General features: G+C 59.4%; 41 protein-coding genes, 1 tRNA gene and 1 pseudogene (1 of these 43 only partly in view). 15 read left to right on the forward strand and 28 right to left on the reverse strand.

Annotated elements, in window-relative coordinates; genetic code table 11:
* The 4 genes in view from WBK19_RS08110 to WBK19_RS08125 are tightly spaced (each overlapping or abutting the next) and all read left to right on the forward strand, a layout consistent with a single transcriptional unit that may run on beyond the window.
* Positions 1-724, forward strand: the 3' portion of a protein-coding gene (locus WBK19_RS08110) for a PilT/PilU family type 4a pilus ATPase (protein ID WP_511288627.1). It extends 464 nt beyond the left edge of the window; the window shows 724 of its 1,188 coding nt (coding positions 465-1,188); the start codon falls outside the window, past its left edge; its stop codon occupies positions 722-724.
* Positions 724-1,857 (forward strand): succinyl-diaminopimelate desuccinylase, encoded by a 1,134-nt coding sequence (gene dapE / locus WBK19_RS08115; protein ID WP_511288629.1) that lies wholly within the window; start codon positions 724-726, stop codon positions 1,855-1,857. Before WBK19_RS08110 ends, dapE begins: the two co-directional genes overlap by 1 nt.
* Positions 1,854-2,750, forward strand: coding sequence for a 50S ribosomal protein L3 N(5)-glutamine methyltransferase (prmB, locus tag WBK19_RS08120; protein WP_511288630.1), 897 nt, complete (start codon positions 1,854-1,856; stop codon positions 2,748-2,750). The genes dapE and prmB overlap by 4 nt, the downstream gene beginning before the upstream one ends.
* Complete coding sequence (locus WBK19_RS08125; RefSeq protein ID WP_511288631.1) at positions 2,747-3,616, forward strand: spermine/spermidine synthase domain-containing protein; 870 nt, start codon at positions 2,747-2,749, stop codon at positions 3,614-3,616. Before prmB ends, WBK19_RS08125 begins: the two co-directional genes overlap by 4 nt.
* 50 nt (positions 3,617-3,666) lie before the next feature.
* Here the strand turns inward: WBK19_RS08125 and WBK19_RS08130 are convergent, their stop codons facing one another.
* Together WBK19_RS08130 and WBK19_RS08135 are read right to left on the reverse strand one after the other, a co-directional pair.
* Positions 3,667-5,121, reverse strand: coding sequence for an aminoacyl-histidine dipeptidase (locus WBK19_RS08130; RefSeq protein WP_511288632.1), 1,455 nt, complete (start codon positions 5,119-5,121; stop codon positions 3,667-3,669).
* A 60-nt stretch (positions 5,122-5,181) separates the two neighbouring features.
* Positions 5,182-5,257 (reverse strand) — tRNA-His (locus WBK19_RS08135).
* 165 nt (positions 5,258-5,422) lie between these two features.
* Between WBK19_RS08135 and tig the strand changes: the two genes are divergently transcribed.
* From tig to WBK19_RS08165, 6 genes are all read left to right on the forward strand, one after another.
* Positions 5,423-6,727: a trigger factor gene (gene tig / locus WBK19_RS08140; RefSeq protein WP_511288633.1), complete on the forward strand. Its 1,305-nt coding sequence runs from the start codon at positions 5,423-5,425 to the stop codon at positions 6,725-6,727.
* A 67-nt stretch (positions 6,728-6,794) separates the two neighbouring features.
* Complete coding sequence (gene clpP, locus WBK19_RS08145; protein ID WP_511276085.1) at positions 6,795-7,424, forward strand: ATP-dependent Clp endopeptidase proteolytic subunit ClpP; 630 nt, start codon at positions 6,795-6,797, stop codon at positions 7,422-7,424.
* Positions 7,425-7,438: 14 nt separating this feature from the next.
* Positions 7,439-8,701, forward strand: a complete 1,263-nt coding sequence (clpX, locus tag WBK19_RS08150; protein WP_511288634.1) for an ATP-dependent Clp protease ATP-binding subunit ClpX — start codon at positions 7,439-7,441, stop codon at positions 8,699-8,701.
* Between the two features lie 67 nt (positions 8,702-8,768).
* Positions 8,769-11,183, forward strand: coding sequence for an endopeptidase La (gene lon / locus WBK19_RS08155; RefSeq protein WP_511288635.1), 2,415 nt, complete (start codon positions 8,769-8,771; stop codon positions 11,181-11,183).
* A gap of 163 nt (positions 11,184-11,346) precedes the next feature.
* Positions 11,347-11,619, forward strand: coding sequence for an HU family DNA-binding protein (locus WBK19_RS08160; protein WP_226495604.1), 273 nt, complete (start codon positions 11,347-11,349; stop codon positions 11,617-11,619).
* A gap of 203 nt (positions 11,620-11,822) precedes the next feature.
* The gene (locus tag WBK19_RS08165; protein WP_511288637.1) at positions 11,823-12,728 is read left to right on the forward strand and encodes an HDOD domain-containing protein; all 906 of its coding nucleotides are present in this window, start codon (positions 11,823-11,825) and stop codon (positions 12,726-12,728) included.
* A 6-nt stretch (positions 12,729-12,734) separates the two neighbouring features.
* Here the strand turns inward: WBK19_RS08165 and WBK19_RS08170 are convergent, their stop codons facing one another.
* Positions 12,735-13,496, reverse strand: a complete 762-nt coding sequence (locus WBK19_RS08170; RefSeq protein ID WP_511288691.1) for an RNA methyltransferase — start codon at positions 13,494-13,496, stop codon at positions 12,735-12,737.
* Positions 13,497-13,562: 66 nt separating this feature from the next.
* Here WBK19_RS08170 and WBK19_RS08175 point away from each other — a divergent pair, with 66 nt between their 5' ends.
* Positions 13,563-14,375 (forward strand): inositol monophosphatase family protein, encoded by an 813-nt coding sequence (locus tag WBK19_RS08175; RefSeq protein ID WP_511288639.1) that lies wholly within the window; start codon positions 13,563-13,565, stop codon positions 14,373-14,375.
* Between the two features lie 245 nt (positions 14,376-14,620).
* Here WBK19_RS08175 and WBK19_RS08180 read toward each other — a convergent pair whose 3' ends face one another.
* The 4 genes and pseudogenes from WBK19_RS08180 to WBK19_RS08195 form a co-directional block, all read right to left on the reverse strand.
* Entirely contained in the window at positions 14,621-18,070 is a 3,450-nt protein-coding gene (locus tag WBK19_RS08180) for a pyruvate carboxylase (protein WP_511288641.1), read from the reverse strand.
* 213 nt (positions 18,071-18,283) lie between these two features.
* On the reverse strand, positions 18,284-18,724 hold the full coding sequence (locus WBK19_RS08185) for a bacteriohemerythrin (protein ID WP_511288643.1): 441 nt from the start codon (positions 18,722-18,724) through the stop codon (positions 18,284-18,286).
* A 4-nt stretch (positions 18,725-18,728) separates the two neighbouring features.
* Complete coding sequence (locus tag WBK19_RS08190) at positions 18,729-19,331, reverse strand: DMT family transporter (protein WP_511288645.1); 603 nt, start codon at positions 19,329-19,331, stop codon at positions 18,729-18,731.
* A gap of 13 nt (positions 19,332-19,344) precedes the next feature.
* Positions 19,345-19,926 (reverse strand): annotated as a pseudogene (locus tag WBK19_RS08195) (ABC transporter ATP-binding protein); the annotation flags it as partial.
* A gap of 57 nt (positions 19,927-19,983) precedes the next feature.
* Between WBK19_RS08195 and WBK19_RS08200 the strand changes: the two are divergent.
* The 3 genes from WBK19_RS08200 (at position 19,984) to WBK19_RS08210 (ending at position 23,191) form a co-directional block, all read left to right on the forward strand.
* Positions 19,984-20,301: a benzoate/H(+) symporter BenE family transporter gene (locus tag WBK19_RS08200; RefSeq protein ID WP_511288693.1), complete on the forward strand. Its 318-nt coding sequence runs from the start codon at positions 19,984-19,986 to the stop codon at positions 20,299-20,301.
* A 266-nt stretch (positions 20,302-20,567) separates the two neighbouring features.
* Positions 20,568-21,365 (forward strand): aldolase/citrate lyase family protein, encoded by a 798-nt coding sequence (locus WBK19_RS08205; RefSeq protein WP_511288647.1) that lies wholly within the window; start codon positions 20,568-20,570, stop codon positions 21,363-21,365.
* A gap of 62 nt (positions 21,366-21,427) precedes the next feature.
* A complete protein-coding gene (locus tag WBK19_RS08210; protein ID WP_511288649.1) occupies positions 21,428-23,191 on the forward strand; it encodes a sigma 54-interacting transcriptional regulator in 1,764 nt (587 codons plus the stop codon).
* 604 nt (positions 23,192-23,795) lie between these two features.
* Here WBK19_RS08210 and gstA read toward each other — a convergent pair.
* The 14 genes from gstA to WBK19_RS08280 form a co-directional block, all read right to left on the reverse strand.
* Positions 23,796-24,401, reverse strand: a complete 606-nt coding sequence (gene gstA, locus WBK19_RS08215) for a glutathione transferase GstA (RefSeq protein WP_511288650.1) — start codon at positions 24,399-24,401, stop codon at positions 23,796-23,798.
* 38 nt (positions 24,402-24,439) lie between these two features.
* The gene (locus WBK19_RS08220) at positions 24,440-24,868 is read right to left on the reverse strand and encodes a tautomerase family protein (RefSeq protein WP_511288652.1); all 429 of its coding nucleotides are present in this window, start codon (positions 24,866-24,868) and stop codon (positions 24,440-24,442) included.
* A gap of 18 nt (positions 24,869-24,886) precedes the next feature.
* The gene (locus tag WBK19_RS08225; protein WP_511288654.1) at positions 24,887-25,642 is read right to left on the reverse strand and encodes an SDR family oxidoreductase; all 756 of its coding nucleotides are present in this window, start codon (positions 25,640-25,642) and stop codon (positions 24,887-24,889) included.
* A 72-nt stretch (positions 25,643-25,714) separates the two neighbouring features.
* Positions 25,715-26,770: a 4-hydroxy-2-oxovalerate aldolase gene (gene dmpG, locus WBK19_RS08230; RefSeq protein WP_511288656.1), complete on the reverse strand. Its 1,056-nt coding sequence runs from the start codon at positions 26,768-26,770 to the stop codon at positions 25,715-25,717.
* Entirely contained in the window at positions 26,770-27,684 is a 915-nt protein-coding gene (locus WBK19_RS08235) for an acetaldehyde dehydrogenase (acetylating) (RefSeq protein WP_511288658.1), read from the reverse strand. Before WBK19_RS08235 ends, dmpG (WBK19_RS08230) begins: the two co-directional genes overlap by 1 nt.
* 18 nt (positions 27,685-27,702) lie before the next feature.
* Positions 27,703-27,945 (reverse strand): tautomerase family protein, encoded by a 243-nt coding sequence (locus WBK19_RS08240; RefSeq protein ID WP_511288660.1) that lies wholly within the window; start codon positions 27,943-27,945, stop codon positions 27,703-27,705.
* A gap of 22 nt (positions 27,946-27,967) precedes the next feature.
* Complete coding sequence (gene dmpH, locus WBK19_RS08245; RefSeq protein WP_511288662.1) at positions 27,968-28,771, reverse strand: 2-oxo-3-hexenedioate decarboxylase; 804 nt, start codon at positions 28,769-28,771, stop codon at positions 27,968-27,970.
* Positions 28,768-29,565 carry a 2-oxopent-4-enoate hydratase gene (dmpE, locus tag WBK19_RS08250; RefSeq protein WP_511288664.1) on the reverse strand — a complete coding sequence of 266 codons (798 nt, stop codon included), beginning with the start codon at positions 29,563-29,565 and terminating at the stop codon, positions 28,768-28,770. Before dmpE ends, dmpH (WBK19_RS08245) begins: the two co-directional genes overlap by 4 nt.
* 8 nt (positions 29,566-29,573) lie before the next feature.
* Positions 29,574-31,034 (reverse strand): 2-hydroxymuconic semialdehyde dehydrogenase, encoded by a 1,461-nt coding sequence (locus WBK19_RS08255; RefSeq protein WP_511288666.1) that lies wholly within the window; start codon positions 31,032-31,034, stop codon positions 29,574-29,576.
* A gap of 859 nt (positions 31,035-31,893) precedes the next feature.
* Positions 31,894-32,247, reverse strand: coding sequence for a phenol hydroxylase subunit P4 (locus tag WBK19_RS08260; RefSeq protein ID WP_511288668.1), 354 nt, complete (start codon positions 32,245-32,247; stop codon positions 31,894-31,896).
* Positions 32,248-32,263: 16 nt separating this feature from the next.
* Positions 32,264-33,784 carry an aromatic/alkene/methane monooxygenase hydroxylase/oxygenase subunit alpha gene (locus WBK19_RS08265; protein ID WP_511288670.1) on the reverse strand — a complete coding sequence of 507 codons (1,521 nt, stop codon included), beginning with the start codon at positions 33,782-33,784 and terminating at the stop codon, positions 32,264-32,266.
* Positions 33,785-33,796: 12 nt separating this feature from the next.
* On the reverse strand, positions 33,797-34,066 hold the full coding sequence (locus WBK19_RS08270) for an MmoB/DmpM family protein (RefSeq protein WP_511288672.1): 270 nt from the start codon (positions 34,064-34,066) through the stop codon (positions 33,797-33,799).
* A 9-nt stretch (positions 34,067-34,075) separates the two neighbouring features.
* Positions 34,076-35,068 carry an aromatic/alkene monooxygenase hydroxylase subunit beta gene (locus WBK19_RS08275; RefSeq protein WP_511288673.1) on the reverse strand — a complete coding sequence of 331 codons (993 nt, stop codon included), beginning with the start codon at positions 35,066-35,068 and terminating at the stop codon, positions 34,076-34,078.
* Positions 35,069-35,149: 81 nt separating this feature from the next.
* Positions 35,150-36,085 (reverse strand): catechol 2,3-dioxygenase, encoded by a 936-nt coding sequence (locus WBK19_RS08280; RefSeq protein ID WP_511288675.1) that lies wholly within the window; start codon positions 36,083-36,085, stop codon positions 35,150-35,152.
* Between the two features lie 348 nt (positions 36,086-36,433).
* On the opposite strand from WBK19_RS08280, the gene WBK19_RS08285 reads away from it, so the two are divergent.
* Positions 36,434-37,330, forward strand: coding sequence for a LysR family transcriptional regulator (locus WBK19_RS08285; RefSeq protein ID WP_511288677.1), 897 nt, complete (start codon positions 36,434-36,436; stop codon positions 37,328-37,330).
* 174 nt (positions 37,331-37,504) lie between these two features.
* Here the strand turns inward: WBK19_RS08285 and WBK19_RS08290 are convergent, their stop codons facing one another.
* From WBK19_RS08290 to dmpG (WBK19_RS08320), 7 genes are all read right to left on the reverse strand, one after another.
* Entirely contained in the window at positions 37,505-38,818 is a 1,314-nt protein-coding gene (locus WBK19_RS08290; protein ID WP_511288679.1) for a DUF1329 domain-containing protein, read from the reverse strand.
* A 21-nt stretch (positions 38,819-38,839) separates the two neighbouring features.
* Positions 38,840-40,804 (reverse strand): DUF1302 family protein, encoded by a 1,965-nt coding sequence (locus tag WBK19_RS08295; protein WP_511288681.1) that lies wholly within the window; start codon positions 40,802-40,804, stop codon positions 38,840-38,842.
* A 65-nt stretch (positions 40,805-40,869) separates the two neighbouring features.
* Positions 40,870-43,260: an efflux RND transporter permease subunit gene (locus tag WBK19_RS08300; protein ID WP_511288683.1), complete on the reverse strand. Its 2,391-nt coding sequence runs from the start codon at positions 43,258-43,260 to the stop codon at positions 40,870-40,872.
* Positions 43,261-43,280: 20 nt separating this feature from the next.
* Positions 43,281-44,246, reverse strand: coding sequence for a WD40/YVTN/BNR-like repeat-containing protein (locus WBK19_RS08305; protein WP_511288685.1), 966 nt, complete (start codon positions 44,244-44,246; stop codon positions 43,281-43,283).
* A 252-nt stretch (positions 44,247-44,498) separates the two neighbouring features.
* Positions 44,499-44,690 (reverse strand): 2-hydroxymuconate tautomerase, encoded by a 192-nt coding sequence (thmT, locus tag WBK19_RS08310; RefSeq protein ID WP_226404599.1) that lies wholly within the window; start codon positions 44,688-44,690, stop codon positions 44,499-44,501.
* Between the two features lie 9 nt (positions 44,691-44,699).
* Entirely contained in the window at positions 44,700-45,488 is a 789-nt protein-coding gene (dmpH, locus tag WBK19_RS08315) for a 2-oxo-3-hexenedioate decarboxylase (RefSeq protein ID WP_511288687.1), read from the reverse strand.
* Positions 45,485-46,377, reverse strand: an 893-nt coding sequence (gene dmpG, locus WBK19_RS08320) for a 4-hydroxy-2-oxovalerate aldolase (protein ID WP_511288689.1), incomplete at its 5' end; no start/stop codon positions are given. The genes dmpG (WBK19_RS08320) and dmpH (WBK19_RS08315), both read right to left, overlap by 4 nt.

Below are 46,377 nucleotides of genomic sequence, written 5' to 3' on the forward strand. Positions count from 1 at the left end.
CCTGACGGTCGAAGATCCAATCGAGTTCCTGTTCAAACACAAGAAATCCATCGTCAACCAGCGCGAAATCGGCATGGACACGATGGACTGGCAATCGGCCCTCAAGAACGCCATGCGCCAGGCGCCGGACTGCATCCTGATCGGCGAAATCCGTGACAAGGACACCATGCAGGCGGCCATCGCCTACTCGCAAACCGGCCACCTGTGCCTCGCCACGCTACACGCCAACAATTCGTACCACGCGTTGAACCGCATCATCAGCTTTTTCCCGGCCGAAAACCGCCAGGCGCTTTTCCTCGACCTGTCCGTTGCCCTGCGCGCCATCGTTTCGCAGCGTCTGGTCAAGAAACCGGATGGCAAGCGCATTCCGACCTGCGAAATCATGCTCAATACCCGCCACATCAGCGAGTTGATCGAGCGCGGCGAAGTGCAAGGCATCAAGGACGCCATGGAACAGACGCTGGCCCCGGGATCACAGACCTTCGAGCAGGATCTGTTCCGTCTCTACAGCAGCAGCACGATCACCATCGACGAAGCGTTGGCCAATGCCGACTCGCCGACCAACCTGTCGTGGCTGATCAACAACTCCGAATTCGGCAGCAGCAATGGCAAGGACGACCGCAAGACCGATGTCGCCCTCGAATTCGACAGCACCAGCGAAGCAGGCACCTCCTTCAAGGAATTCACGCTGAGCCTGGCCGACCACGACGAAGAAACCAACTGATGTCCGACCCCACGTTTGAACTGGCCCGGCAGATCATTTCCTGCCACTCGGTCACGCCGGAAGACGGCGGCTGCATGGAAATCATCACCGAGCGCCTCAAGCCGCTCGGCTTCAGCATCGAATTCATCAACCGCAACGGCGTCACCAACCTCTGGGCGCGGCGTGGCACGACCGCTCCGCTCTTCGTCTTCGCCGGCCATACCGATGTCGTACCGACCGGCCCGCTCGACAAATGGACCTCGCCGCCATTCGCCCCGGAAGTCCGTGACGGCATGCTCTACGGGCGCGGCACGGCCGACATGAAGTCGTCAGTCGCCGCCTCGGTGACCGCGGTAGAAGCCTTCATCGCCGCCAACCCGAACCATCCCGGCTCGCTCGCCTTCCTGCTCACTTCCGATGAAGAAGGCGACGCCGTCGACGGCACCACCATCGTCGTCGACGCGCTCAAGGCACGCGGCGAAACCCTCGATTTCTGCATCATCGGCGAACCGACCTCGGTCAACACCCTCGGCGACATGATCAAGAACGGCCGGCGTGGCTCGCTCTCCGGCACGCTCACGGTCAAGGGCATCCAGTGCCACATCGCCTACCCGGAAAAGGGACGCAATCCTATCCACGAAGCAGCCCCGGCCCTGGCTGAACTGGCCGCGACGCGCTGGGATGAAGGCAACGAATACTTCCCGCCGACCACCTGGCAGGTCTCCAACATCCACGGCGGCACCGGTGCGACCAACGTCATCCCCGGTCAACTGGAAATAAAGTTCAATTTCCGCTTCTCCACGGCCAGCACGCCGGAAAGCCTGCAGCAGCGTCTGCGCGCCATCCTCGAAAAGCACGATCTGGACTACGACATTCACTGGACGCTGGGCGCCCGCCCCTTCCTGACTGGTCGTGGCCCGCTGGCCGACGCAGCAACGACGGCCATCCGAGAAATCTGCGGCATTGATACCGAACTATCGACGACTGGCGGCACCTCGGACGGCCGCTTCATCGCCGAAATATGCCGCCAGATGCTCGAAATTGGCCCGGTCAACGCGACCAGCCACAAGATCGACGAATGCATTGCCGTCGATTCCCTGCCCAAGCTCTCGGCCATTTACCGCCGCATCCTCGAACAACTCCTGACCGCATGACCACTGCCGCCAAAACCGAACTGATCACCGTTCGCGACTACATTCGTTATGCCGTCAGCCGCTTCAACGCCGCCCAGCTTTTCTTCGGCCATGGCAGCGACAATGCTTGGGATGAGGCAGTCTACCTGACGCTACACACCCTGAGCCTGCCGCTCGACCGCCTGGAGCCCTTCCTGGATGCCCGCCTGCTGCCGCATGAACGCGAAGCGCTGCTCGACATCTATACCCGCCGCTGCCAGGATCGCCTGCCAGCCGCCTATCTGACCCATGAAGCCTGGCTCGGTGAACACCGTTTCTACGTTGACGACCGCGTCATTGTGCCGCGCTCCTTCATCGCCGAACTGCTCGACGAACAACTGACACCGTGGATCGACGATCCGTGGGCCATCGAATCGGCCCTCGACCTGTGCACCGGTTCCGGCTGCCTGGCCATCCTGAGCGCCCTCGCCTTCCCGAATGCCGAAGTCGCTGCGGTCGACCTGTCCGAAGATGCCCTGGCCGTCGCCGAGCGAAATGTCGCCGATTACCATCTGACCAACCGCGTCGAACTGATCCAGTCCGACGCCTTCACCAAGTTGGTTGGCCGCAAGTTCGACCTGATCATTTCGAACCCACCCTATGTCAATGCCGACTCCGTCGCCGCCCTGCCGCCGGAATACCTGCACGAACCCGAACTCGCGCTCGGCTCGGGCGAAGACGGCCTCGATTTCACGCGCATCATCCTGCGCGAAGCGAAGAAGCACCTGACTGAAAACGGTATCCTGATCGTCGAAATCGGCCACAACCGCGACGACCTCGAAGCCGCCTACCCGACGCTGCCCTTCACCTGGCTCGACACCGCTGCCGGCGACGAATTCGTCTTTCTGCTCCACGCCGCCGATCTGCCCGATTGACCAAGCTCTACGAATTGCCCAGCCCGTTCGAAGTCGAAACGGGCACCGTGCTCATGCACGAACCTTCATGGGCCAAGGAAGGCGAACTGCGCGCCCAGTTGCTCGACGAAAGCTACCCCAAGCCCTTCGTCATCGACGACGGCAAATCGCGTTTCCTCTATTTCAACGTCCGCCTCATGCAGAGCGAAATGTCGCTTAAGGCGCCGCACGACCTGGCCATCCGCTACACCCAGAAAATGATGGCCTTCCTGCTCTTCCAGCCGCGCCCGAAACGCATCGTACTGATTGGCCTCGGTGGCGGCTCGCTGATCAAGTTCTGCTACAAGCGCATGCCCGGCACCCAATTGACGGCGGTCGAACTCGACCCCAACGTCATCGCCTTCCGCGACACTTTTCTCATGCCATCCGACGATGACCGCCTGCAGGTACTTGAAGGCGACGGCGCCGAATTCCTTGAAAACACCGAAAAAGGCATTGACGCCCTGCTCGTCGATGCCTTCGACAAAACCGGCTTTGCCCCCAGCCTGGCCAATCGCGAATTCTTCGACAACGCCTACACCAAGCTCTCAGGCAACGGCGTGCTGGTCATCAACCTGGCCGGCGAAAAGGAAACCTACGCCGGCCTGATCGGCGAGGCGATGCACGTTTTCGACGACCAGGTCATCGTGATTTCGGTCCCGGACGACGGCAACCACGTGCTCTACGCCTTTAAGGAACGCCATTTCGAGCCGCGCTGGCGCTGGCTGCACAACTACGCCAAGGAACTGCGCGCCAAGTTCGGCCTCGACTTCCCGGCCTTCGTGCAAAAGATGGAACGCTCAACCAAGCTCGGCCTGGCCCGCCGCGAGGCAATTCGGCGCCGATAAGCCACTTCCACGGTCAACCGGAAAAAACGGCCAAAATTGAAATGTGGCGGCTAGCGGATTTCCTGCAAAATCACTCGCAACAAACGCCAGCACCGCTCAACCGAAGCAATCTCGACCCGCTCGCCCGGCGCATGCGCGCCACGAATGGTCGGGCCGAAGGAGACGATATCCATCCCCGGATACTTGTCGCCGATAATGCCGCACTCGAGCCCGGCATGAATGACCTGAACCTTCGAATCCGCCACAAAATCACGGCGATAAACCGCCTGACACAGCTTGAGCAATTCAGAAGCGGGATTCGGCGCCCAACCCGGATAAAACCCTGATTTCTCGGCCGGCGTTCCGCTCAGCGCCCACAAGCTGACAATTTCATCAGCCAGCGCCACGCTGCCGCTTCCGATCAACGAACGCACCATGAAGTTGCACGAACCCCCATTCGGGTGCAAATCGACCATGCCCAGATTGTTCGAAGTCTCAACCACACCCTGCACCTGCCGACTCATCCGGCGCACGCCATGCGGCGCCGCATGCAGCGAGGCGAGCCAGATTTCCTGCTCTGCTGCCGCCATGGCCTGTGCCGCTTCAGCCACCGAAACCGTGAGACTCAAACCCTCATCGATCCCGCGCAGCTCCGCCCGCAAGCTCGCCTCCACCCCGGCGAGCCATCCCACCAGGCGCCCACCCCGACCGCCGGGCACGGCCACCGTCGCCTCCGCCTCGCGCGGCAAGGCATTGCGCGCCGAACCGCCAACCAGATCGACCAGCCGAATCGGCGTCACCTCCTCCAGTTCGCGCAAAACGCGAACCAGCAACTTGATCGCATTGCCACGCTCCTCGTGGATATCGACGCCGGAATGTCCGCCACACAGGCCACTCAACGTGATCCGGACCACCTCGAATCCAACCGGAACGCGCTCCGCCACGCCACCGCGCTCGACATTGACATCCAGCCCGCCGGCACAACCCAGATAGAACTCGCCCCATTCCTCTGTATCCAGATTGAGCATCAGCTTGCCCTGCAGAACGCCAGCCTCAAGGCCGCGAGCGCCGCCCATGCCGGCCTCTTCATCGACCGTCAGCAAGGCTTCAAGCGGCCCGTGCACAAGAGTTTCATCCTCTAGCGCCGCCAGAATCAGCGCCACGCCAATCCCGTTATCGGCACCCAGCGTCGTTTTTTCAGCCACCAGCCAGCCATCGCGCAACGCAGGAACAATCGGATCGCGGGAAAAGTCATGGCAGCTATCAGCATTTTTCTGACAAACCATGTCGAGATGCGCCTGCAGCACGACACCCGGCCGATATTCGGCCCCAGCGCTCGCCACCTTGCGAATAATCAGATTGCCCGCGGCATCGACCACAGCCGCCAAACCGCGTGCCAACGCCCACTGCAGCAGGGAATCACGCAGCCCGGCCTCCGCCTTCGAAGCGCGCGGCGTCGCGCACAGCGTTGCAAAATGGTCCCAGACGGTCGCAGGTTGAAGACCGGAAAACACCGAGTTAGTCACGTCGCAGAACTCCAAAAGTGAAAACCCCCGCAGACCTTGCGGTGTGCGGGGGTTAAATTCTGGGGCGACTGATGGGGCTCGAACCCACGACAACCGGAATCACAATCCGGGACTCTACCAACTGAGCTACAGCCGCCGCTGAAGAAGGCGCGCATTATACGAAGTACCAAACTGTCTGTCTACAGGGAACGATGCCTATTCTGCGAAGACGGCCGCCACAGGGTAGAAGCATCCGGCAGTGAGCCTGCCGTGATATTATTGTCCGCTTTATTTTTCGGCTCCGAAGTCACAAGGAACTCTCATGGAAGCAACCACTGCACAAGCTAACGAACTTGAACGCCGCATCGACCTCTCCATCGCCATTGCCGATGTAGAAAAGGTCATGGAACAGCGCCTGAAGCGCATGGGCAAGAATATGAAGGTACCTGGCTTCCGCCCGGGGAAGGTTCCGTTCAGCATCGTCAAGCAGCAGCATGGCGACCAGGCTCGCCACGAAGTGCTGTCCGAGGAACTCGACCGCGTTTTCGGCGAAACCGTCACCGAAAAGAAGATGCGTGTTGCCGGTTACCCGCGCATTGAGCCGAAGACCACCGAAAGCACCACGCACATCGAGTTCTCGGCCATTTTTGAGGTCTATCCGGAATTCACTCCGGGCGACCTGGCGACCGCAGAAGTCGAGCGTCCGATCCTCGAAGTCAGCCCGGCTGAAGTCGACAAGACCCTCGACATTCTGCGCAAGCAACGCGTTTCCTATGAAGATACCGACCGCGCCGCCGCCAAGGAAGACCGCGTCGTTATCGACTTCCTCGGCAAGAAAGACGGCGTGCCGTTCGCCGGTGGCGAAGCCAAGGATTACCCGTTTGTGCTTGGACAGGGCATGATGCTGCCCGATTTCGAAAACGCCGTCGAAGGCGCCAAGGCTGGCGATGCCAAGACTTTCGACCTGGCCTTCCCGGCTGATTACCACGCCAAGGATCTGGCTGGCCAGACAGTCCAGTTCGACGTCACTGTCAAGCAGGTGCAAGCCCCCGTCCTGCCTGAACTCAACGCCGAATTCGCCACCAGCATGGGCATCGCCGACGGCGACGTGGCCAAGATGCGCGCCGAGATCGAAACCAATCTCAAGCGTGAAGTGAAGCGCCGCATCGAAGGCAAGCTGAAAGATCAGGTCATGGAAGCCCTGATCAAGGCCAACCCGATCTCGGTGCCGACCTCGCTGGTCGACATGGAAATCCAGCGCCTGATGCAGGCTGCCCGCCAGGACATGGAACAGCGTGGCATGAAGGTCAAGGACATGCCGATCCAGCCGGAGTGGTTTGCCGACCAGGCAAAGCGTCGCGTCACACTTGGCCTGATCCTTGCTGAGGTTGTGAAAACGGAGAAGCTTCAGGCAACGCCGGAACAGGTTCGTGCGATGGTCGAAGAAAACGCCCAGAGCTACGAGCACCCGGAAGAAGTCATCCGCTGGTACTACGCTCAACCGCAACGCCTGCAGGAAGTTGAAGGCGTCGCCATCGAGAACAACGTGGTTGCGTGGGTCCTGGGCAAAGCCAAGGTCACCGACAAGGCTGCAGTTTTTGATGAACTGATGGGTCAAAAGCAGTAATCCGGACCTTGTTGTAAAAGCAACAATCGTCTTGAATGTAACGAAACAGCAACACACAAGGGCTGACATGAATATCGACAACGCAAGCAACTGGGATCCACAGGCACTCGGCATGGTCCCCATGGTGGTAGAGCAGAGCGGCCGCGGCGAACGCGCGTACGACATCTATTCGCGCCTCCTCAAAGAGCGCGTGATTTTTCTTGTCGGCCCTGTCAACGACATAACTGCCAATCTGGTCGTCGCCCAGCTACTGTTCCTTGAAGCAGAAAATCCGGACAAGGATATTTACTTCTACATCAACTCGCCGGGCGGCTCGGTAACGGCTGGCATGTCTATCTACGACACCATGCAGTTCATCAAGCCGGACGTCTCGACGCTGTGCATCGGCCAAGCCGCCTCGATGGGCGCCTTCCTGCTCAACGCCGGCGCCAAGGGCAAGCGCTTTGCCCTACCCAATTCCCGCGTCATGATTCACCAGCCGCTGGGCGGCTTCCAGGGCCAGGCCTCGGATATTGCCATCCACGCCAAGGAAATCCTGTCCATTCGTGACCGCCTCAACCGGATCATGGCTGAACACAGCGGCCAGCCGCTGGAGCGTATCGAAAAAGACACCGACCGCGACAATTTCCTTTCGGCCGCTGAAGCAGCTGAATACGGTTTGATCGACAAGGTATTGACCCGCCGCGACGCGGCTTGAACGGAGAGCTACAGATGACCAAAGGGACCCCGGAAAAACTGCTCTACTGCTCCTTCTGTGGCAAGAGCCAGCACGAAGTCAAAAAGCTTATCGCCGGCCCGTCGGTGTTCATCTGTGACGAGTGCATCGCACTCTGCAACGACATCATCCGTGACGAGTTGCCCGAGGAAGCCGCTAAGGCCGGTCGCTCGGACCTGCCAACGCCGCGCGAGATCAGCTCCATCCTCGACCAGTATGTGATTGGCCAGGAAGTCGCCAAACGCATTCTTGCCGTGGCGGTATACAACCATTACAAGCGTTTGCGCCATAGCGCCAAGAATGCCGGTGAGGTTGAACTCTCCAAGAGCAACATCCTGCTCATAGGCCCGACCGGCTCGGGCAAGACCCTGCTCGCCCAGACCCTGGCCCGGCTGCTCAACGTTCCCTTCGTCATGGCCGATGCCACGACGCTGACTGAGGCCGGCTATGTCGGTGAGGACGTCGAGAACATCATTCAGAAATTGCTGCAAAAGTGCGACTACGACGTCGAAAAGGCGCAGCAAGGCATCGTCTACATCGACGAAATCGACAAAATTTCCCGCAAATCCGACAACCCGTCGATCACCCGTGACGTTTCCGGTGAAGGCGTTCAGCAGGCTTTGCTCAAGCTGATCGAAGGCACCACCGCCTCGATTCCGCCGCAAGGTGGTCGCAAGCATCCGAACCAGGACTTCGTCCAGGTCGACACCACCAACATTCTCTTTATTTGCGGCGGTGCCTTCGCCGGCCTGGAAAAAGTGATTCAGAAACGCTCTGAAAAGGGCGGCATCGGCTTCGGTGCCGAGGTAAAGAGCAAGGATGACGGCAAGGCTGTCGGCAAGATCCTGCTCGAAACAGAACCCGAAGATCTCATCAAATTCGGCCTGATCCCCGAACTGATCGGCCGCCTGCCGGTGGTTGCCACTCTCCAGGAACTGGAAGAGGATGCCCTGGTTCAGATTCTGACCGAACCGAAGAACGCGCTGGTCAAACAGTATCAGAAGCTGTTCAACATGGAAGATGTCGAACTGGAGATTCGTCCAGGCGCCCTTGCCGCCATCGCCAAAAAGGCGCTGGAACGCAAAACCGGGGCACGCGGCCTCCGTTCGATCATGGAGCATGCGCTCCTTGATACGATGTACGAACTCCCGGGCATGGAAAATGTCGAAAAGGTTGTGATCGACGAGAACATGATCTCCGGCGATACCCCGCCCCTGCTCATTTACGCCGATCAGCCAAAGGTTTCCGGCTCCAACTGAGTCGGGACTTGAATTGCGGTTCCCCGCCCCCACGTAGGGGGCACATACCTATTTCAAAGGCATCGTAATGTCGAACCCCAACACGCTCCCGGAAACCGTCGAACTGCCGCTGCTGCCGCTGCGCGACGTCGTCGTCTTTCCGCACATGGTCATTCCGCTCTTCGTCGGACGCCCGAAATCCATCAAGGCGCTTGAAATGGCCATGGAGGCCGGCAAAAACATCCTGCTGGTCGCTCAGAAATCGGCCGCCAAGGACGAACCGGAACCGGAAGATCTCTATCGCATTGGCTGCATGGCCAACATCCTGCAGATGCTCAAGCTGCCCGACGGCACTGTCAAGGTGCTGGTCGAAGGGACGCAGCGCGCTCGCGTTGAAGCCATCGAGGTTCAGTCCTCGGTCTTCATGGCCACCGCTGTGCCGCTGGTGCAACCCGGCGTCGAAGACCACGAAATCGAGGCCATGCGCCGCGCCGTGGTGGCCCAGTTCGACCAGTTCGTGAAACTGAACAAGAAGATTCCGCCGGAAGTGCTTTCCTCCATCGCCGGCATCGAAGATGCCGGTCGCCTGGCCGACACCATCGCTGCCCACCTGCCGCTCAAGCTTGAGCAGAAGCAGGAAGTGCTGGAGATGGAAAGCATCCGCGATCGCATCGACCGCCTACTTTCCCAGCTCGAAGCCGAAATCGACATCCTGCAGGTCGAAAAGCGCATCCGTGGCCGCGTCAAGCGCCAGATGGAAAAGAGCCAACGCGAGTACTACCTGAACGAACAGGTCAAAGCCATTCAGAAGGAACTAGGCGAAGGCGAAGAAGGTGCCGACCTCGAGGAACTGGACAAGAAGATCAAGGCTGCCGGGATGAGCAAGGAAGGTTTGGCCAAGGCCGAAGGCGAGTTGAAGAAGCTGCGCCTGATGTCGCCGATGTCTGCCGAAGCTACCGTCGTCCGCAATTTCATTGAAACGCTGATCGGTCTGCCATGGCGCAAAAAAACGCGGATCAGCAAGGATCTGCGCGAAGCCGAGAAGATTCTCGACAGCGATCACTACGGGCTGGAGAAGGTCAAGGAACGAATCGTCGAGTATCTTGCCGTGCAGCAACGCGTCGACAAGGTCAAGGCACCGATTCTCTGCCTGGTTGGCCCTCCCGGTGTCGGCAAGACGTCTCTCGGCCAGTCCATTGCCAAGGCCACCAACCGAAAGTTCGTGCGCATGGCGCTCGGCGGCGTCCGTGATGAGGCTGAAATCCGCGGCCATCGCCGCACCTACATCGGTTCGATGCCGGGCAAGATCCTGAGCAGCCTGACCAAGGTTGGCGTGCGCAATCCGCTGTTCCTGCTCGACGAAGTGGACAAGCTTGGCCAGGATTTCCGTGGCGATCCTTCGTCTGCCCTGCTTGAAGTGCTCGACCCGGAACAGAATTACACCTTTCAGGATCACTACGTCGAGGTTGATTTTGACCTATCCGACGTCATGTTCGTGGCCACCGCCAACACGCTGAACATCCCGGCGGCTCTGCTTGACCGGATGGAAGTCATCCGTCTGGCTGGCTATACGGAAGACGAAAAGGTCAATATCGCCATGCGCTATCTGCTGCCCAAGCAGATCAAAAACAATGGCTTGAAGAAGACTGAAATCGCCGTTGCCGACAGCGCAATTCGCGACATCGTCCGCTACTACACCCGCGAAGCCGGCGTCCGCGCCCTCGAACGTGAAATCTCGAAAATCTGCCGCAAGGTCGTCAAAACTCTTGTTCTGAAGAAGCGCGACACGAAGGTTGCGGTCAACGCCAGAAATCTCGACAAATTCCTTGGTGTCCGTCGCTACAGTTTCGGCATGGCCGAAAAGGAAAACCAGGTTGGCCAGGTTACTGGTCTGGCCTGGACGGAAGTCGGTGGCGAGTTGCTGACTATCGAATGCGCCATCATGCCGGGCAAGGGCAACATTATTCGCACCGGATCGCTCGGTGATGTCATGAAGGAATCGGTCGAAGCTGCGCGCTCTGTCGTGCGCGCACGCGCCCGTCGCTTGGGTATCAAGGACGAGGCTTTCGAGAAGACCGACATCCACATCCACGTCCCGGAAGGCGCCACGCCCAAGGATGGCCCCTCCGCCGGCGGCGCCATGACGACAGCGCTGGTATCGTCCTACACCGGCATTCCGGTTCGTTGCGACGTCTGCATGACGGGCGAGATCACTCTGCGCGGCGAAGTTCTGCCCATCGGTGGGCTCAAGGAAAAGTTGCTGGCCGCCGTGCGTGGTGGACTTAAGATGGCGCTGATCCCGGAAGAAAACGTCAAGGACCTCACCGAGATCCCTGACAACATCAAGAACAAGATCGAAATTGTCCCGGTCAGGTGGATTGATCAGGTGCTCGAACGCGCCCTGGAACGCATGCCAGAAGCCCTTCCCGAGCCTGTGGTTGCAGATTCTGCAGTTCAGGCATCGGCCGAGGCGGCAGCCGCGGCTACAGTGCTTACTCATTGATTTGCAAGGAAAGGATGCCGGTGTCTTATTGCCAGCATCCTTTCCATTGCTCAACCATCTGGAAATTCTACCAAAATCCGCTTGACACAAGGATTTCGCCAGATATATAAATCCGTCCTCGCAAAGTTTTCACCACTCCAAATCCATCCATTAGGGGACGTAAATGAATAAGACTGAACTGATCGACGCCATCGCTACTCAAGCCGATATTTCCAAAGCTGCCGCCGGCCGCGCGCTGGATGCTGCCGTTGAAACCATCAAAGGCGCCCTCAAGGCTGGCGATACTGTAAACCTGATTGGTTTCGGCACTTTCTACGTCGGCGAACGTGCCGCCCGCACCGGCCGCAACCCGCGCACCGGCAAGACGCTGGAAATCAAGGCTGCCAAGTCGCCGAAATTCCGCGCCGGCAAGGGTCTGAAAGACGCCTGCAACTAATTTGTTTTATCGGCGCGAAACCACGTAGACAAATTTCAGACAGTGCTGACGCACGGCTAGGTGAAGTCAGTAATTTTCCGCGCAGATAGGCAGGGTACTTAGCTCGGTTGGTGGAGCCTCGCCCTTACAAGGAATGCCGGGGGATTCGAGCCCCTCAGCACCCACCAGAAGCCAGAAAACGACACCAGAACCCCGCCCACAAGGTGGGGTTTTTGTTGAATAATACGGCCATGATGATTGCCAGTTCAGATAACGATCAGGACAAAAAAGGCGATGCGCTCAAGTCGCAACGCTTCCAGATGCTCGCCGACATTGCCCAGGAGCTCTCTGGCGAAGTTGTTTTCCCGACCTATTTCGACGCTGTTCTCCGTCTGCGTAAAGTACTGCACGACCCGGAGCAAAGTATTGCCAATATTGCCCGCGCCGTTGCGGTCGAACCTCTGATTTCGGCCAAGCTCCTCCATTTGGCGAATTCCGTCGCCTTCAATCCGGATGGACGCACACTCGTTGATCTGAAATCAGCCATTGCCAGACTGGGTCTCAATGCAGTGCGCACGGCATCACTGTCGATTGTCATGACTCAGCTAATGCGCGCCAAGGGAATGGCCGAATTCTCCGAGATTACGCACTCTCTGTGGGAGCATTCGATCAATAGTGCTGCGGCAGCCAATATTCTTGCACGCCGGATGACTCGACAAAATCCGGACGAAGCCATGCTGGCTGGGCTGATCCACGATCTCGGCGCTTTCTACATGCTTTATCGCGCCACACAGTACGAAGAACTTCGCCATCGCCCCGACAGCGTCAAGTACTTGATCATCCAGTGGCACGAAAGTATTGGTGTGTCGCTACTCAATGCCTTGGGTTTACCTGAGGAAATTGTCGAGGCAACTATCGACCATGATCATATGCGGCCGACACCGACGACCATCCGCAATCTTTCGGACATCATTTACGTCGCAAATATGCTCAGCGGCGGACACTTCGAATGGTTGATGCAGGACCAGCCGGAGATGCCTTCGGAAATGACCCTGCTGGAAGAAAAATACGGCCACCTGCGCCCTGAAATTGATGCGCTGGCTACGGAGATGCGCAGCTCCTTTGCCTGAGCCCGTTTAGCTCTTGCGGCCGTGCCCGGTTTTTACCTGGGTGGAGGCCAGAACACCGCGCAGGATATTGATTTCGTCCTTTTCGAGGCGAACCCGCCCGAACAAGCGGCGCAACTTTGGCAACAAACGCCCGGGCTGCGCCGGATTGAAAAAGCCGGTCTCGGTCATTACCGTTTCCAAATGCGAATACAGCCCTTCCACCTCGTCATGGGTAGCTGCAGGTGAGGAAAATGGGGTAACTCCTTGCTCCAGCGCAGGAGGCTGCTCGGCAAAGGCAGCCATCCTGCACTCATAACTTAGGACCTGAACGGCCGACCCCAAGTTGAGCGAACTGAACTCCGGGTTGGTTGGTATTGTCACTGCAGAATGGCAATGCAGGATTTCATCATTGCTCAGACCAACCGTTTCATTGCCGAAAACCAGCGCCACCTCGCCCTGCCCTGCTTCAGCGATCAGACGCGCCACTGTTTCACGCGGAGCCCCGATCGCCGGCCCGATGTCGCGCTGACGCGCCGACAGCGCCACAACAAACGAGGCCCCAACCAGCGCCTCTTCAAGCGACGAAGTGATTTTTGCCTTTTTCAGCACGTCGACCGCAGAAGTCGCCCGGGCATCAGCTTCCGGATCCGGAAACTGTTTCGGCTCAACCAGATAGAGATTCGACAGGCCCATTGTCTTCATCGCGCGCGCTGCCGCACCGATATTGCCAGGATGACTGGTTCGACACAGCACCACTCTGATACGTGAAAGCAGGACTTCAGGGTTCATGGTGTAAAATTCGATCTTTCCAATATAAATCGGGCGGCCTCGGCCACCCGTAAGCTCTTTAAGCTCATGCATCCAACTCTGAATATCGCCATCAAGGCAGCGCGCCGTGCTGGCCAGATCATCAATCGCGCCTCCAACGACCTGGACCTGCTCAAAGTCACCGCAAAGCAGCCCAACGACTTTGTTACCGAAGTCGACAAGGCCGCCGAAGCCGCGATCATTGAAGTCCTGATGGAAGCCTATCCGAGCTACGGCATTCTAGCAGAGGAGTCTGGCGAGACCGCCGGCAAGGGCAGCAACGAGGCAGAGTACCAGTGGATCATCGACCCGCTGGATGGCACCACCAACTTCATCCATGGCATGCCGCAATATGCAGTCTCCATCGCCTTGGCAAAGGGTGGTCTGGTTGAGCAAGCAGTCGTTTTTGACCCCAATCGCAACGAACTGTTTACCGCCAGCAAAGGCGCAGGCGCCTTCCTGAACGAACGACGCATCCGCGTCTCGAAGCGTACCAAGCTGCAGGATTCACTGATCGGTACTGGCTTCCCGTACCGGATGTTCGATCACATTGACACCTACATCGCAATCTTCAAGGAACTGGCCCAGAAAACTGCCGGTCAGCGCCGCCCCGGCGCTGCCTCGCTTGATCTCGCCTATGTTGCCTGCGGCCGGTACGACGGCTTCTGGGAATTCGGTCTTTCGCCGTGGGATATGGCGGCAGGAGCCCTGCTGATCTCGGAGGCTGGCGGCCTCGTCAGCGACCTGCGCGGCGATGCTACCTATCTGGAAAGTGGCAATCTGGTAGCAGGCACTCCCAAGGTTTTCGCTCCCTTGTTGAAGCTGATCGAGGACAAACTCCCGGACTCCATCCGCGGTTGATTATCAGCGCTTCGACTCGTCATATCCTGAATGGCTAAAGTCCAGGCTAACGCATTGACCGACTAAGTCCTGACCGAACAGTTGAAAAGCCAACAGCAAGTCATTCGAGTCCAGCCCGAAAAATGGTTCAGTCGTGATTCGTGCATGTTCAAAGCAAGCAACCTGCTGCCTACGATGAACATGCCCTCTGGCTTGGCGAGGTAAAGAACCCATGATATCGAGTCAAGCGGGTTCATTGGCGCAACTTACATGTACTCAACCATCAAGTCCTTTGCCGCAATGACATCACCGGGTTTGACGTGGATAGCCTTGATAACGATGTCCCGCTCGGCACTAAGCATGGTTTCCATCTTCATCGCTTCAATGGATAGCAAGGGAGCGCCCTTTGCCACTTTCTGGCCGGTCTTGACAGCCACCGTCACCACCATGCCCGGCATCGGGGCGCCGACCTGATTGGCATTGCTGGCATCCGCCTTGACCCTGGCCTTGCTGGCCCCCTCCAGCCCGGCCTTGGGGATGCGCACCGTGCGCGGCTGACCGTTCAATTCAAAGAAGATCTTGATCCGTCCCTCCTCGTCCGGCGCATCGGCGCGACCGGTCTGGCGAACCACCAGAGCCTTGCCCTTGTCGATGTCGATGGCGATCTCTTCGCGGTCCTGCAGGCCGTAGAAGAACGGTGACGTGGGCAGCAGGGAGACGTCACCGAACTCCCGGCGATGCTCGGCGTAATCCCGGAAGACCTTGGGGTACATCAGGTAGGAAGCCAGATCGCTATCGCTCGGGTGACGGCCGATGGCGTGCTCCAGCTCCTTGCGCTTGGCGTCGAGATCGACCGGGGCCATGAAGTCCCCGGCCCGACCGGCCAGCGGCTTTTCACCCTTGAGGACTTTGGCTTCCAGGGCTTTGGGGAAGCCTTCCGGCGGGAAGCCCAGTTCGCCCTTGAAAAGGGAAATGACCGACTCCGGGAAGGAAATGTCTTTTTCCGGATCAGCAACATCTTCCGGCTTCAGGTCGTTGGCCACCATAAAAATCGCCATGTCACCGACGACCTTGGAAGTCGGTGTCACCTTGACGATGTCGCCAAACAGGCGATTGACCTCTGCATAAGCCTTGGATATCTCGGGCCAGCGATGCTCGAGGCCCATTGCCCGCGCCTGCTCGCGCAGATTGGTGTATTGGCCGCCGGGCATCTCATGGTTGTAGACGTCGGAGGTGCCGGAGCGTATTTCAGGTTCGAAGGGTGCGTAGTAGTGGCGCACACCTTCCCAGTAGTGGGACAGCCCTTGCAGGTTGCCAAGATCGACGCCGGGATCGCGATCGCTTCCCTTGAGGGCGGCTGCGATTGAGCCGAGATTGGGTTGCGAGGTCAGGCCGCTCAGGGCATCGAGCGCGCCATCGACCGCGTCGCACCCTGCTTCAACCGCTGCCAGCACCGACGCCGCAGCAATGCCGCTGGTGTCATGGGTGTGGAAATGCAGCGGCAGGCCGACCTCGTCCTTCAGTGCCTTGACCAGGGCGGTGATCGCCCGCGGTTTGCACACGCCGGCCATGTCCTTGATGCCAATGATGTGGGCACCTGCCTTTTCGAGTTGCTTGGCCAGATTGACGTAGTAGGCTAGGTTGAATTTCGGCCGATTGCTGTCGAACAGATCGCCCGTGTAACACAACGTTCCTTCGCATAGCGCACCGCTCTCGACGACGGCATCCATCGCGACGCGCATGTTGTCGACCCAGTTCAGGGAATCGAAGACACGGAAGACATCGATGCCGTTCGTTGCTGCCTGCTGCACGAAATAGCGCACGACGTTGTCGCTGTAATTGGTGTAGCCGACGGCATTGGACGAGCGCAACAGCATCTGGAAGAGAATATTGGGTACCACCTGACGCAGGCGCTGCAGGCGTTCCCACGGATCTTCCTTGAGGAAGCGCAGGGCCACGTCGAAAGTCGCGCCACCCCAGCATTCCATGGAGAACAGATCGGGTGCCATGCGGGCGTAGTACGGGGCGATGCCGAGCATGTCGTGCGTCCGCATGCGGGTGGCGACCAAAGACTGGTGAGCATCGCGCATCGAGGTGTCGGTGAGCAGCACCTGCGGCTGGGCCTTCATCCAGTCAGAGAAGCCTTTGGCCCCGAGCTCCTTGAGCTTGTCGCGGGTACCGGCCGGGATCGGCGCGCCGAGGTCGAAGGTCGGCTTGATCGGGCGCGCCAGCGGCAAAGGCGGCAGCTTACGCCCCTTCATTTCAGGATTGCCGTTGACCATGACGCTGCCGAGGAATTTGACCAGGCGGCTGGCCCGGTCACGGCGCTTGACGAAGTTGAAGAGTTCCGGCGTCTCATCGATGAAGCGTGTTGTGCATGCACCATTGCGGAACAGCGGGTGGGCAATGACGTTCTCGAGGAACTGCAGATTGGTGGCCAGGCCACGAACCCGGAATTCGCGCAGCGCCCGGTCCATGCGCAGCGCCGCTTCGTCGCTGCTATGGCCCCAGGCGGTGACCTTGACGAGCAGCGAGTCGTAGAACGGTGTGATGACAGCGCCGGAATAGGCGGTGCCGGCGTCGAGACGGATGCCGAAGCCGGCCGCACTACGATAGACGGCGATCTTGCCGTAGTCGGGGGTGAAGGCGTTTTCCGGATCTTCAGTGGTAACGCGGCATTGCAGGGCGTGGCCGGACATGCGGATGTCGGGCTGTTTGGGAATGAAGGACTCCTCGTCCCCGATGCGATAGCCTTCGGTGACACGAATCTGTGCCTTGACGATATCGACGCCGGTGATCTGCTCGGTCACCGTATGTTCAACCTGGATACGCGGATTGACCTCGATGAAGTAGAACTTGCCGGTATCCGCATCCATCAGGAACTCGACTGTACCGGCATGGGTGTAGTCGGCGGCGCGGGCCAGCTGTAGGGCCGATGCGCACAGGGCCTGGCGGGTGGTTTCGTCGAGATACGGCGCCGGAGCGCGTTCGACGACCTTTTGATTGCGCCGCTGCACGGTGCAGTCGCGCTCGAAGAGATGGACCAGTTCGCCATGGCGGTCGCCAAGTACCTGGACCTCGACGTGGCGGGCGCGACGCACGAGTTTTTCGAGATAGACCTCGTCATTGCCAAAGGCCGCCTTGGCTTCGCGCCGAGCCACATCCAGCGCGCCGGGCAGCTCATCCGCATTCTCGACGACACGCATGCCGCGTCCGCCACCGCCCCAGCTGGCTTTGAGCATCAGCGGGTAGCCGACAGCATCGGCCAATTCCTTGGCGGCGTAGAGATCAAGGGGCAGCGCCGGGGTTGCCGGGACGACCGGGACTCCGGCCCGCATGGCGAGATTGCGGGCAGCAACCTTGTTGCCAAGCTGGCGCATCACGTCGCCGCACGGGCCGATAAAGGCGATGCCCGCGGCAAAACAGGCGTCCGCGAAATCCGGGTTCTCCGAGAGGAATCCGTAGCCTGGGTGAATTGCGTCAACCCCGGCTTCTTTGGCGATACGGATGATGTCGTCGATATCGAGATAGGCCTGGATCGGTTTTTTGCCGGCGCCCACCAAATAGGACTCGTCCGCCTTAAAACGGTGCAAGGCGAAGCGGTCTTCGTTGGAGTAAATCGCGACAGTACGAATACCCAGCTCGGAGGCCGCACGCAGCACGCGGATGGCGATTTCACTGCGGTTGGCGACAAGAATGCTACGGATTTTTTTCATGGATTTCAGACCTGGGGAGTTCGAATAAACAAATCATTAGCAAAAACAAGACCCGCATGGATGGGTCGGAATAATCAATACAAGCCGGAAGGCGAACAGCCCCGAACAGAAGAACTATGTCGGGCCAAGACCATACTGTCCAATACGTATTTATGCCGAAATAAATACCCGAGGAGTATTAAACCCCTTTTGCCCATCAGCCGATTAGCTATTTCAGGTCTTGACCGGGTTTCGCCGCAAAACCAGCGGAGCCCCCGCATGGGTTCGCTTGACCAGCCAGGTTGCCAAGGCCGAATCAAGATAGTCGGCATGGGCCGGAAACCAGTCCATTAAGGCTTTTGCCAAGTCGCGAACAATCGCCACGTCACCTTGAGCCAGTTGTTGCTGCACTTGATGTACCGAAGCCAGCACCTTGTTGTGCTCGTCGATATGGCAGTCTCGTGGCGGGAAATCGTTCTTTTCCATCCAATCGTTTTCTTGCGCGAAATGCGCTTCGGCATGGGCTGAAAAGGCTGCCAATGCGGAGGGCAGTTTGTCATCGCTGAGCGTCAACAAGGCATTCACCAGCTCTACGAACTCCTTATGCGTTTCGTCCATCTCGGCATGCCCGAGCAAAAACTGGTCATGCCAGCCAAACACAGTGCTTTCGTCCATTTCCTTACCTTTTCAATGCCTCTGACTGTGAAAGATAAACCCCGCTGACAGCCAGCGCCATACCCAGCATCACCAACCCGCTCAGAGCCTCATCGAAAGCCAGCCAGGCAATCACAGCGGTACACGGAGGCACCAGATAGAACAGGCTGGCCACGTTGGTCGCCGTTCCAGTTCGTATGAGGAAGTTAAGCAAGCCGACCGCCCCGAGGGACAAGATGATGCACAACCAGCTCAGCGCCAGAATGAACTGGGTATTCCACTCGACCCGGAAATCTTCATAGAACAACATGGCCAGCCCCGTTACCGCAGCAGCCGGCACGAACTGGATGATGGCACCTGTGCGGTAGTCGAAGCTGGGGCAAAACCGTTTCTGGTAGAGCGTCCCTGCAGTGATTCCGAACAAGGCACCAAAAGCTTCAGGAAGGCCAACCAGGCCAAAACCACCGCTTACACGAGCCGACACCACAAGCAGCGTACCGCAAAGCCGAGCGCCAGACCCAGCCACTGCCGTGCCACGATGCGTTCGGAAAGTAGCGTCGCTGCACCAACGGCCGTCAGCAAGGGCTGCTAGCCGACGATGATGCTGAAACGCCAACGGGTAGGCCATTGGCAATCACATGTTAGACATGGAGGCTGTCTTCCCATCCCTGATAGGCTTGCTGAACGGCCACGCTGGCCTTGATCTGGGCCAGCGGGCCGGACTCCATAACCTGACCGTTGACCATCACGGTAATGGTATCGGCTACCGCGAACACGGCGTCCATGTCATGTTCGACTAGCAGGATGGCGCGCGTCGGCTTGAGGCGCTTCAGGACCTCGACCATCTTGGCCGACTCGTCCGAACCCATGCCGGCCAGCGGCTCGTCGAGCAGCATCACTTCGGCATCGGTGGTGAGCACCATGGCGATTTCAAGCTGACGCTGCTCGCCGTGGCTGAGCACGTCGGAAATCCAGTCCACCTTCTTGCCGAGACCGGTCTCCTTGATGCAGGCGCTCGCCTAGTCGAGTGCCCATTGCTGTTCCTGCGCCTTGCTGAAAATGCGCCAGGCCTACTGCTTACGCGATTGCGCGGCGAGGCGAACGTTCTCCTGCACCGTAAATTTCGGAACAATGTTGGTCCGCTGATAGCTGCGGCCAATGCCGACCAGCGAGCACTGGGCTGCCGTCAGGCCGGTAATATCCTTGCCCTTGAACAGTATCCTCTTCCCCGCCAATACGCTTGGCGAGGCTGTCGGTGCATATCTGATGCAGCCCTCATCATCTTGGCTATTGGACTATCCAGCTATTTTGACAAGCTGATGCGCCATATCCCACGCGGCATCGCCTACGGAATGATGGCCGGAATTCTATTTCCGTTCGGCGTCAACGCCTTCAAGTCGGCCGGCAACATCGTTCAACTTTTCGCGGTACTCCCCAAAGCTTTCGTCGCAGTCCTTGCCGGCCTGGCGCTGATTGGCACGATCATGGCGAATCTGATGGGGGAGATAAACGAAGCCGATCACCGTGAAGCATCGATCATCACCTTCCTGGTCACCGCCTCGGGGATGACCTTTCTCAGCCTCGGATCGGCTTTCTAGGGGGCATTCATCGGCATTTCTGCCTACTTCGTTCTTCACAAAAAACGCAGAGTCACCTGAACGGCTTGAAGCGATCAGGCTTGATTTTCCCGAACATACCGTACCGGTATTGATCTCGTCATGCATTCGTATTGGACAGCATGTATCACTACCGACATAGTGATTCACTTTGAAAAATAGCCGCTCGGCAAGGCCAAGCCATTTCCTTGAATACAAGCGATAGCTTGGCGACGAGGCGACACTAAACAACGGAACCCTATCCCGTCATGGACATACCTCGCAACAACTTCAAAACCGATCTGCGCAATAGCGAAACCCTGCTCGGTCTGTGGCTCGGCTTGAGCGAAACCTTCAGTGCCGAAATCTGTGCCGGCGCCGGATTCGACTGGCTGCTCATCGACGGCGAGCACGGTCCGAACGATCTGCGCAGCATTCTGGCCCAACTCCAGGCCATCGAGCCCTATCCGTCGCACGCCATCGTTCGCCCGCCACAGGGCGACCATGTGCTGATCAAACAATTGCTCGAAACCGGCGTTCAGACCCTGCTCATCCCGATGGTTGAAACAGCGGAGCAAGCCGCCGGACTGGTCCGCGCCATGCGCTATCCGCCGGAAGGCATCCGCGGCGTTGGCGCAGCCCTGGCCCGTGCCTCGCGTTGGGGTCGAATTCAGGATTACAGCGCCCAGGCCAACGAGCAGATGTGCCTGTTGCTGCAGGTTGAAACCAAGCTCGGTTACGACAATCTTGACGAGATTCTTGCGGTCGACGGCGTCGACGGCATCTTTTTCGGCGCCGCCGATCTTGCCGCTTCGTATGGTCTGCTTGGCCAGTCGAACCATCCGAGCATTGTCCAGGCCATCGAAACCGGCTTGCAAAAGGCCTGTGCTGCCGGCAAGAGCGGCGGTGTCCTGTGTGGCGACAAGGCGATCGTTCAACGCTACTTCGAGGCCGGCGCCCGCTTCATTGCGGTGGGCGTCGATGCGTTGCTGCTGGCCGCTGCCACCACCAATCTCCGCCAGGAATACCGGCCGGAACCGGGCGGCAAAAGCGCCGCCAATTATTGATCCACGCGCGCGATAATCAGCGCATCGAATCTCCCGATGGCGAGCGCACTGAAGGAACCCGCATGGACAACGGCCATAAATCGACTCCGGACAAGGGCATTCGCCTGCTGCGACCGGGCGCCCACGACAAACACCGACTCCCTGACATCGAAGACCTCGCCGCGCGCCTGCGTTTCGTCCCGGGCAAGGGCGAAGTCTGGTTCGACGATCGGCGCATGGTGCTGCTCCACAACTCGTCGCTCGGCGCCATCCGCCGTGAGCTGATCGAAACGGTCGGCATCGAGAAGGCACGCGGGCTGATCACTCGCATGGGCTACCAGTCCGGCACGCGGGATGCCGAGATGGTCCGTCGCATCCGCCCGGACAGCAACGATTTCGACGCCTTTGCCGTCGGCCCGCAAATGCACGCACTGGAAGGCTTCGTCTCGGTCGAAACGCTGGCGCTGGATGTCGATATCGAAGCCGGCCATTTCTACGGTGAATTCATCTGGCACAACTCGGCCGAGGCCGAGCAGCACATTGCCACCTACGGCGTCGGCAATGCCCCGGTTTGCTGGCTGCAACAGGGCTATGCCAACGGCTACCTGAGCAGTTTCCTCGGTCGTCAGATGCTTGTCCGCGAAGTCGAGTGCAAGGCCATGGGCTTCCCGACCTGCAAGATTGTCGGCAAGGCACTGGACCAGTGGGATGACCCGGACGCCGATTTCCGCTATCTGCAGGCGCAGGATTTCGTCCAGAGTCCGAGTCACAAGAAATTCTCCTTCCCGCGGAGCGCTGCCGGTGCCAGCGAAGTCAGCGACAAGATCGATCTGGTCGGCGTTTCCTCGGGCTTCAATACCGTCTGCCACATGATCCAGCGCGTTGCGCCGACAAAAGCCACTGTACTTTTTCTTGGTGAAAGTGGCGTCGGCAAGGAGCAGTTCGCGCGCACCCTGCACAACATCAGCGACCGCGCCGAACAACCCTTCATCGCCATCAACTGCGCCGCCATTCCCGAACAACTGATCGAATCGGAGCTTTTCGGCGTCGAAAAAGGCGGCTTCAGCGGCGCCAGCCAGTCGCGCCCCGGACGCTTCGAACGGGCTGATGGCGGCACCCTGTTCCTCGACGAAATCGGCACGCTGAGCCTGGTCGCCCAGGGCAAGCTGCTGCGAGCGCTGCAGGAAGGCGAAATCGAGCGCATTGGCGACACGCGGGTACGCAAGGTCGATGTGCGCGTCGTGGCCGCGACCAACGAAAACCTGCGTGATCTCGTCGAGGCCGGCAAATTCCGCGACGACCTGTTTTATCGGCTGAATGTCTTCCCGGTCAATATCCCGCCGCTGCGCGAGCGCAAGGAGGACATCCTGCTGCTCGTCGAACACTTCCTCAACCGCTACTGCGCCCTGCACAAACGCAAGGTGACGGGCTTCACCGAAGCGGCGCTCGAGGCGCTGCTGTTTTACTCGTGGCCGGGCAATATCCGCGAGCTGGAGAACCTGATCGAACGCGGCGTCATTCTGGCGCCGGAAGATGGCGGCATAGACATCTCGCATCTGTTCACCAGCGGCGAGAACATCCGGGGCGAACAGGCCCGGATGGAAGCTGCAGTAAGCCCACCGGAACAGCCGACCGGTGCCCCGAACCTGTCGTCACTGCTGCGGGAAGCGCTCGCCTCGGGGGCGCTTTCACTGGATAGTCTGGAGGAAGACGTCATCGGGCAGGCCCTGCATCTGGCGCAGGGCAATGTCTCCGGGGCGGCGAAAATTCTTGGCACGACGCGGGCGCGGGTGGCTTATCGGCTCTCTGGCCGGAAGGTGGCGCATCCGGCGGGGGAAAAAGGGTAGCTGCTGCTATCTTGCTTGCTGATTGCTACGCAGTTGTCCGTTTAATGGGCTTGGGTTTCCGCCTTGCTGGCGGGCGTACTTTCTTCTTGCTTCGCCAAGAAGAAAGTAGCCAAAGAAGAAGGCGACCCTGGGTCGGTGCCGGCTGCGCCGGTTCCCTGCGCTACTCGGGGCTGGCGGGGGCTGCGGAACTCGGGCTTCGCCCTCAGACAGTCCTCGCCCTTTATCCGCCAGCCCCTGCGTTGCTCGGCACCTCTCAAGGGGCCCGGTGAAACGACCCGTGATTTAGCTTGAGTGCCCGAATGGCAGATTTCATTTTTGGCCGTTTTTTCCGGTTGACCGTGGAAGCCTATTTTCCTCGCAAAAACAGTCGAGCCCGGACGCTTTTTGGGTCCCCGTGGAAGGCGCTGAGCAACGCAGGAAGGCCGGGGGCCATCGGCTGGCGTTGTCTGAGCCGCAGGCGAGTTTAGCCAGCCGCCCGGCGTTCCGAGTAGCGCAAGGGACCGGCAAAGCCGGCGCCGACCCCGGGGTCGCCTTCTTTTTGGCTACTTTTTCTTGGCGAAGCAAGAAAAAGTACGCCCGCCAACAGGGCGGAACCCCAAGCCAATTAAATCAGCCCCTCCTCCCGCAATGCCGCCTGCACCGCCGGCCGCGCCATAACCCGCTGATGAAACGCAGCCAGCGTCGGCCACGGCGCCAGATCGATTTTGACGACCTTGGTCCAGTTAACAACCGTAAACAGGTAAGCATCGGCCACGCAGAAATTGGCCCCGGTCAGATAATCGCGACCGGCAAGCGCCTTTTCGACAAAACCAAAACGCCGCTCGATATTGGCCTTCGCCGCAGCCTTCCAGTCGGCGGAAGCATTCGGATTGAACAGCGGGCTGAAGTTCTTGTGGATTTCCGTGCCGATGAAGGTCAGCCACTCCTGGACGCGAGCCCGTTCCAACGTTCCGGCCGGCGGCAGCAAGCCGGCAGATGGCTTCTGGTCGGCCAGATACTGGACGATGGCCGGGCCTTCGGTGAGCAGTTGGTCGTCGTCGAGTTGCAGGGCCGGCACGTAGCCCTTGGGGTTGATCGCGGAGTAATCCTGGCCGTCGGCGGTCAGGTGGGTGCCCAGATCAACCTTGATCAGATCATAGGGCAAACCAAGTTCGCTCAGCACGATATGCGGGGAAAGGGAGCAGGCTCCAGTGGCGTAATAAAGCTTCATGTCGTCTCCTTGGTTGAACGGCGGTGGGTGTCAGATCGTCAATATGGAGCAGACGTTCCCGACAATCGGGCTTCGATTTCGGCCTGGCGCAACTCGCTGGCCAGCGAGCCGCCGATGCTCCAGTCCGACGGCGCGACCGGCACGATGCCACCGCGAACATTGGCACGCGGCGCGCCGAGAATGTCGACGACGAGATCGGTGAAGCCGGCGAGCAGGCGCTGGCGATCCGCTTGGGATCTCCCTTCGAGCACGATGAAGGAAAAATACGGCGCGACCTGCGCGCGTCGGTTGACCAGTTGGCCACCGATGCAGGCATGCTGGGGCGGGTGTTCGGTGACGAATACCCGGACGCGGTCAATCGGGCAGGCCAGTACTTCCGCAAACAGCGCACTGGCCTTGAGCAGCAGGGTTTCGATCTGAACTGCTGCGTGCTGCCCCTGGACCAGATGGAAATTGAGAATCGGCATTTTGATTTTGGCCCTTTTTTACGGTAGACCGTGGCGACGGCCGGAATCGAGCATCAGGGATGAACCGGTCATTGCCGAAGCCTCCGGCGCCAGCAACATTTCGAGCGCCCAGGCGACCTGCCCCGGTTCGGTAAAAGCGCCAATCGACGACTCGGCGCGCATGCTGTCCATGACGGCTTCAACCGTCGCACCCATCATCTTCGCTCGATCGGCCGCCACTCGGCGCAAGCGTTCGGTATCGGCCGGGCCGGGCGCGACGAGGTGGGCCGTGATGCCGCGCGCCCCGTAGGCCAGGCTCATCTGGCGCACGACATTGACCAGCGCGGCATTGCCGACCCCGGCTGCAGCGGCATAAGCCGTTGGCTCGAAACCATAGTGGCCGCCGATGGCGACCAATCTCGAATTGGGCAATAAATTCCCGTCGACCGCACGAACCAGCCGCAGAAAACCACCGACCTTGATATTGACCGCGTCGATCATGGCCTGAGTGGCAATGGTCAGCACGCCGCCGCCCACGGCTACGCCAGGGCCGTGCACAACCATGCGCACCGGGCCAGGCAGCGCCGCCCTGATGACCTCGATGGCGGCATCATCAGAAATGTCGGCTGCACAGGGCACCAGCCCCGGATGCTTCGCGGCCAGTTCGGCCAGCGACGACGCACTGCGCGCCACGGCGAGCACGCCCAGCCCGCGGGCGAGAAAGCGTTCGACCATGACCGAGCCGAAAGCACCGGTGGCACCAACGACGACGACCCATTCCTTTGTTTCAGCCATTGCTCACCACTCCTGATTCAAACAATCGGGAATGGCCGCAGCCATTCCCGTATCGACGACTGCCGCGCCAGATCAGGCCGCAGCATCCTTGAGCAGCCCACGTTCCTTGGCCATAGTCATCGCCGTATCGACGATCATGTCCTCCTGACCGCCAATCATTTTCTTGCGCCCCAGTTCGACCAGGATGTCACGCGACGGCACACCGAAACGCTCGGCAGCCCGCTTGGCATGGAGCAGGAAAGTCGAGTAAACACCGGCAAAACCCAGCGTCAGCGACGAACGATCAACACGAACCATGTGATCCATCATCGGCACGATGATGTCTTCGGCCATGTCCATCAACTTGAACAGATCGCAACCCGTTTCGATGCCCATCCGCTCGCACACCGCGGCAAACACTTCCAAAGGGGTATTGCCGGCGCCAGCACCCAGACCAGCCACCGAAGCATCGATACGGCTGGCGCCCTCCTCGATGGCGGCGATGGAATTGGCGATGCCCATACCCATGTTGTGGTGGCCATGGAAGCCGATTTCGGTTTCCGGCTTGAGCACAGCGCGCAAGGCCGCGACCCGCGCCTTGACGTCAGCCGGCAACATGTAGCCGGCCGAGTCGGTGATGTACACCGTCTGCGCCCCGTAGGATTCCATGAGCTTGCCCTGCTGGGCCAGACCTTCCGGCGTATTGAGGTGAGCCATCATCAGGAAGCCGGTGGTGTCCATGCCGAGCTTGCGGGCGAAGGCGATGTGCTGCGGCGAGGTATCGGCTTCGGTACAGTGGGTGGCGACGTGCACGCTGCGGGCGCCGCAGTCGTAGGCTGACTTGAGTTCCTTCATCGTGCCGAGGCCGGGAATGAGCAGGACCGACACCACGGCCTGCTTCATCCGCGACGCCACGGCCGTGATGTATTCCTCGTTGCTGTGCGGCGCAAAGCCGTGCTGCAAGGAGTTGCCGCCCATGCCGGCGCCGTGCGTGACCTGGATCATCGGCACGCCGGCCTCGTCGAGCGCCGTGGCGATGGTGACCATCTGCTCGACGCTCATCTGCTCGCGCTTGGCGTGCATTCCGTCGCGCAGGGACATGTCGTGGATGATGATCTTGCGACCCTTGAGGTTTTGATCAGCGCTCATTACGCGACCTCCGGTGACTTGAGCTGGATGGTGCCAGCGATGATTTCCTGGGCGAACATTTCGGCCGTGCGGGTCGCGGAGGCGGTCATGATGTCGAGATTGCCGGCGTACTTGGGCAGGTAATCGCCGAGGCCAGCGACTTCCATGAAAACCGTGACGCGCTTGCCGTCGAACAGCGGCCCATTGACCAGCCGGTAGCCCGGCACGTATTTCTGCACCTCCTTGATCATTTCGAGCACGGATTCGGTGATCTTTGCCTGATCCGGCTCGTCGTCGGTCAGGCAGGAAATGGTGTTGCGCATCATCATCGGCGGCTCGGCCGGGTTGATGATGGCCAGCGCCTTGCCCTTGCGCGCACCGCCAACGACTTCGATGGCATTCGAGGTGGTGTAGGTGAATTCATCGAGATTGGCGCGGGTGCCCGGGCCAATCGATTTCGAGGCCAGGCTGGCGACGATTTCGCCGTAACCCACGGCCTGAATGCGCGACACGGCAAAGACGATGGGAATCGTCGCCTGCCCGGCACACGAAATCATGTTCACGTTCATCTCGACCTTTTCGGCATGCGCCTTGAGGTTGACCGGCGGCACGCACAGGGGGCCGATGGCGGCCGGCGTCAGGTCGATCATCATGACGCCCAGCTCGTTCAGCTTGCGCGAATTCTCGGCATGGACATAAGCGCTGGTCGCATCGAAGGCGATCTGGATGTTGTCTTCCATCACGTGCGGCAGCAGGCCGTCGACGCCGGCTGCCGTAGCTTTCAGGCCCATGTCGCGGGCGCGGGCAAGGCCTTCGGATTCCGGGTCGATACCGACCATCCAGACCGGCTCGAGGAAGGGGCTGCGCTGGATCTTGTAGATCAGGTCGGTGCCAATGTTGCCGGAACCGATCAGCGCGCATCTGATTTTTTTCATCTTGTTGCTCTCCAAAAACTACGATTTTTTGGCCGATGTTGCGGCCTGCATTGCGGCCTGCATTACAGCCAGTTCCTGCTTGCGCCCGGCCGTCACGCCGCCGACCGAGAATTCTTCGCTGCTGTGCTCGGTGATGAGCAGGCGAACCTGCTCCGGCCCCACGCCCAGCGTGCGCGTCACGGCCTCTGCCACAGCTTCGGCCACGGCGCGTTTTTGCTCATTGGTGCGCCCCTGCATGAGATGCATTTCTATGATTGGCATCCGTGTCTCCTCCTGTTTTTATTTATTCAATGAACCGCATCGATACGCTGCCCAGTTCCTGGAAGCGCGCCACGATGCTGTCGCCCGGCTTTACCGGAATGGCTTCGGTTATGCCGCCGCTCATCACGAAGCTGCCGGCCGGCAATTCCTCGCCCAATTCGGCGAGGATATTGACCAGCATGGCGATGGCTTCAGCCGGATGGCCGAGGACGGCTGCCGAAGCGCCCAGGGTAACGATCTCGCCGTTCTTCTCCATGACGACGCCTAGGGTACGCAGGTCGATATCGGCCGGATAACGGGCACGACCACCGCCAACGAAGCGCGCTGAAGAACCGTTGTCGGCGACGACGCTCTCCAGATCGAACTTGAAGCCAGAGAAGCGCGAGTCGATGATTTCGACGGCCGGCAGCACGTAATCGGTGGCGTCCAGCACATCCTGCCGCGTGCAGTTCGGGCCTTTCAGGGTTTTCTTCATGACGAAGGCGACTTCACATTCGACGCGTGGGTGCACCAGATCGGAAGTCTTGATCGCCGAGTTTTCCGGACGCGCCATGCGGTCGGTCAGGAAGCCGATTGACGGCACATTGACGCCCATCTGGATCATCTTTGCCTTCGAGGTCAGGCCAGCCTTCCAGCCAACCTGCCTGTGACCGGCGGCGAGGAAGCGGCGGCGCAGCTCAAGCTGCACGGCGTAGCCATCGCCGATGGTCATGTTCGGGTATTCGTCGGTCAGCTTGGGAATGGCGTAAGCACGGGTCTGGGCGCCTTCGACGCGCTCGCACAGGCGCACGATGTCCTCGCGGCCGAGGGTGACATTCATGCTCATGCTTTGCTCCTTCCGGAAAACTTGACCGAGCAGGTGCCGAGACCGCCCACCGTGCACACCAGCTCGTCGCCATCGACGACCGGCACGAGGGCCGATTGCGAACCGGAAAGGATCACTTCGCCTGCCTTGAACGGAATGCCCAGTTCACCGAGCGTATTGGCCAGCCAGGCGACGGCATTGGCCGGCGAGCCTTGCACGGCAGCGCCGACGCCGGTCGAGAACAGTTCGCCGTTCTTCTCCAGCACCATGCCGGCCAGCGTGATGTCCAGCTTGCGTGGATCGCCCCTGGTCTTTCCCAGCACATAGACGCCGCAGGAAGCGTTGTCGGCGACGGTGTCCTGAATCTTGATCTTCCAGTCGGTGATGCGCGAATCGACGATCTCGAAACAGGGCAGCACGTAGTCGGTGGCGCGGATGACGTCCATCGCCGTGATGCCCGGGCCCTTGAGGTCTGCCTTGAGAACAAAAGCCAGCTCGGCCTCGGCCTTGGGCTGGATCAGCGTGGCGAGATCGATGGTGTCGCCTTCCTGATAGACCATGCCGGAGAGCAGCATGCCGAAATCGGGCTGATAGACGCCGAGGAAATCCTGCACCGGCTTGCTCGTTGCACCGATCTTCTTGCCGATGATCGTTTCGCCGGCCTGCACGCGGCGGGCGACGAAACGTTCCTGGATCTGGTAGGCGTCTTCAATCGTGATATCCGGCTCGCGTTCGAGCAGCGGGCGCACCGGGCGGCAGGCGAGCCAGGCATCGTAAAGCTCGTCGCCGTAGGCGGTGATTTTTTGTTGGTCCATTTTTGGCCTCAGAGCTTCACGCAGATGTTGCGGGTTTCGGTGTAGAACTCGAGCGAATGGACGCCGCCCTCCCGGCCGATACCGGATTGCTTCGAACCGCCGAAGGCCGTGCGCAGATCGCGCAGGAACCAGCTGTTGATCCACGTGATGCCGACTTCAATACGCGCCGCGACGCGGTGGGCGCGGGCCAGGTTGGTCGTCCAGATCGTCGTCGACAAGCCGTAGTCGTTGTCGTTGGCCTTGTTGATCACTTCGTCTTCGCTATCGAAGGGGCTGATGTGACAGCACGGGCCGAAAACCTCCTCACGGACGACGGAGGCCGTTTCGGGCAGGCCGGTCCAGATGGTCGGCTGCACCCAGTGGCCATTGGCCAGATCGGCCGGCATGGTCGGCACGCCGCCACCGGTTACCACCGTGGCGCCTTCTGCCGCCGCCTTGGCGTAGTAGGACATGACCTTCTGCTTGTGCTCGGCGCTGATCAGCGGGCCGTAGTTGGCATTCTTGTCGTCCGGACGGCCGAACTTGACGGCTTCGGCCTTGACTTTGAGCGCCTGAACGAACTTGTCGAAGATCGGCCGCTCGACATAGACGCGCTCGGTACCGAGGCAAACCTGCCCGGAATTGAGGAAAGCCGAGCGGAAAATGCCGTCGACCGCCGCATCGAAGTCGGCATCGGCGAAAACGATGCCGGCATTCTTGCCGCCCAGTTCGAAAGACACATCGCGCATGCCTTCGGCAGCAGCCTTCATGATCGCCGTGCCGGTGCGCGTTTCGCCGGTGAAAGTGATGGCATCGACAAGCGGATGCTGGGTCAGAAATTCACCGGCCGAATTCGGCCCAAAGCCATGAATCACGTTGAAGACGCCCTTCGGAATGCCGACGGTGTTCATCACTTCGCCGAGCAGCGTGGTGGTCAGCGGCGTTTCTTCGGACGGTTTGACGACGACGGTGTTGCCGCAGGCCAGCGCCGGGCCGACTTTCCATGTCATGAGCAGGAAAGGCGCGTTCCACGGCGAAATGACGCCGACGACGCCTTTCGGGACACGGATGGCGTAGTTCAGCGCACCAGCACCATCCGGCGTCGCCATCTGGAAGGACTCGCTCGGCACGTTCTTGACGACGTCGGCGAAGACCTTGAAGTTGGCCGCACCGCGCGGGATGAAGACATGGCGCATGACGTGGTTCGGCTGGCCGGTATCACCCATTTCGGCCGCGACGAAGTCCTCAAAGCGGCGGGTGATTTCGTCGGCCACGCCGTAAAGGAGATCGACGCGCTGGTCGGTGGTCAGGCCACCCCACACGCCATTGCGGGCGGCATGGGCGGCGCGCACGGCGGCATCGACTTCGGCCTTGCCGGCCTCGGAAACCTGCGCGATGACTTTGTTATCGAGCGGTGACCGCTTGTAAAAAACCTTCCCTCCCGTTCCCTCGACAAATTCACCGTTAATGAAATTCTTGATCAGTTGCACGGCATCTCCTTGCTTGACTGCCCGCCGTCGCGGCGAACAGGAATATTGTTTGGTCATCGGGCATGGCCGAATGGAAATGAGTCTAGGGGTGGGGTGCTGATACCGTCCAATACCTTGTTTCTGGATGATTGATACCGGCTAGGTATCCTTTGAATTTGGGCGAAATTTCGGGTTGACCGTGGGACCGGGGTTGGTTTTGGCTTGGGGTTCCGCCCTTGCGGGGCGTCTCACTTTTTCTTGCTTCGCCAAGAAAAATACCAACATCCCAACCGGTGTTGCACTTGATGTTTGAGACCGCCAAGCAAAAAGAAGGCGACCCTGGGTCGGTGCCGGCTGCGCCGGTTCCCTGCGCTACTCGGGTCTGGCGGGGGCTGCGGAACTCGGGCTTCGTCCTCAGACAGTCCTCACCCTTTTCCCGCCGGCCCCTGGGTTGCTCGGCACCTCTCAAGGGGCCCGGTAAAATGATCCGGGCTGAAACTGGGTGCCGTCATTCCCGCGCAGGCGGGAATCCAGCGGTGGTCTGGACTCCCGCCTGCGCGGGAATGACGGGATTTGGGAAAGGAAGCGCCTCCGGCGAATTTCATTTTTGGCCGTTTTTTCCGGTTGACCGTGGAAGTCTGCTTTTTCGGCAAGACGGTCGAGTACGGACGCCTTTGGGGTCCCCATGAGAGGCGCTGAGCAACGCAGGCGGGCCGGGGGCAGTCGGCTTGCGTTGTCTGAGCCGCAGGCGAGTTTAGCACCGCAGAGTAGCGCAAGGTACCCGTAGGGCGCCGACCCTGGGGTCGCCTTTTCTTTGGCTACTTTCTTTTGGCGAAGCAAAAGAAAGTACGCCCGCCAGCAAGGCGGAACCCCATGCCAATCAAGCCGCTAGCAGGGAATTCAGCCCCGGCGTGCTGAAACGCAGCTGCTCCTTATGAACAATCCCATTCCCCGCCAAACTGGCAGCCAGATCAGGCTTCCACGACTGGCCGGCCTTCTGCCACTCAACAGAGCTCAGATCAACCACCGCCGCATCCGGATCCGGCCCGATCAACGGCTTGACGACGTTCTCCAACAGATCGCCAAAGCTCATCCCCGGTTCGACAACAAGCATCAACGGCGTCGCGAACAACATATGGTGATCCCAGCAAACATAAACAATCTGCTTGCCATTGAAGTTTGCCACCACGTCGCGCGGCACGCCGACGTAGGGCTTGGTTGAAGTCAATGCCATTTATCTCTCCCGATATTCACTGATTGCTCGTCGCCTGCTGGCGCCAGGCTGCGAAATTGCGTTCGTCCTCCGAACCGTCGAAGTCGCCGTTGTCCTTGCCGGGAATCAGGCTGACCCAGTTCATCCACGCGCCCAGATCGCCGTTGATCGGCACCTGGAAAAGCTGCTGCATGGGCAGCCAGGCCTGGATGTATTTTTCCGGCTCGTTCTCGAATATGTGCTGGCAGCCATCCGAACAGAAGTGGTATTTCTCGCCCTTGTATTCGGTTTCGCGCTGGCACAGCGAGGTCGGATCATCCGGCTCGGTGAACACGGTCGGGATCTGGCAGGTCTGGCACAGCTTGGCCAGGCCCATGTTGGCGAACGGCGTGCCGGCGGCCTTGAGCTTGCTCAGGTGTGCCCAGCGCGGCCGGTAGTACTTGTCGAAGGTGTCCGGGTATTTTTTTGACAGCCAGACCATTTCGTCCTCGGACGGAATCCAGCTGTGGAAAGCCGTGCCGAAGTTGTATTGATACAGCGCCAGCATGAACTGGTGCGACATGTGATCGATACCCTTCTCGGCGTCGTCCCAGCCCTTGGGCGGACGAATGCCGTAGCGCGCCAGATCACGGAACAGGGCGCCGCCGTTCTCGACGCCATAGATATTCCAGGCTTCGCGCCAGGACATGACGCGCTTCGGCAGCATGTAGTCCATCATCGTACCGACCACGCCGAGCAGACGGAAGCCGCGCCAGAACCACTTGTCGATCCAGCCCTGGACAATCGGCAGATTGGCCGGGTCCTGCTCGAGCATGAACTTGATGCACTCGAGGCCGAGCGTCATGTGCCGCGCTTCGTCGGACTGCGCCGAGAAGCCGAAGGTCACCGTCGCCATGTCGCCGTTGTAGGCGGCACCGGACATGAAGGGCACGAAGAGCAGGTTGGTCAGCACGTATTCGAAGCTGAAACCAATGGCGATCATGAATTCGAACGGCCCCGACGACAGCGCATCGTCGAAGAAGGAGCGCGGCAGCGTGCAGTACCACATGCGGTCGCGCGCATCGGCAAAGGCATGGAAGCCGTTGTAGAACTTGTTGTAGTTCGACAGCGCGTGAATCTGCGTCTGGGCGTGGCGAATCTCGTCGATCGACTGCATCTGGCAGGCGACCTGCGTGCCGACGCCGGGGAATTCCCGGCCCATCCGGGCAAAGCCCTTGCCGGCGGCGTATTCGCCCGGGCTGATGGCCTGCAGGAATATCTTCAGGGCGCTCAGGTAGCGGGCATCGGTGATGTTCAGGTGACCGTTGTTCTGGGCGTGGGCGTCGATGATCGCGTAGAACTTGCGCTCCTTCTCGGCCTGGTATTTCCAGTACGAATCCATGGTCAGGCGGAAGGGGTCTTCCCACTTGTCCCAGTCGTGAATCTTGATGCCTTCGTACTGGACGTAGGGAAAGACTTCGTCCTTGGTGTGATAGGTCGTGTCCCAGCCGAGGTCACGGGTCAGCAGCTTGTATTTTTCCTTCAGGCTGAGTTTCTTCTTGGCAACTTGCATGTCCATTTCGGTCTCCTTCTAGCTGTTCCAGCGCAGGGTGAAACTGTCTTCGTCCTCGTCGACATTGCCGGAGAGGGTGATCAGGTTGATCTGCAGTTCCTGCAGGTCGTAGGCGCGGCCAATGTGTTCCTCGATGGTTTCGCGACGGATGGTCATCGAACCGGGAACGTCGATCTTGACCATGGCCGGCTGGCGATTAACGATGGCAGTTGGGTTATCCTGGACAATGGCGTCGATGATCGGACGCGTGTCTTCGTTGGCTTGCAGGGCAATGAATACGGTCGACATGGCTTTTCCTCAGATTTCCACGCCGACTTTTTTCAGGCGCGCCTTGAAGGCGGCCACTTCTTCGCCGACCACCTCTTCGGCATCCGCCCCGAGGGCTTTCCCGACAACCGGCAGCATGGCGGCAGCGGCGCGGGCGCTCCACTTTTCCGTCCACTCCTGCAGGATGGCGCGGTTGTGCTCGGACTCGGCGGCAGCCACTTTCATGACGGCATCGACCCACTTGCGGGTTTCATCGAACCAGTCGTTCATGAACTGGCAGAGCATGGCCACGGCCGACGCGCCCTTGGCCGACAGGTAACCATCGACGATGCGCTCATAGACCAGCGGATAAAGCAGGCCGTCTAGTGCGACGTTCTGGGCGACGAACAATTCGAACGGGTCACGCACGACCAGGCAATCCTCGATGTAGCGACGCAGCGGCTGCCAGGCTTCATCGTCCAGCCAGGCGGTCTTGCCTTCGGTCAGCGCCTCCTGATCGCCGAGCAGCAAGCCGAGGCGCGACAGGTACTGGGCGATTCCCAGGTTATCCATGGCGTGGAACATGCACGCCTGGGTAAAAATGGCGGCGTAGCCATAACCCGAGATGAAGGAATTGTTCATGTTGGCGCCCCAGGCGGTATGGCGCAGCGGCACCAGCACCTCGAGGGCAACGCGCTTGAGGTCTTCCGGCAACATGTCGGCCAGACCACGGCTTTCGACGAAGCTGAAATTCGCTTCCGCCGTTTCCTGCTGGCGGGCGCGGGCCAGCGTGTAGTTGTTGTAAAAGTACTGACGCGGATCCTTCAGCGCATACCAGTCGGCCATCACGATGCGGCTGATCGAGGCATCGTAGATGAGCTGATCGGGGTCCCAGGTCGGGCGGTAGTGCAGGTTTTCGGTCGCCTGGATGTCGTAGCTGCCTTCCTGGTAGCGCGAGGCCGGCTTGTCGCCGAAGCGGCGCGCCAGGTGGTCAAAGGTATTGCGCTGCTGCTTGATGCTGACAGTGCGAAGATCGATTTGCATGTGTTTTTCCTTCCCGTATTTTCGAAACGATTCACGGCCTTCACCATCCCCGCGGCGCGGGGATGGTGAAGCGAACTGGCCTCAGGTCACGACGCTCAGGAAAGTCTCGTGCAGCTTGCGCTGCGGATAATCCAGCCCACCGCCACTACCCAGCCCATCAAAGGTCCAAGTGGTCATTTCGTAATCCGGATACGGCTGATAGCCACCCATGAAGGTTTCAAAGCGATTGCCGGACGGGTCCCAGGCGTAAATCGTGCAGCCGCGGGTGATGCCGTGGCGGGTCGGACCGATATCGATCGGCACATTGTTCATGGACATGATGTCGGCCGCACGCAGCACTTCATCCCAGCTTTCCAGCAGGAAGGAAAGGTGATGCAGTTTGCCCGGCTCGGCATGCTCGACGAAAGCGATGTCGTGCACCTTGTGCGAGCAAGACAACCAGATGGCGCCATTGCCGGCACCGTCTGGCGTCAGCACGCGCTCAACCAGATAGAAGCCGAGCACTTCGGTGAACAACTTCTGGACGGCCGCGATATTCGGACCGTAGAGCAGGCAGTGATCGAGACGAACCGGAGCAATGCCGTTTTCGGAAGCCTTGGTCCATGGGGCCGGGTTCTGCACTTGAAGGCCGTTGCCCACCGCCTTTTTCTCGGCGTACAGTTCAATCGAGTGGCCGGTCGGAATCTGGAAGCGGACACGCTCGCCGGTTTCCAGCAACTCGCCGGCCGGAATGCGCTCGGTGCTCACACCGTAAGCCTGCAGGTCGGCTTCAAGCTTATCCAGCGTCGCATTGTCGAGCACCTTGAAAGCAAAAAAATCGATACCGGCGCGATCGGCCTCGCGCAGGATGACGCTGCTGTGGTCACGTTCATCCCAGCACTTCAGATACACCCGCCCCTGCGCATCGCGGCCAGTTTCAACGAGGCCCAGCACGTCACGGTAGTGGCGAACGCCTTCTTCAAGGTCCAGCACGCGAATCTGCGCATGTCCTGGACGCAAAACACCTGTCATTGCCATCGTCTTGTCTCCTCTTTCTCGTTAATTACTTGAAATTATTGCTACCAGGAACATCCTGTTGTTTTGCGAATGCCTCTGATCGAAGGATTAATTGCAGGATGCGTGCCAAAACGACAAAGCCTTGATTTAATTAATCAATACGCAACCGATTCACCCCCATGAAATTTTGTTGAATACTTTTGATCAACTTAATTTCAGAACATGAACAAATTTATCAACCAGTCACGCCAGCAATTGCCTTGTCGCCAAGAGCAGATTAGGAAGCCTGAGCTATACTGTCCAATACTGGATTTGGCGCCGAGCCATACCTTTTTTGAACAATTCGCGAATTTTGCCGGGGAACAGAAAATGGACCTGCGTCATCTCAAATACTTCATCGCTGTCGCCGAAGAACTCAACATCGGCCGCGCCGCGCTGCGGCTGTGCATCTCGCAACCACCGCTGACCCGCCAGATTCAGCAACTGGAAGAAGAACTCGGCGTGCAGCTGTTCATCCGCACGCCGCGCGGCGTCGAGCTGACGCAGGCCGGCGAGATGTTCTACGAGGAGGCAACCAATATCCGCGCCCTAGTCGAACAGGCCGTCGAGCGCACCAAACGGGCCGGTCAGGGCAAGCTCGGGCGGCTCGATATCGGCATATTCGGCACCGGCATCCTGGGTACCATCCCGCGGCTCCTGCAGCTTTTCCGCGACACCAACCCGGATGTGGTCGTCTCGCTGCACACCCTGTCGAAATCGGAACAAATCGAAGCCTTGCGCCAGCGCCGTATCACCATCGGCTTCAACCGCATGCTGTCCCCGCTCCCCGACATCACGACCGAACTGATCATGCGCGAGCCGCTCTATCTGGTCATCAACGAAGACCACCCGCTAAGCAAACACGAATCAGTGCCCTTCATGGAAGTGGCCAAGTATCCGCTGGTGCTATTCCCGTCCGGTGCCCGGCCGAACTTCGTCGACCGGATCATCCAGCTCTGTGCAAACATGGGCGTTACGCCGCAGATATCCCAGGTGGTTGGTGATGCCGTGACCGGCATGGCCCTGGTCGCCGGAGGATTCGGCATGACCATCGTGCCCAAGTCAGCCACCACCATCAGCCTGCCCGGCATTGTCTGCCGGCCATTTCGTGACGCGATTTCGGCCACGGTGGATCTCAGCTGCATTTACCGGACCGACGATCACTCGCCCATCCTGCAAGCCTTTTTGGCCAGCGTACAGAAATTCCGGGAAGCGCCAAGCGACTAGATTTCGGGATTCCACGGTCAGCCGGCCTTGCTATGGTCAACCGGAAAAATGGGTCAAAATTGAAATTCGTGGGCAAAAAAATGGGGGGCCAAAGACCCCCCCAAAAGAGGGAGAGATGGGTTCCCAAAAAAGGGAACCCTCGCCCGCAGAGACAGTAAAAAACTTAAGGCGTGATCAATCCCCGCCGCGCAGATTCTGAACCTGGAAGAGGCCCGGAGGTGCCTTCTTCGGATCGACCTGACCCTTGAACTGGGCCGTCGTGCAGTGCTTGGCCTGGACGTCGACCATGATCACGCCGTCATCGATACCGATACCGGAACCCTTGTTGACCGGCAGGTGATGGTCAGGATGCGACTTGCCGACGCTGAAGGCCTTCCACAGTTCGCCCTTGCGGTCGTAAATATCGATGGCGCCGTTCAGATTCTGCAACTGGGCATCCATGTAGAAAGTCCGCTTGCTGATCGGGTGGTTCGGATTAACCGGCACGGCTTCGAGCACATAGACCTTGCGCAGCTGCCAGGTACCGTCTGGGAAGCAGCCTCCCTGCCCGGCGTAGTTCACGAACTTGTAGCCATCGGCTTCCTTGAACTCGTCTGAAAGCTTGAGTTCATTGTGGTTCCACATCGGCAGCATCATGTTCTTGGTGCCCTTGTAGGTCCACTTCATGTCGGAAACGCGACCGTTGTAGCCTTCGAAGTCTTCGATCATAAGATCTGAGCCGAGGAAGGAGTCGGTCACCTGCCCCTGGGCCAGACGACGCACGCGACGCTGGAAGCCCAGATACAGATAGGCATCGTCGAGCTTGCTGTCGTCTTCGAAACGCTGGATCAGCAACTGAGTATTCTTCAGATCCTGCGGCTCGTTGGCCTTGACGTAAATCGCCCGGTACAAACCGGACGGATTCGGCGTGAATTCCGGAATCGGCGCATCCTTGGTCCGATGCATGAAATTCAGGAAGTGGAAGTCATACTTGATGGTCTTCTCGATCTGCCCGGTCGTCATGTTGCGATAACGCCAGTAGAACGGCGAAATGACCGCACCGTCGCCCCAGTTCACACCGTACTTGTAGTTCCAGGCCAGCTTTTCGCCAGCCCGCGGATCCTTCGCATCTGGCTCCTCCGGGAACGGACGGCCAGCGACGTAACCCGTCAGATTCTCGCCAGCCTTGGAGCCCAGCTTGGTCTTGTTCAGGTTGGCCTTGGTGGCATTGATGTAGCTGCTGTTGATCATGAACTGGGTGGTAGGCCCCACCTTCATTTCAAAAGCGCCATCCTTGAGCAGCTTGTACAGACCAACCGACAGAACATCCTTGAACTGGTCAACATTGGCCTTGGTGATCACAGTACCCGGCGTCACACCCGGCGCGCTGGGCATGCCGGCCTTGTAGGGATTGAAGGTGTTCTCGACATCGGCTTCCGTGGCAGCGAATGCCGAACCGACCAAACCTGCCGCCACAATGGGCAGCAGGGAAATCATGGTTTTTTTCATGTGTTTGTCTCCGGGTTTAGGTTAGAACTTGTAGTTAACACGAACGAAAATGTCGTTTTCCTTGAACGCGGCACCGATCGGGCCGGCGCGGAAGCGGCCGAGGGGTTCCATGCCGCCGAGGCCACGTGAATACGAGGTAAACGGATCAGCATCTCCATTTGGCGCGGTATAAGGTGCAAACGGATTACAGGCACGACAGTCGTCGAAATTCCAGCGTGTACGCCCCTCGGCTAGCTTGTAGTTGGCGCCGAAGGTCACCTTCAGATCATTCGTCACATTCCACTCAACTTGCGGTGCGACAGCGGTTGCCCGTGCCTGGAAGTCATGCGCAAAGATAACCTGCGGACTGAGCGTGCCATTACGCAGAAAACCCTTGATCAGCAAAGTGCCAATGAAGTTGTCTTCCCAATCCGGCATACCAACGGGCCCCAGAGATCCCTGCTTCCATTCGTGATCAAAAATGTGCTGATAGAACAACTGAGCCGAAATCAGGGTTGCCGATGTTTCGCTGATGAATGGAATGAAGGTCGGGCGATCAATACCAATCACGCTACGGAAAACATTGTTCTTCGAATACAGCTCCTCGCGCGCAGTATTGGAAAACTCTTCCCCGTCGGTAACAGCGGCTTCGACACGCACAGCAGCTCCTGCCGCAGGCAGTTGGAAGTCCATCGAGCCACCAATCAGGTTTACTCGGGGAAATTCCATGTCGAAGGAAATCAGGTAAGGCCAGGCGTTTTGATACACCCCTGTAAAGGAGTTAGTTGCCCGCTTACCACCGTGCAGAGACGGCAACTGAGAGCGATAGGTCAACGCGTTGACTGAGAACGACAAGCCTCCTGCCGTCACGCCTTCATACTTTGCTCCCAGTTGAGTATTGGACAACGACCAGTCGGGGAGATGAACATCCTTGATACCGATCTGGCCTGGGCCAAAATTAGTTGCCAGCAAGGTGCCGGGCGCGACGTTGGCAAAGTTGGCAACCGTCCCGCCGTTATCCCAAAGGTTGGCCATGCCACGGAAAAAACAGCCGGCGTCCAGAATCACGTTCGGAGTACCGCACTGCCCCAGATTATTGGCGCGGAACTGATCGAAGTTCCAGACGATCTGGAAGTTGCGGTCCTGCATCGTGTCGCTGGCACCCAAACGGAATTCCGCCTGGGCAATCCACATCGGGATGCGGATATCGGACAGTTCGTCGTAGATGTTGTTGCGCGAATAGTCGACCGGATTGATCACGTCCAAAACACGGAAGAGGTCGGTACGGCCCCAAACAACCTGCTGCTTGCCCAGCTTCAGGAATAACCCCTTGCCGTCACCCAGATCGAATGTCTTCTTGACATACAGTTCTCGAATGAAATCCAGTCGATTATTGAACTCTGGCGCTTCCAGTTCCGATAGCGTCTTGTCGCCATAACCGCCAAAGTCACGGCAGCCACGACTGTCGATATCGCAGGGGCGAACCGGAACGCCAAAAGCGACGCCACCGTCAATGCCATGCCAGCGATCACCGAGAACCCGCATTCCCTCGTTCGGGTTGCTGGCCGGGTAGGTGTCAACAAATACATTGTTCGTCAGTCCCAATCCATTAACAGCCGAGTTGGTTATAGGCCCAGTACCCCAAGGCGTGGTCAAATAGCCGCCGGGGGTCGTGGACTGCATGTTGATCGCCCCACCCGCATCCTTGCCGTACTCGCTGCTGTTCATGCGATAAACGCCATCCCAGCTGCCGCGCAATATGCCGTGGATACCCCAGCCATTGCCGGCCTTCTTGTCGAACTCGGCCTGCATGGTGTTGCGGAACTTGGCCAGGCCAGCGTGCTCGCGATGCGCCGTGTGGTTCTCATAGGTCACATCGACCTGCCAGGGCGAAGACTCCTCGCCCATCGACGGAAGGTCGTCGCCCCACGCCTGTGTTGCAAAAGAGGCAGAGAGCGCAGCCGCGATGAGCGTCAGGCGCCTTCCAGTGTTCAGTTTTGTCTCCATGGATCAAACCCCCAATGGTTTTGTTGAAAGAATGTTTGCTGTTCCCCCGGTCTTCCGGAGTGTTGTTAGTCGTTTTCCAGCACACCGTCTTCGTCGTAATGCACTGCCGTCACAAACTTGGGTTTGAAGACGACGCACCATGACGGCACGATCAGTACGGCGGCGATCGCGTTGACGATGAGCATGAAAGAAAGAAGGATCGCGGCATCCGACTGGAAGCGCAGATCGGACATGAAAATCCACATGACGACGCCGGCGATCAGCGTGACCGCCGTGAAGCTCACGGCGTAGCCGGTGGTGGCAACGGCGGTGATGACGGCCTTTTTCATGTCACGCATCACGGCATACTCTTCGCGGATGCGGTCCATGAAATACACGGCGTAGTCGATACCGACACCAACACCAACCGCAATGACCGGCACGGTATTGACGCTGATCCCGATGTTCAGGGCGCCCATGTAGGCGTAGGTCATCAGTGTCGAGAACAACATCGGCAGGACCATCAGCCAACCGGCGTGCAGCGAGCTGTAATAGATCATCACAATGAAAAAGGCGAGCAGCATGACGGCCGGGATGATGATCATGTGGTCGGTATGCAGCGCCTGGTTGCCGGCCGCGGTGACGCCGATGATGCCGCCACCAAGCTCGATGTGCAGGCCGGGCACTTCGGCCTCGATCTTCTTGATGCCTTCCTCGGCCAGGGTGACGATGCGGTTGATCGTTTCGGCCTGGTGGTCCTTGTAGTAGAAGACCATGTTGGCTTCGTTTTCGTCGGAGGTGACGAATTCCTTCAAGGCACCGGGAATCGGGCTGGAGGCCATGTAGGCGAACATCAGGCCACCGATTTCATCAGCCGTATCGGGCAACTGCATCCAGCGCGGGTCATCGTTGTGAGTCAGCTTGTTGACCACGCGTAGCACCCCCGGCATGGCCTTGGTGCCACCCAACGTCGGATCGGAGAGCATGTGGGCCTGAAAGCGCTCGATGGCCGCCATCACTTCGGGGCGCTTGATCCCGCCCTTCTCGTCCGTGCGTGCCGCGACATGCAGTTCTTCCGAACCGGGGAAACGTGTATTGATAGCCTTGGTCGATACGTTGAAGTCGTGGCTCAGGTGGAGCAACGGCGAGCCTGGCTCCGATTCGCCGAGTTGCACCTTGCTGACGAAGTAGGTGCCGCCGATGGCGCCGATCAGCGTCAGGATCAGGATCGAGCGAGCCCCACCGTCGGTACCACCGGTCATGGCCATGGCTTTGCCGAGGAAGGCGCGAATGCCTTCGTTGCCGTTCTTGTGGTTCTTCGGGGCAGGCAGGATGGTCAGGGCCAGCGGGACCATGAAGTGCACCGTGAAGATCACCGAGAAGCCCCAGAAACCGGCTGCCAGACCGAGTTTGTGGTTGAACGGCGCGGCACCGAGCATGAGTACGGCAATACCCACCGCATCGACGATGATCGCCAGCGAACCGGGCCGGAACAGGGCATCCAGCGCGTTGCGAGCCGCCTTCTTGCCATCATGGACAATGGCCAGCTCTTCGTAATAGCGCACCACCAGCTGCACCCCGTGTGATGTCGCACGGGCCGCAATCAGGAAGGGAATCGGCAACGACAAGGGTTCAAGGTTGATACCCATGGCCGCCATGAAGCCAAGGCCCCAAATGGAGGACAGGGCGATGCCAAGCAGCGGCAGCGCGACGCCATAAAACCGGCGGAAGTAGAGAATGAGCAGCGCGGACAGCAGGAGCAGCGTCCACATCATGATCTCGACGATCTGGTTGAGATAGGTATAAACCCAGCCGGTCAGTACCGGGTTGCCCGTCACATAAATCTGATGACCAGGTCGGGCCAGCGTTTCGCGGACCTTCTGCAAGGCGGCGAAGGTGGTTGGGTAGTCGATCGAGCCCTCGTTCATCTGGGCCTTGATCAGCGCCGCCTTCATGTCCGGCGAAACAAGCAGGCCGTAGATGGTCGGGTTGGCGATGACGTCGTTGCGCAACTGCTCGAGTTCGGCCACCGTCCGCTTCGGCTTGAGCGGGTCGTAGTAGGACTCGGAGGCAAAGCCCCCCTGATCGTCGAGGAAGACCTTGCGCGCCGTCCGGTGCGTCAGGCTGCTGACGAGGTTGTGGTTGACGCTGGGCAGATTGTCGACGCCTTGCGTCGCTTCGTGAATGAGCTGCAGGGTTTCATCGTTGAAGATGGTGCCCTTCTCGACTTCGACCGACATGACAATCATGTTGGCGCCGCCGAAATTCTCCTTCAGGCGGTTGTAAACCTTGATGTAGCTGTGGTTCTGCGGCAGCAGATCGGCAAAGTCGGTGAAGACGCGCAGGCTGGGCAGGGCCATGCTGAAGAGGATGGTGACAGCCAGGACCATCGACAGCACAATCTTCGGATTGCGGAAAATCCATTCCTCGCCCTTGTGCAGGGCATGGGTAATGGCGTGACGTGTTTTTGCAACCATGGTATTGAGATCTCCCTGGCTTATTGTTTGGCGTGCGTGCTGACAGCACGGAGCAGCCCACCAGGGCCGCCGATCACGATGGCCGATTGGCCAGGCAGGGAAGCGCCGCCGCCCAGGAAGACCGGCACGGGGTCGGTATATGGCACGGCGCGCCAGCTATCGCCTTCGAGGCGGGCAATGACGCCACCGGCACCGACGCCGAAGGGCTGACCTTCGTGCATGAACAGACGATTGAGCGTGGCCTGCGTGGTATTGGCCTGCTTGTTCCAAGACTTGCCACCATCGGTGGTGTGCAGGATCTGCCCGGCCAGACCGCTGACCCAGCCCTCGTTGCGAGAGGCAAACAAGGCGGCGTAGGCGTAGAACTCGCCCGGCATCTTCGGGCCTTTTTTCCAGGTGGCGCCGCCATCGTCGGTCGTCACCGTCAGGCCGAACTCGCCGAGGGCGATGCCGTTTTTCTCGTCAAGAAACTGGATGGTCGTGATCTGCGTGTCTTCGCCCAGTTCGGTGGTCTTCCAGGTCTTGCCCTGATCGGTGCTTCCGGCGATGACGGCATTGACGCCGACAACCCACCAGCCGCCCTGCTTGTCACAAGTGACAGCCAAGGGAGTACGCGGCATGTCGAGGGCAACCGATTGCCAGTTCTTGCCGTCGGCATCGCCCGACCACACCTTGTGGTAATGATCGATGGCGACGAAGCCCTTATCGCCACAGACGGTCATATCAACCAGGGAAGTATTGCCCAGCGGCGTCCGCTTCCAGCTCTTGCCCTGATCTTCGGATATCAGGACGACACCGCTTTGGGTGCCGACCGCGATCACCTTGCCATTGCTGGCCATCGCCTGGCTGATGTCGTAACGATGCACAGAGCGCTCACGCTCCGCAGCGATCCCGGACATATCCGGGCCTTGCGAGCAGGCGCTAAGCACAGCGCAAGCAACGGTGGCGCCCAACGGCAACCACGAACTATTTTTCACCCAGCCCATCAACTCCTCCAGTTATCCGTGCGTGCCTTTTGGTGGCACTTTTTTCAGTCGTTTTTCGTTGAAACAGCCACAAAAACTACGGCTCATTCAGACTATGCATTGCCCACACCAATACCGTCCAATACCAATTAACGCGATGTTAAATACCTTCTGGGTATGGATTGTTCCGCATTGAAAAACCGGCATGCGAGCATTTAATTCGAGAGGTTTCCTTGGTGCGGCAAGGAACTTCCCGCACCAAGGACGCCGTTTTCAGCGCCCGAGATCTTTGGCGGTCTTGCCGCCAATTCCCCATTGCGCCTTCGGTACGTCGTGGATCCAGACGCGGACGTTTTCAATCGGCGCACCGAGTGCTTCAACCAGGGCAGCGCTGACCTTTTCGATGACCGCCCTCTTCTGCTCTTCGGTTCGTCCTTCAATCAGATAGATTTGTGCGAACGGCATGGTGTCTCCTTAAACGAAACGGCAGCTGACGCCACCCAGTGACTGGATACGCAAATTGACGTGATCGCCGGCCTTGACGGCCACAGCCTCAGTGACGCCACCGGAAAGGATCATCGTGCCGGCCGGGATTTCCTCGCCACGCGCGCCAAGATGGTTGGCCAGCATGGCGATTGCCGCAGCCGGGTGGCCGAGCACGGCCGCACCAGCACCGATGGCAACCGGCTCACCGTTTTTCTCCATGACCACGCCCAGTGTGCGCAGATCTAGACCGGCGACCGGCGTCATCTGGCCGCCGAGCACAAAGCGCGATGACGAACAGTTGTCGGCGATGACGCTCTTCAGATCGAACTTGAAGTCGCGGTAGCGCGAATCGATGATCTCGATGCCCGGCATGATGAAATCGGTTGCGGCCAGTACGGCGCCGATGTGGCAACCGGGGCCTTTCAGGGCCTTCTTCAGGACGAAGACGATTTCCGGCTCGACCTTCGGGTGGATCAGTTGATCGATCTTGATCTCGCCGCCATCGGCGACACTGAAGTAATCGACGAGGAAGCCGAAACACGGGGTTTCGACGCCCATCTGCTTCATTTTGGCGTGCGAGGTCAGGCCGGCTTTCAGGCCGACGACACGATTGCCGCGCGCCAGCTTGCGACGCAGGATTTCGTTCTGGATGGCGTAGGCATCGTCCCAATCCATTTCCGGATGGGCATCGGTTATCTTGACGACATCGTGCGCCTGCAGTTCGGCGTTTTCGAGCAGTTCAGCCAGTTGGCCGATTGTTTGCTGGTTCAGTTTCATGCCATCAGTCCCCGTTCGCGTGCCATGCTCATGGCGGTGTCTTCAATCATGTCTTCTTGCCCGCCGACCATGCCCCTCCGGCCCAGTTCGACCAGGATGTCGCGGGCCGGCACGCCGTATTTGACGGAAGCGCGCTTGGCGAAGAGCAGGAAGGAGCCATAGACGCCGGCATAGCCGAGGGTCAGCGCATCGCGGTCGATGCGGATCGGGAAGTCCATCATCGGCACGACGAGGTCTTCAGCGACGTCGGTGATCTTGGCGACATCGACCCCGGTTTCGATACCCATCAGGCTGCACACGGCGATCAGCACTTCCATCGGCGTGTTGCCGGCCCCGGCCCCGAGACCCGCCGCGGCCGCATCGACGCGATTGGCACCGACTTCGATGGCGGCGATAGAGTTGGCCACGCCCATGGCCAGATTGTGGTGGCCGTGGAAGCCGAGTTCGGTTTCCGGCTTGAGGGCAGCACGGACCGCACCGAGGCGTTCCTTGACGCCTTCCGGCAGCAGGTGGCCGGCCGAGTCGGTGACGTAGATGCAGTTGGCGCCGTAGCCTTCCATGAGTTTGGCTTGCTTGACCAGGCCTTCGGCACTGTTCATGTGAGCCATCATCAGGAAACCGACGGTATCCATGTTCAGTTTGCGGGCCATGGTGATGTGCTGCTCGGAGACGTCGGCTTCGGTGCAGTGGGTAGCAACGCGGATGGTGTTGACGCCGAGATCACGCGCCATCTTGAGGTGGTCGACGGTGCCGATGCCAGGGAGCAGCAGGGCCGAGACCTTGGCGTTCTTCATCCTGGGGATGACGGCGCCGAGGTATTCCTCGTCGGTGTGGGCCGGGAAGCCGTAGTTGACCGAGGAACCACCGAGGCCGTCGCCGTGGGTAACTT

The organism is Azonexus sp. (assembly GCF_049652925.1).
Taxonomy (GTDB): domain Bacteria; phylum Pseudomonadota; class Gammaproteobacteria; order Burkholderiales; family Rhodocyclaceae; genus Azonexus.

Bases quoted from the DNA above. Each gene is read 5' to 3' on its own strand.
- tig (WP_511288633.1), top strand. From the start codon at position 5,423: ATGGAAGCAACCACTGCACAAGCTAACGAACTTGAACGCCGCATCGAC.
- WBK19_RS08300 (WP_511288683.1), bottom strand. From the start codon at position 43,260: ATGGTTGCAAAAACACGTCACGCCATTACCCATGCCCTGCACAAGGGC.
- WBK19_RS08280 (WP_511288675.1), bottom strand. From the start codon at position 36,085: ATGGCAATGACAGGTGTTTTGCGTCCAGGACATGCGCAGATTCGCGTG.
- dmpH (WP_511288687.1), bottom strand. From the start codon at position 45,488: ATGAAACTGAACCAGCAAACAATCGGCCAACTGGCTGAACTGCTCGAA.
- WBK19_RS08290 (WP_511288679.1), bottom strand. From the start codon at position 38,818: ATGAAAAAAACCATGATTTCCCTGCTGCCCATTGTGGCGGCAGGTTTG.
- WBK19_RS08275 (WP_511288673.1), bottom strand. From the start codon at position 35,068: ATGCAAATCGATCTTCGCACTGTCAGCATCAAGCAGCAGCGCAATACC.
- WBK19_RS08170 (WP_511288691.1), bottom strand. From the start codon at position 13,496: ATGAACCCTGAAGTCCTGCTTTCACGTATCAGAGTGGTGCTGTGTCGA.
- clpX (WP_511288634.1), top strand. From the start codon at position 7,439: ATGACCAAAGGGACCCCGGAAAAACTGCTCTACTGCTCCTTCTGTGGC.
- gstA (WP_511288650.1), bottom strand. From the start codon at position 24,401: ATGAAGCTTTATTACGCCACTGGAGCCTGCTCCCTTTCCCCGCATATC.
- prmB (WP_511288630.1), top strand. From the start codon at position 1,854: ATGACCACTGCCGCCAAAACCGAACTGATCACCGTTCGCGACTACATT.
- WBK19_RS08180 (WP_511288641.1), bottom strand. From the start codon at position 18,070: ATGAAAAAAATCCGTAGCATTCTTGTCGCCAACCGCAGTGAAATCGCC.
- WBK19_RS08260 (WP_511288668.1), bottom strand. From the start codon at position 32,247: ATGGCATTGACTTCAACCAAGCCCTACGTCGGCGTGCCGCGCGACGTG.
- WBK19_RS08285 (WP_511288677.1), top strand. From the start codon at position 36,434: ATGGACCTGCGTCATCTCAAATACTTCATCGCTGTCGCCGAAGAACTC.
- thmT (WP_226404599.1), bottom strand. From the start codon at position 44,690: ATGCCGTTCGCACAAATCTATCTGATTGAAGGACGAACCGAAGAGCAG.
- dmpG (WP_511288656.1), bottom strand. From the start codon at position 26,770: ATGAGCGCTGATCAAAACCTCAAGGGTCGCAAGATCATCATCCACGAC.
- WBK19_RS08240 (WP_511288660.1), bottom strand. From the start codon at position 27,945: ATGCCAATCATAGAAATGCATCTCATGCAGGGGCGCACCAATGAGCAA.
- WBK19_RS08190 (WP_511288645.1), bottom strand. From the start codon at position 19,331: ATGGCCTACCCGTTGGCGTTTCAGCATCATCGTCGGCTAGCAGCCCTT.
- WBK19_RS08295 (WP_511288681.1), bottom strand. From the start codon at position 40,804: ATGGAGACAAAACTGAACACTGGAAGGCGCCTGACGCTCATCGCGGCT.
- WBK19_RS08225 (WP_511288654.1), bottom strand. From the start codon at position 25,642: ATGGCTGAAACAAAGGAATGGGTCGTCGTCGTTGGTGCCACCGGTGCT.
- WBK19_RS08235 (WP_511288658.1), bottom strand. From the start codon at position 27,684: ATGAAAAAAATCAGATGCGCGCTGATCGGTTCCGGCAACATTGGCACC.
- WBK19_RS08160 (WP_226495604.1), top strand. From the start codon at position 11,347: ATGAATAAGACTGAACTGATCGACGCCATCGCTACTCAAGCCGATATT.
- WBK19_RS08210 (WP_511288649.1), top strand. From the start codon at position 21,428: ATGGACAACGGCCATAAATCGACTCCGGACAAGGGCATTCGCCTGCTG.
- lon (WP_511288635.1), top strand. From the start codon at position 8,769: ATGTCGAACCCCAACACGCTCCCGGAAACCGTCGAACTGCCGCTGCTG.
- dmpE (WP_511288664.1), bottom strand. From the start codon at position 29,565: ATGGACCAACAAAAAATCACCGCCTACGGCGACGAGCTTTACGATGCC.
- WBK19_RS08305 (WP_511288685.1), bottom strand. From the start codon at position 44,246: ATGGGCTGGGTGAAAAATAGTTCGTGGTTGCCGTTGGGCGCCACCGTT.
- WBK19_RS08205 (WP_511288647.1), top strand. From the start codon at position 20,568: ATGGACATACCTCGCAACAACTTCAAAACCGATCTGCGCAATAGCGAA.
- WBK19_RS08270 (WP_511288672.1), bottom strand. From the start codon at position 34,066: ATGTCGACCGTATTCATTGCCCTGCAAGCCAACGAAGACACGCGTCCG.
- dmpH (WP_511288662.1), bottom strand. From the start codon at position 28,771: ATGAGCATGAATGTCACCCTCGGCCGCGAGGACATCGTGCGCCTGTGC.
- WBK19_RS08185 (WP_511288643.1), bottom strand. From the start codon at position 18,724: ATGGACGAAAGCACTGTGTTTGGCTGGCATGACCAGTTTTTGCTCGGG.
- WBK19_RS08220 (WP_511288652.1), bottom strand. From the start codon at position 24,868: ATGCCGATTCTCAATTTCCATCTGGTCCAGGGGCAGCACGCAGCAGTT.
- dapE (WP_511288629.1), top strand. From the start codon at position 724: ATGTCCGACCCCACGTTTGAACTGGCCCGGCAGATCATTTCCTGCCAC.
- clpP (WP_511276085.1), top strand. From the start codon at position 6,795: ATGAATATCGACAACGCAAGCAACTGGGATCCACAGGCACTCGGCATG.
- WBK19_RS08175 (WP_511288639.1), top strand. From the start codon at position 13,563: ATGCATCCAACTCTGAATATCGCCATCAAGGCAGCGCGCCGTGCTGGC.
- WBK19_RS08265 (WP_511288670.1), bottom strand. From the start codon at position 33,784: ATGGACATGCAAGTTGCCAAGAAGAAACTCAGCCTGAAGGAAAAATAC.